Below are 57,671 nucleotides of genomic sequence, written 5' to 3' on the forward strand. Positions count from 1 at the left end.
ATGAACCGCTAACGAGCGAGCAGATTGGACAGATGGCGCTGCAACTGCTTGGCGATGAGCGATATGCCCATTTTCAACAAAAGGGCGATATTGACTTCTCGTACGCAGTAGAGAATAGCGCACGCTATCGGATTAATATTTTCCGGCAAAAGGGAGCGGTTAGCGTCGCCGCCCGCCGCATTACGAATGAGATTCCAACGCTGGAGCAGTTGGGATTGCCGCCGCTGTTAAAAGGTCTGACTGAGCGTCATCAAGGATTGATCCTCGTGACCGGACCGACTGGTAGCGGTAAATCGTCTACACTGGCGGCGATGATCGGTTACATCAACAATCGTCAAGCCAGGCATATCGTAACGCTGGAAGATCCGATTGAGTATGTGCACAGCCACAAGCGTTCGCTGATCAATCAGCGGGAAGTAGGTAGTGATACGGCGACCTTTGCAAGCGGAATTCGCTCGGCGCTTCGTCAGGACCCAGATGTGCTGCTCGTCGGTGAGATGCGCGATTTGGAGACGATCTCCGCCGCTGTTACTGCCGCCGAAACTGGTCACTTGGTGCTAGCTACGCTGCATACGAGTGATGCGCCGCAGACAGTGGATCGGATCATTGATGTGTTTCCTGCCCATCAGCAGGGACAGATTCGGATTCAATTGGCAGCAGTCTTAACTGCGATTGTCTCGCAGCGGCTATTGCCAACGCTAGATGGAATGGGGCGCGCATGTGCGACTGAGATTCTGATCAACACACCGGCAATCGCCAACCTGATTCGTACCGAGAAGACGCACCAGATTCGTAGTATGATGCAAACCGGCAAACAGCAGGGCATGCACACGCTAGAGATGAGCATTCGCGATCTGATGCAGTATGGCAAGATTGATCCTGCAATCGGTCGTCTGTACTTGCCGGAGGTGAGTGTCTGATGAAGCAATTTCAATATCAGGTTCGCACCGTTAATGGTAAGGAATTAAAAGGTACGCTGAGTGCGTCCGACAAAACAGCGGCACTAGAAGAACTACGTCGCCGCGGATTGACTGTATTTTCACTAGAAGAAAAGCGTATTACGCTGCTGACGAAGGATATTTATATTGGTAATCCGGTCAAAACAATTGATTTTATCGTCTATTGTCGCCAGTTTGCTACTTTGATCAAAGCAGGCGTAACGATTCTGGATGCAACCCGTATTCTGGCGGAGCAGACGGAGAGCAAGATTTTGCGCAAAGCATTGCAAGATGTGCACTCCCGTCTGATGCGCGGGGTGTCGCTATCACAGGCAGTTCAGGATCAGCAAAAGATTTTCCCACGATTGTTTATTAGCATGATTCGCGCAGGCGAAGAATCTGGTGATCTGGAGAATACGCTGGAACGACTTGCCGTTTATTTTGAAAAGCGGCATGTCACCAAGGAAAAGATCAAATCTGCTCTTGCTTATCCAGTCACCGTAGGCATTCTGGCGGTAGCGGTCACGATCTATCTGCTGTGGGCGATTGTACCGCAGTTTGTCGATATGTTCGCTTCGATGAATGCCAAGCTGCCGACGATCACTATCGTCGTCCTAGCACTCAGTAAAAGTATCCAGCATCAATGGTACATCTGGGCGCTCGTTCTGCTGCTGCTTATTATCGGATTTGTCATGATGAAGCGTTCAGAAAAAGGCGCTTACTGGATCGATTATGCCAAGCTGAAAATGCCGGTGTTCGGCATGCTGAATCAGAAAGGCTCGATCGCCCAGTTTGCCCGCACGTTCTCGTCGCTGTATGCCAGCTCCGTACCGGTATTGCAGTCGCTCTCTATCGTGACAGAGGTGGCAGGCAATCGTGTCATTGAGCGATATCTGAATGAAGCTAGCGAATCGCTGCGCAAAGGACAACCATTGTCCGATCCGCTCAAAAAAGCATGGGTCTTCCCGCCGATGGTCACACAGATGATCGCGATTGGCGAAGAAACCGGTGCACTGGATCAGATGCTTGCCAAAGTCGCTGACTTTTACGAGATGGACGTGGAAAATACCGTTGACCGTCTCAAATCACTGATTGAACCGCTATTAATCGTCTTTCTGGCAGCCGTCGTAGGCGTTATCGTTGCAGCTATTATGCTGCCGATGTTCAGCCTCTATAACTCGCTATAATCGTTCAACCGATTATATATATGTACTACCACTTAAATTCATCCATTGGGGGAAAAACAATGTTAACTACAAACTTGAAAGCATTTGGTAAAAAAGGATTCAAAGCACTGGGTAAAGACGAGAAAGGCTTCACACTGATCGAGCTCTTGGCGGTTATCGTTATCCTCGGTATTATCGCAGTAATTGCAGTTCCATTGATCGGTAATATTATCAATAATTCACGGACAAATGCTGATCTGAATACTGCTTCCCAAATATACAATGCTGCTCGTATGTATGTAATTGGTGAGCAAAATGGTGATTTTGCAAATGCTGGAAGTGTAACAGTTCAAACTTTGATGGATAAAGGGTATCTTGATAAAGGTCTTACTTTACCAAGTACTAAAGTTGCTATAGTAAGTACAGGAAAAGTTACTTTTGCTACTTCAGGTCAATTAGATTCCGTCACTCTCAATACTGATGCACGGGGTTCTGCAAGTGGTTTGTATACTGCAGCACAAGTACTCAGTGTAAATAAAGATGCTAAGACTACATCTTAATAAACCTATGTATTATTAAATAGAGTACGAATCATTTTAAAACAAGTTATCAGCATTACCTACAGGAACCGGAACACAACTCCGGTTCCTGTTTAAATTCTGCAACAGGAAAGTGAACGTGAACCGCAATGACAATACTGATCGGAATCTATATGCTCATACTCGGTATGGTACTGGGGTCTTTTTATAACGTAGTCGCTCTGCGTGTTCCGGCAGGCGAGTCGGTCATTCATCCGCCTTCGCGCTGTCCGCACTGCGGCACACGGCTGACAGGTGCTGATATGGTACCAGTATTCAGTTACATCTGGAGTCGGGGACGCTGCCGCAACTGTCAAGTACCCGTATCGATGCTGTATCCGGCAGGTGAAGCACTGACCGGGCTGCTGTTTCTATGGATGTATCTGGCATATGGCTGGAGCATGCAAATGGTGATCGGGCTGGTGCTGATCAGTCTATCGGTAATCATCACAATAGCCGATATACATGTTATGAAGATTCCGAACCGGATTTTGCTATTCTTTTTGCCGGTTGTGGTAGTACTGGTATTGCTGTTCCCGTTCACATCGTTATGGAGTCATCTCGCAGGCGGGATTGGCGGCGGATTGATCTTATTGATCGCTGCACTTGCCAGCCGCGGCGGCATGGGCATGGGCGATATCAAATTATTCGCATTGTATGGCTGGGTGCTGGGTTTGTCGAGTATGCTTGTCGCCTTATTTGCAGGTTGTCTGCTCGGCTTGATCGTCGGACTTCTTCTGCGCGCGATCGGCAAACATGGCAAGCAGCAACCCATTCCATTTGGTCCATTTCTCGCAGCCGGTACACTGATCGCTTACGTATACGGACCATCCATTATCAGCGGGTATCTCTCGCTGTTCGCATAGGAGGAAAGCATCGCATATGCTTCAATTCAAATCATCGACACATGCAGGTCTCTCGATTGAGCAAACCGGTATTCGCTATGTTTCCCTAAAAAAGAAAAAGCAATGGGAGCTGGAGCAGAAGCGCTTTTTGCCATTGCCTGCCGGTGTCATCGTCGAAAATCAGATCGAAGATGCAGACACACTAGGACAGTTGCTACAAGGGTGGGTGACCAAGGAAGGGCTGAAAAATAAATCCGTTTCCCTGTCCATTCCGCCATCCCGTATTCTCGTGCGCACGATGAGCATCCCGGTTTCTTCGGTGAAACAGGCGGCGCAACTGGTACAGCTGGAAGTGGAAACGGGGATGCACTTGCCGTTTGAAGATCCGGTATACGATTATATCGTAACGAGTACGGATGCAGACGAAGCCCATTTGCTCGTATTTGCCGCGCCTAGTCAGATGGTCAAGGACTATGTGCAATTGTTCGAAAATGCCGGTATGCGCATTGCCTCTGTAGAGATTGCTACGACCTCATTGTCGCGCGCTGTGATGATGGAACAGGATCTGCAATTTACCGAAACGATGCTGCTACAAATTAACGGTCGCGTACTCGATATGTATATGTTCCGCTCGGGCTATCCTGTATTTATGCGGACGATTACACTCGCATTGCCGGAAAATGAATATTACAGCGAAGAGGAAAATCGTCAGTTAACCGAGGAAAGTCTAGGCGATATTACATCCGAGATTTTGCGGATGCTGAACTTTTATCAGTACAGTCTGCATGACGGTTCGGTACGGATCGAGAATATCGTCGTTACCGGTTCTGACCGTGAGCGTACATTGTTAGAAATGGGTTTGACCGATGCACTCACCGATCTGACATTATCCAATGTAAACTTTCAATCTGGCAACGGTGCATTTCGTAGCGATGCCGAATTAAATGATTATCGGATGGCGGTTGGTGCGGCGCTGAGCGATGAAGGGCAGCAAACGATTAATTTGTTGCCACGTACCGAACGTCGCAAGCAGCAGAGCTCCTATGTACTCGTTGGTGCGGCGGCGGTCTGGGTGCTGCTGATGGGTTTGACGTTGTTCGGTTATTTTGACTATCATGCGCGTATTGATGCGCAGGAGCAGCAAATTCAGCAATTAACCGACGACAACACGACCGCACAACTCGAACTGAACAAGCTAAACGGCAATGGCGCAAGCAGTGGCACTAGTGCGCAGGCGATCATGAATGCTGTCATCCAGTATAAAATGGATGTCGTTAACGTACTTGGTCAACTTCGCAGTGCATTGCCTGCTGGTGGCGCGATGCGCAATATTGCCTTTGACCGCAGTAGCGATATCCAGTTGACGGTCAATGTACGTACGCTAGCAGACGCATCGGCGTATTTAATCAAATTGCGCGGTATGGGTTTTGCCAATGGGGTGGATATTAATACCGCATCCCGCGACAATACCGCAGGCGCTACTTCTACTAGTGTCGTGCCACTGCAACTGTATTCTGTCGTGTATACGATCCATTTGCAAAATCCTGCTACCGCGCAGAGCGGCACCGTAGCAGGGCAAACGGGTACGACAACATCCGGTACATCGTCAACATCGGATACATCATCGGCGCCAAATACATCCACAACATCAACCACTACACCAACATCCCAGCAGGGAACGACAACCACAACCACGACCGAAACGGAGGGCACCAATGGAACAGCTAACTAAATCACGTCCTGCTATGCTGCTCGGTCTGTCTCTACTGTTTCTGATCCTGCTGGCTGTCTATATGCTCGGTGTTCGACCGCTAAGCGAACGATCTGCCGAGTATGACCAGAATATTGCGCAGATGCAGGAAGAGAATACTTTGTTGCAGCAAAAGGTCATCGAATTGAAAAGTAATGCCGCAAGTGAGGAAACGGTCACACAAGCCGTTCCATCTGCTGATCAGAGCGAACAATTGCTGCTATCTCTGCAACAAGTTGGACAAAAAAGTAATGCTCGCCTGACTGACATTGCCTTTGCAACCAAAAATGCAGCTACCGATACCACTGCCACATCTCCCGATGCGCAATCTCTACAAATCCCGGGCGGACAACTGCAAATGAGCGCCCAAGTTGAAGGCGGCTATACCGAAATCAAAAACTGGCTACGTGAAGTACAGAAACTTCCGCGCCTTATCACCGTCGATTCGTTCAGCTTTGACGAACCGTATCAGGCATCCAAAGCGACTCCATTCATTACAGCTAAAGTCGTCCTCACCGCTTACTACACGCAATAAAAAGCAGCTTATTCTATATCCAATCAACTAGCCCATCGGAATTAACTCCGGTGGGCTATTTTCATGATTTGCAGTTTTCATTAAAATGCACACGTTAAACTTTTCTTGCCTATCGCTTATTTCCGCACATTTTCAGGTGAACAGGTATGTTATGATAATAGTTGTCAACACAACCGTTATAGATATGAATCGTCCTGAGTTGCTTTAGAAACCTTGTGAAACGTAGATGTGGAGATGAAACTAGATGAGAGAATGGACAGACAACTTTACCCGAATATTCGAAAAATATATGTTTGCCATCATCCCCGGCACGCTGTTGATCGGCTTTTTGCTGTCGGATCAGTTGATTGATTATGCAGGCTGGATTCCGTATTTGTTTGCCTATGTGACCTTTGTGATGGGCATCGGCTGTGGTCGGCGGCATGTGCAGGGAGTCCTGCGCAGACCGCTACCTGTCATTGTTACGTTGCTAGTGACGCATCTGGTTGCACCGCTGTTCGCTTACGAATTGGGACAGCTGATGTTTGGACCAGATTCGCCGTATACGATCGGGCTGGTGCTGTTTACTGCTATTCCGCTTGGCGTATCGTCCGTATTGTGGGTTAGCATGTCGTCTGGTAATGTAGCGCTTGCGCTTGCGATGGTCATTGTCGATTCGGCAATTAGCCCATTTGTCGTACCGGGTTTGATTGAATTGTTTTTCGGTACAGGTGTGCACTTTGATACGCTCGGTATGATTCGCGATCTGATGTTGATTATCGTAATGCCAACAATGCTTGGCATGATCGTATATGAAGTATCCGGTGGCAGATTCAAGCCGTGGTCGGCGCCGGTTACCTTGCCATTGTCCAAGCTGTGCTTTATCGGCGTCGTTCTGCTCAATGCAGCAGCGATTGCGCCGCAACTGCATGAACTGAAAGGCAATCTGCTAGTTGTTGTTCCGTCGGTCTTGATCATCGTGGCGCTTTGCTATGGACTCGGTTACGTCTGTTCTGGTATACTTCGCGCAAAAGGTCTTGAATTGCCCGCAACGCTTGCTTATGCGTCGGGGATGCGCAATATTTCGGTCGGCATGGTCATTGCGATGAGCTATTTTACCCCGCAAGCGGCTGTACCGGTAGTGCTTGGCATTATGCTGCAACAGCCGATGGCAACGCTGCAATATTCGATCTTTGTGCGTGTCGCCGCTTATCGCAGCAAACAGCGGCTCAAGGAAGCCAATTATATCAAAGGAGATTGAATGTTCCGCATGAAACCGTTCCGTATCCGCCTCACGCTGATCATTATGCTGCTGCTCGCCGTTCTCGGTTTGGCAGCTGCTTTTACGATGGCGCATATTTACAAAAGCTCGCATGAGCAAACATTGGAAGACAATATGCTACGCGAAATTCGGCTGCTGGAAACGACCTTTGACTTTCAAGCGGTCGGCACGGAAGGACAACCCGCCAACAGCATACTGGATTATTACACCCAGCAAGCACAACAGATTGGCAAGCTGACCGATTCCAGAGTGACTTTTATCGAGCTGGACGGTACCGTGATCGGCGATTCGGAAACGGATCCGCGCGGCATGAACAATCACAGTACGCGTGAGGAGATTGTGGCAGCCAAGCAAAATGGCGTTGGTAGCGCTATACGGTACAGCAGCACACTCAAGGAAAATATGCTATACGTCGCTGCACCGGTGAACAAAGGCGATACATTTAACGGGTATATTCGCCTGTCGATGAGCTTGACGGCGGTGGAAGATGGCGTGCGTAGTGCATGGACGATTATGGGCATTAGCTTGCTCGTGCTGTTTATTGTAGCGGCATTGGTCAGTTATTATGTCGCTGCCAGTCTGACGCGTCCGCTGGAGCATATTACTCGGGTCGCAAACCGAATTTCGCGATTGGATTATGGAGCGCGCGTCAAGTTGGAACGTCAAGATGAGATTGGCGAACTTGGCAAGGCAATCGATAATATGGCAGACAGTCTGGAGATGCAGCTCAAAGTCATTCGCGATAATGAAGACCTGCTGCAAAGCGTACTCGCTAACATGACCGGTGGTATGGTCATGGTCGATGATGGCGGCAAAATCGCATTGGTGAACCGTTTTGCCGAGGAAATGCTAAGTATCAACTCCCGCCGTATGATCGGCAGACCGTATCATGAGCTGAAGCAGCATTATGAACTGAGTCGTCTGCTTGGGGAAGGATTGCGGCGCAAGGAGCGCATTCATGATGAGCAAACATTGTACAATCCAGAGCCGCGTTTGATCGAGATTGACGGGGTGCCGATGTTCGAGGACGACGATGCGTATCGCGGGATGCTGTTTCTCATTCAGGATGTATCCAATATCCGTCGTCTGGAGCGGATGCGCAGCGAATTCGTCGCGAACGTATCGCATGAATTGAAAACGCCGATTGCTGCGGTCAAAGGCTTTGCCGAGACACTGCTCAGCGGCGGTGTCAATGACGAGCAGACGGCGCGGTCGTTTTTACAAATCATTTATGATGAGAGTGAGCGGCTGAATCGATTGATCGGTGACATTCTCGAATTGTCCAAAATCGAATCCAAGCGCTCGCCGCTGGAATTTTCGCCGATTCATCTGCAATCGTTTTTCGAGACAATTCGTGAGATGCTCAATTCATCGGCAGCGAAGAAGAAGATTACGATGGAGATGAATGTACCAGAGGAATTGTTTATGGAGGCGGATGAAGATCGGCTGCGGCAGATTTTTGTGAATCTGATCTCCAATGCGATCAACTATACGCAGGATGGTGGCATGGTCAAGCTGGCTGTGCATGAAACGATGTCTGAGCGTGGTGAGGAACGTATCGTATTCGATGTGACCGACACCGGTATGGGCATTCCGCGTAAAGATCTGCCGCGTATTTTTGAACGCTTTTACCGAGTGGACAAGGCGCGCTCACGCAGTTCAGGTGGTACAGGACTAGGATTGTCCATCGTTAAGCATCTGGTCGAACTGCATCATGGGCTAGTAACGGTGGAGAGTGAGGTTCATATTGGCTCTACCTTTACAGTGAACCTGCCGCTGCTGCAAGGCGATGAGTACGATTTGTAATCTTGTGCAGACAATATTTTCTAGAAATTGTAAAATGAATGTATGCTGCTGTATTGTTTGACGCAGTAGCATGTTCATCTTGCGGAGGATAGGTTGATGAATGTCGAACCGCGGGATCATCAAATTATTTTATTTTACACTCTGTTAACAAAATAGTGATATGCTGGTCACGGTGAATGAAATGTAAACCCGAGTGGAGGTTACCATGACGAAACGATTGCTGGTCATTGAAGATGAATCAACGTTGTCCCGGCTGTTATCCTACAACCTGACACAAGAAGGATACGAAGTAACGGTAGAGGATCACGGCAGTGCCGGTCTGGAACGTGCACAGAATGAATCGTTCGAGCTGATTCTGCTCGATCTGATGCTGCCGGGCATGTCGGGATTGGATATTTTGCGCAAGCTGAGAAGCTCCGGCATTCGTACGCCGGTTGTCATTTTAACAGCCAAAAACGCGGAAGAAGAAGTGGTAGAGGGTCTGAAAGCGGGAGCCGACGATTATATCACCAAGCCGTTTGGCGTGTCCGAGCTGCTTGCCCGTGTAGCTGCTGTTCTGCGGCGTGCAACAGGGCGCGAAGATCAGCCAGTGGATGAAGATGTACAGGAAAGTCGCATTGAGCTGGGCGATCTGATGATCTACCCGGATAAATATGAGGTGGCGCTTGGTACTCAACAGATTACACTGCGTCCCAAAGAGTTTGAAGTATTGCTGTACCTTGCTCGCAAGCCCGGCGTCGTGATGACACGCGATGATCTGATGAATGCGGTCTGGGGCTTTGATTATATCGGCGGACAGCGTACGGTGGACGTTCACGTCAGTTCCTTGCGTAAAAAGTTAGAGCTGGACCCGGATTCGGTACATATCGATTCCATACGCGGTGTCGGCTACAAATTGGTCGTTCGCAAAAAAACAGGTGCTCCTCATTCCGGTTAACGGAGTGACGGGCATCTTTTTTTGCGGCAAATTACATAAGCATGCGGTAGTTCTGCATTTGATTTTACAATGATCCTTTAGTCTTGTAGGTAAGAGTGCTACTAAAGAACTAAGGAGTGTATAACCTTGACTAGCCCCGCCCTAAAAGAACGCCAGCCTCAACCAGCCGCTTCATCATCCGAGACGGATACCTATACAGCAATCCCAGCTGATTCGCAGCCATCTTCCCAATCTATACAGCCAGAAACCGAACGCCCGGAATTGCAATTGCGTCACTATCTGCTCACCGTACCCGGCATCCCGAAAACGGAACATTGTGGTGATACGCTGCAACGCTTTCGCAACGATCAGCAGATGCCGTGTGTTGCCGTCTGTGATGAACATAACACTCCGCTAGCACTGGTGATGCGGGAACAGTTTTATCGTCGTATGGCAAGTCGATTTGCCAGTGAATTGTATTATGCGCGTCCAACAAGTCGCTTCAGCCAGCTGGAGCCGCTCATTATGCAGATTAGCGATGATCCAGCAGTCGTTGTCGATGCGGCATTGGCACGTCAAGGCGAAGCTTTTTATGAATGTGTGCTGTTGACTGATCAAGGCAAGCTCGTCGGCGTAATTACGATTCGTGATCTGATGGAGCTGTCACGACATTTGCAGGCACGCTCTGAGCAGCAGCGTGTGCGATCATTGCGGCAGTCTGGCAGCTTTGTACAGCAGATTGCCGAAGCGGTTCAGACAGTCAGCGGTGCAGCCCGTCAGACATCGCAGCAACTACTGTCGATCAAAGAGCGCACGATCAGTGGTCATCAGCAGCTACATGAAGCAAGTCACAGCTTCCAACAGGCACAGCGGCTCGTCAATCACCAGCGTGTACAGGCAGAGCAAATGCTGGAGCAGACCGTTCAAGCACGGAAAGTCGTCGATGATGTGGCAGAGCTCGCCGGGCAAAGTAGTATGCTCGCTCTCAATGCGTCTATTGAAGCGGCACGCGCGATGCAGGCGGGACGTGGCTTTGCCGTTGTAGCATCCGAGATGAGATTGTTGTCGGAGCGCATTACGGCGATGTCATTGGATATCGGACGACTGCTGGGCAATCTGAACGGTATGATCGGTCAATCTGCTGAATCCAGCCAGACGGCAGAGCGTACGATGGACGACAGCATGAATCGTATTCAGCAGGCGGATCAGTTGTTTGCAGAGATGGCATCTTCGGCGGACGCGGCAACCGAGCAGGCAGAGCAATTACGGAACACGGCGGGGACAGCGAGCCGATTGACGATGCTGGTCATGCAGGAGTTGGAGCGACAAGCTTGATTGTAATTTTTACATTGCCTTTACAATTCAAAAGTTCTCGGTTTACAAATATCCCGTATGATTTATAGATGCTGGCATCCACAGGGATGTCGATAGGTATGAATAGAGAATTAGGGGAGTGTGACCTTGTGTCAGACATTATTCGCATCGAACAATTGAACTTGTACTATGAGAAGCATCATGCTCTTAAAAATATTGCATTGAATATTAAAGAAAAAGCGGTCACTGCCTTTATCGGTCCATCCGGTTGCGGGAAGTCGACGCTGCTGCGTACGTTGAACCGGATGAACGACATGATCCCCGGTACACGCATTGAAGGCAAAGTAGAAATTGCTGGCTCCGACATTTATGGAGACGATGTGGAAGTAGAAAGTCTGCGTCAGCAGGTCGGTATGGTATTCCAGCAGCCGAATCCATTTCCAAAATCGATCTATGAGAATGTCGCCTACGGTCCGCGTCTACACGGCGTCAAATCCAAAGCCGAGCTGGACAATATTGTAGAGCGCAGTCTGCGCCAATCCGCATTATGGGAAGAAGTGAAGGATTACCTCAAGAAATCCGCCTTCAGTCTATCCGGCGGTCAACAGCAGCGTCTGTGTATCGCCCGTGCGATTGCCGGTCAGCCCGATATTCTGCTGATGGATGAAGCGACGTCCGCGCTGGATCCGATCTCCACGCTCAAGATTGAGGAGCTGACGCAGGATTTGAAAAAGGAGTATACGATTGTGATGGTGACGCACAATATGCACCAGGCAGCACGTATTTCCGATCAGACCGCCTTTTTCCTGAACGGTGAAGTGGTGGAGTCAACCGATACGACAGAGATGTTCTCCAATCCGACGGATTCGCGTACAGAGGATTACATTTCCGGGCGTTTCGGCTAATACCTGCCACCCGGCAACTGCCAGTGGACATTTGAACAAGTTAATAGGAGGATCATGTATGCCCAACCGGAAAGGATTTGACGACAGCCTGTACGAACTCCGCGATCTACTCACAGCAATGGGTGATCATGTAGTCGACGCATTGCAGGAAGCGGTGCAATCATTGCAAAACAAAAACATCACGCAGGCGAAGCAGGTCGTGGATAACGATTACCGTCTGAATGAACTGGAAGAAAAGGTTATGGATATCGGCTCGCGTCTGATCGTTACGCAGCAGCCGGTAGCGAAGGATTTGCGCCGTATTATCGTCGCATTCAAAATCTCCAGCGATCTGGAGCGCATGGGCGATCTGGCACTGGATGTAGCCAAAGTTACGCTGCGACTGCAAGGTGCCGAGCTGATCAAGCCGCTCAAGGATATTCCGCAAATGGCGGACATTGTTGTCCAGATGACGCAGGATTCGATTCGCTCGTATCTGGATGAAAATACCGATCTGGCGCACAAAGTCGGCGTCGATGATGATCAGGTGGATCATCTGTATAGCGGCATGATCCGCGAACTGCATGAGCATATGAAGGATAACGGAGCAGATGGTCCGCAGGTCATGCTGCTGAATCTGACTGGACGATACATTGAGCGTATCGCCGACCATGCAACCAATATCGCCGAGAGCGTCGTGTACCTCGTCACCGGCAAGCGTCCTGATCTGAATAGTTAGAGACTCATGACGAATGAACTGCATAACAGCCTGTTTCTTCCGCAAGCACCGGACAAGTTTCCGGTGCTTTTGTTTTGGAAGTGAAGCCCTTGTGGTATCATAGAAGAGAGAGATTGGTGACGACTTTTCAGTCATGGAATACCATCCCGGTGTACGTGTCGACTACAGGAGGAACTATGGAAAAATTCATGTTAATAGATGGAAATAGTATCATTTACCGCGCCTTTTTCGCGATGCAGCAGCCGATGACGACTTCATCCGGTATGCACACGAATGCGGTGTATGGATTTACAAATATGCTGTTGCGCTTATTGGAAGAAGAGCAGCCGACTCATGTGATGGTCGCCTTTGACGCGGGCAAGATTACTTTTCGTCATAGCAGCTATGAAGACTACAAAGGCGGACGCCAAAAGACACCGCCAGAGCTATCCGAGCAGTTCCCGTTGCTCAAAGATTTGCTGACTGCGTTCGGCATTTCCCATTATCAGCTAGAAGGCTACGAAGCCGACGATATTATCGGCACATTGTCTTTTCAAGCTGAGCAAAAAGGCTGCAATGTGCTGATTATTAGCGGTGATAAGGATATGCTACAGCTTGCATCGGAGCATGTGAAGATCGCCTTAACTCGCAAAGGAGTCAGCGAAATCGAGCCATACGGACCTGCTGAAGTGCAGGAGCGCTACGGCTTGACGCCTGCCCAGATTATCGATCTAAAAGGTCTGATGGGCGATGCGTCCGATAATATTCCCGGTATCCCCGGTGTCGGTGAGAAGACCGCGCTCAAGCTGCTGCACCAGTTTGGTACCGTTGAAGAAGTACTGAACAATACCGATCAGCTAAAAGGCAAAATGAAGGAAAAAGTCGAAACTCATGCGGACGATGCGCGTCTGAGCAAGGAGCTAGCGACTATTTTCCGTGAAGTGCCGTTTGAAGCAGGTTGGGATAGTATGCAATACAACGGTATTCAGGCAGCAACCGCCGTGTCTGCTCTGCAAAAGCTGGAATTCAAATCGATTCTGCAACGTCTGAATCTGAATGATGTCGCTGCTCACCCGGATGCTACGCTGGATGATCTCGATCTGGACAGTATGGAAGTGATTCAGGCACCGGAATTACATGTCGTTATCATCGACGAGAAGAACACCTCTGAGCTGGAGCAGGTGTTGGATACAGTAGACGTTGTGCATGTCGAGAGTCATGGCGACAATCCGCATCATGCGGAGCTGGTCGGCATTTTATTTGCTACGCCGGACAATTATTACTTCCTGACCCCAGACACATTGAAAAGTGAAGGTGCTGCTGCAATTCGCACATGGCTTGCCGATAGCTCCATTTCCAAAAACGGTCACGATCTGCATCGCGCCGATCTGGTGCTGTACTGGGACGATATCGCGTTTGCCGGAGCATCGTTCGATATTCAGATTGCTGCCTATCTGCTCGATCCGACCGAATCTGGTCAAAGTCTGAGCGCACTGGCGGGCAAATACGGTCTGCCGCTGCTCGCGGACGATGAGCATGTATTCGGCAAAGGTGCCAAGTACAAAGTGCCAGAGCAGGATGTGCTGAGTCATCATATGGCACTCAAAGCGCATACGATTCGTCAGCTTGTGCCTTTGCAGCGTGAACAGCTGGAGCAGAACGAGATGACTCCGCTGTTCAACGATCTGGAGATGCCACTATCCCGTATTCTCGCGGATATGGAAAAGCAGGGCGTTGCTGTGAATACAGACGAGCTACGCGCGTTAGGCAAGGAATTTGAGCAGAAGATTAGCCAGCTCGTATCGCAAATTTACGAAATGGCAGGCACCGAGTTCAACTTGAATTCGCCGAAGCAACTGGGCGAGATTCTATTTGATCGTCTCGGTCTGCCTGTGAAAAAGAAAACCAAAACTGGCTATTCCACCAGTGCAGATGTATTGGAGGAACTGGCGCCGTATCACGATATTGTGCAGTACATCCTGATCTATCGTCAGATTGCGAAGCTGCAATCGACGTATGTGGAAGGTCTGCTGAAGGAGATTCATCCCAAATCTGGCAAAGTGCATACGTACTTCCGCCAGACGATTACAGCAACCGGACGACTGTCCAGCCAATATCCAAATTTGCAAAATATCCCGATCCGCCTCGAAGAAGGACGCAAGCTGCGCAAAGTATTCGTGCCTTCGCAGCAGGGATGGTCTATTCTGGCAGCTGACTATTCGCAGATTGAGCTGCGTGTACTGGCAGACATTTCGAATGATCCGGGGTTGAAAGATGCGTTTGTCCACGATATGGATATTCATACGAAGACCGCGATGGACGTATTCGGCGTGAGCGAGGATGAAGTGGACGGCAATATGCGCCGCTCTGCGAAGGCGGTCAATTTTGGGATCGTATATGGCATTAGCGATTATGGATTGTCGCAAAATCTGGGCATTACGCGCAAAGAAGCAAGTGAGTTTATCAATCAATACTTTGACGTATTTGGCGGTGTCCGCCAGTATATGGACGATATTGTCGGCGAAGCGAAGAAGAACGGCTACGTCAAAACGATGCTGGAACGTCGTCGCTACTTGCCAGAGATTCGGTCATCTAACTTCAATCTGCGCTCCTTTGCTGAGCGTACTGCAATGAATACACCGATTCAAGGAACTGCTGCCGATATTATCAAGCTGGCGATGGTGCATATGGATCGTGCCTTGACCGAGCAAGGGCTGAACAGCCGGATGCTGCTACAGGTGCATGATGAATTGGTATTCGAAGTGCCAGCCGATGAATTGGAGCAAATGAAAACACTTGTGCCACAGGTGATGAAGGATGCGCTCAAGCTAAGCGTACCGCTCAAAGCAGATGTTAGCTATGGTGCTAACTGGTACGAAGCCAAATAAGATGATTCGCATGTACAGAATCGTCATAACTATAGTGATAAAGGAAAGGTGAACACTTATGCCGGAATTGCCGGAAGTAGAAACTGTCAGACGCACACTAAACACACTGATCCCCGGCAAACAGATTGAACGGGTAACCGTCTTCTTGCCGCGTATTGTCCAGCGACCGGATGATCCGCAGCAATTTGCATTGGAATTGCAGGGACATACAATTGAGACTGTAGAACGTCGTGGTAAATTTTTGCGTATCATCATGGATGGACTAGTCATGGTTTCCCATTTGCGGATGGAAGGGCGTTACGGTGTCTATCCTCAGGACGAACCTGTGGAAAAGCATACGCATGTCATTTTCCATTTTACTGATGGAACAGAGCTTCGTTACAAGGATGTACGCCAATTCGGCACGATGCACTTGTTCAAAACGGGTGAGGATATGGAGTCCAAGCCACTCATGCAGCTGGGCAAAGAGCCGCTTGACCCGGACTTTACCACCGAGCAGTTTATCCAGATTATGGGCAAACGTAAAACGATGATCAAGCCGGTGCTGCTCAATCAGGCGTATGTTGTCGGAATCGGCAATATCTATGTTGATGAAGCACTGTTCCGCGCCGGTATCCACCCGGAAAGTATTGCGGGTAATCTGAACGAGGAGCAGCTGATTCGACTGCATGAAGCGATTGTATCGACATTGAACGATGCGGTTGCCGCAGGCGGCTCGTCGATCAAATCGTATGTGAACGGACAGGGCGAAATGGGGATGTTCCAGCACAGTCTGCGGATCTACGGACGCAAGGCGCAACCTTGCCATGAATGTGGAACATTGATTGAGAAAACCGTTGTTGGTGGCAGAGGCACCCATTATTGCCCGGTATGCCAGCCGTTGCCGACACGTGTGAATAGTTGAGGTGAAGCCATGAATATAGGGTTAACCGGAGGAATCGCCACTGGCAAAAGCTCGGTGGCATCATGGCTCGTACAGCAAGGGGCGGCGCTAGTCGATGCGGATCAAATCGCGCGCGAAGTGATGATGCCCGGACATCCAGTGCTTCAGCAGGTAAGTCAGCGTTTTGGCGCAGAGATGTTACTGGCTGACGGGACGCTGGATCGCAAACGTCTGGGTGCACATATTTTCGCACATCCTGAGGAGCGGCAGGCATTGGAAGGCATTACCCATCCAGCGATTCGGGAGTTAATTTACAGTCGGGTTGCACAACTGGAAGCACAGAATCCGCAGCGTCTAGTAATCGCGGATATCCCGCTACTGTATGAATCCAAGGGTGCATATACATTTGAAGACATTATGGTCGTCTACGTACCGCGAGAGGTGCAGCTACAGCGATTGATGCAGCGGGACACGCTGGATGCAGAACAAGCGGCGCTGCGACTGGCGGCACAGATGGATATTGAACAGAAAAAGCAGCTTGCTGATATCGTGATTGACAACAGCGGTACTTGGCAGCAGACAGAGGCGCAGCTACAACAGTTCTGGAATGGCAAGGCATTATGATGAGCAAGCTCAAAGCTATGCTGATCCGCAAGCGTGTACTGCTGCCCTTGTTCGTCATCGTATTATTGCTGGTGCTGTTCAATACACGCTGGATGGGACTGGTGTATCCAATTCAATATAAGGATGAGATTCGTGCCCATGCTGCGGCGTATCAGGTCGATCCCTTTCTGATCGCATCAATCATTCGAGTTGAAACGAATTACCAGCCTAGCATGGAATCGAAGAAGGGCGCACTCGGTCTGATGCAGCTAATGCCTGACACTGCCAAATGGGCAATGGAAAAGGCACATCTGAGCGATGTGACACTGGATTCGGTCAAGCATGATGTGGACCCGAATATCGAGCTAGGCACATGGTATATCAACAACCTGATGCAGCAGTTTGGCGGCAACAAGATCGCGGTCATCGCCGCCTATAACGCCGGGCCCGGCAACGTCAAAAGCTGGATCAAATCCGGCAAATGGGACGGTACGCTAGAAGATGCCAAAGATATTCCTTACGGCGAAACGAGACATTACGTCCAGCGTGTATTATATTATTATAAGCAATATACAAAGCTGTATGATGAGTTCTAAGTCAGAGTATGAGATTTGACGATCCTCATTGGATCAGTGTTCCCAAAATCAATGCAGCAGACGAACGATAGATGCAGCATACGCAGCCCACAACAGGCATCCACAAACCAACACAAAACTGTACAAGTATCATGACACGCAATCCAACAAGCCAAAGAAGCATTTGTGATGAAAGGAAGGTGACACAGCGGTGAAATGCCCCTACTGTGGTCACAATGGCACCAAGGTGCTGGATTCCCGCCCGGCAAACGACAACAAGTCGATTCGTCGGAGACGGGAATGCGAAAGCTGTAGCCGCCGATTTACCACGTTTGAGATGGTGGAAGTTACCCCTCTGATCGTGATCAAAAAAGACGGCAGCCGTGAAGAGTTTAGTCGAGACAAGCTGCTGCGCGGTCTGATCCGCGCCTGCGAGAAGCGTCCCGTATCGGTAGATCAGCTGGATGCAATCGTATCCGAAGTCGAAAAGAGTCTGTACGCTACTGCGCTCGCAGAAGTGGAAAGTCGCGCTGTCGGCGAACTGGTGATGGAACAGCTGTATCCGGTCGATGAAGTAGCATACGTGCGCTTTGCCTCGGTATACCGTCAGTTCAAGGATATCAACATGTTTATGAAAGAATTGCAAGGCTTGCTGAGCGATGAACCAAAGAGCGACAAGAAGCCGATCCGCAAGCACGAATCGAATCCTTCCGCATCCGAAACACGTCGAGATATGGAAGATATCGAACGCGACTGATCATCGTATCATTCATCAGGACAATAGCAACAAAAAAGCATCGCTGTCACGAATCTCATGTGAGAATTCGTGCAGTGATGCTTTTTTAGTGATGCTTTTTGTTGATTTATGATTGTAGTGCAATAGGGAGTTGCATACGATTGGGGGACATATACAACCGCATGAACATTATTGTTTGATCTGTAATTTGAACACGGCATTGGCGGAGGCACCGAATACGATTTTGCCGCCTTCCGGCAAGGTTACTTGTTTGTTGCCACTATTGATGGACGAGTAATACAACTGTCCATCCGCTGTGTACACAACGAATCCGCCTTTGGTCGGGATATCGACAGTAAGTTTTTTGCCGCCGGCAGCTTTGCCAATCTTGAACCATTTGGCTACATGGTCGGAAGGCAACGTTACAACGGAAGAAGCGTTAGCTGTCAGTGTATCCATATCATCTTCGCTAATATACGATTGCGTGGTGGATTTGACATACTCTTTCTTTTGCTTGGTGTAGAATTCAAGATCAAAGGTATCGCGACCGTTCATCACTGGAATTTGCAAAGTATTCACACTATGATTGCTGTCCACGATTTTGGTTGCCATCGCATAGCTTTTGCTGTTATCGAGCGTGATCGTTTTGGTCAATACCGATGGAGCGCTGTAAAAGACCGATTGAATCAATTCATCGACATTGTAATACGTTTTGCCATCGCGTTTCGCCCATGCTTGCTGCACCGATTTGTCGAGTTTTTGCAAAGGTAGCTTCTGTCCGATATACATGACCATATGCGATTGGCTGAGGTTTGGCAGATTGAGATAGCCATCTAGCTTCATATATGTCAATCCATTGCTTTGCTTCTCAAAGCTGACGGTAGCCGAGCCGTCTTCGCTTCGGAATTTGCCTTTGCCAGCGTAGATATAATCCTGTTCTGGCACAAGCCCAGACATTTGTGCGGCGACATGCAGTTTGTTATTGTTGAACGCGACATTGAATGTTTCACCAGTTACGGCATACAGACCAGCATATTGCTTCATTTCCGCAGGCATTGCTACCTTACTAGCAGGCTTGTCGATCTGTTGATCAGGCAGGATTTTTTTGATGCTGCCTTTTTCTTGTAACAGATCCAGCATCACAGTAGTGGCATACGCCTGATCAAATATCGACGAACCGCCAGCTGAAGTGACTGCCATACTCAATCGCTCACCCGGAATCGTAATGAGGGAAGAGTGATATAGAATCGTATCGCCGCCTTTGGTCATCGCTTTCAGACCATACCGATCAAACGGGGAGAGATTCATCGCATCCCAGCCTAGCCCATAGTTGAAAATATTAGACGTTTCTGGCACCCAGATGCCGTTGCGATATTGTGGTTTTGCCATCTCGTCGGTCGCTTCTTTGGACAGAATATCTGTACGTTGACCAGTCAATACTTCGGCAAAACGAACGATGTCTTCAGCGCTCGCATACAATCCACCAGTGCCGAGCATATTCGTATTTTCCACTGGCAAAGCGTTAACACTGTCTGGTGAACTGTACGTTTTCACCAGTTTTTTGCGGTCAAATGCATCCAGCGGAGTTGCGGTCGATTGTAGATTGAGCGGCTCGCTAAATTTCTCGCGGACAAACTGGCTGTACGGCATCCCGCCGACTTGCTCGACCAGCTTCTCTAGCATCTGGAAGCTATCATTGGAATAGACGGAGAATGCACCTGGATTGGCTTTTAGCTTTTCCGTTTTCATATTGTCCAGTAGGCTATCATAGTTGATCGTATTGTTGTCGTTGAACATGATACTGTTGCCATAATGACTGCCGTAAAAGCCGGATGAATGATCCATCAGCATACGTGGTGTAATTTGGCGATAACGCTCATCCGCCATACTGAAGTTCGGCAGGTATTGGATCAGTGGCTTGTCGATATCGATTTTGCCTTCGTCTGCTAGTAGCATCGTAGCGGCAGTCACATACATTTTGCTAGTGGAGCCGATACCGAACATGTCGGTGCTCGTAATTTTCTGTTTGCTTTTGCGGTCATTTACGCCCGCACTGCCGGATAATACAATCTGACTATGATCCATAATCGCATATTGCATTCCGCTCATCCCATATTGCTCCAGCATGCTGTTTGCCAGCTTCTGTGCACGAGCTTGTAATGCTGCGGAAGGCTGTGCCGCTGTGCTAGTAGCAGTAGCTGTGGTAGATACTGCCGTCTGCGCCGCCGTAGTAGTTGAAGCCGTGGATGTCGCTGCTCCCGCAGGTGTTACGGTAGTCAGTAGCAGACCGCTGAGCAGGACGGAACTCATGATGCGCTGAGTAGAACGTTTCATTGGTATTCCCCTTTTCGTTATGAAGTATGATGGTTTCTCTTGAACACATCCTCAGCATAACTGGAAAGCGGACAGTAGAGTGGAAGATGGGCTGAAACGACCATCAGCACCCCTGAACGACACATTTGGGTAGCAATATGAACGTACATGAATATAAGGATACAACTCTATTGCATCGTTATGATCAGACATCATAAAAAGGCAGTACAACCATATGATCCACCTGCTTATTGTGAAACTCCATCGTCATATGACCGCCATACTTATCACAAATGCGCGAAATATTCGTCAAGCCCAGACCGTGATATCCATCTTGGCGCTTGCTACTATTCCAATCCTCAATCTGGCGATCGGTATGATTGGCAATATGGATGTACAACGCCGATTCACTGGAATGAATCTTGATCGACAGATGACGATCTTCCGCAAGACGCACCTGTTTGCTTGCTTCTATCGCATTATCGAGCAAATTGCCAAGTACAATACACAGATCATATCGCTCGATGTGCAGCTCCGGCGTATGCAATCGCAATCGGGTATCGGTGCGGACTCCGTTGGATTTGGCAATGCTGAGTGTGTTGCTGACCAGTGCATCAATGACTAGATTGCCCGTATTGACGCGGTGGTACGTTTCTTCGACTTTGCCTAGTGTAATGCGGATATGCTCTAGCGCTGCTTGCGGCTCTTGGCGACGTACACATTCTTCGATATAGAGCATATGCTGATTCGTATCGTGAATGATGCGCTTGATATCCTTAAACGCATGAACGGTTTTCTCATAATTGGCATCCTGATAATCCATTTGTCGCTGTAAGTCGCTATTCTGTCCAATTAGCCGAAACCGTTCCATCAGCGTATTGAATAGGTACACGATAAATACATTTAGAAAAAGTAGTCCCAACACGGATACAACATAATATCCATTGCGAATGCTGTACATATACTGCATGTTAATCTGCCATACAGATAATAAAGGGATGATCAAAAATAGCAAATAGTATCGCTGTGGCAGCGGATAATTGCGGCGATGTGCCAGTAAACGAATGAGTTGTACTAGCATTAACATGACTAAGAATGAGAATACAATGAGTTTGAAGGAACCGACATAATTGCTACGGATGACCTCGTATGGTGTCTCGACAGAATACGAGAAGAGATCGAAAAATATCTCCACTCCCAGCGCATTCACAATCGTCTGCAATACCAGATAAACAAAGGTAAACAATAACAATGTCCCTACAGGCGCACGGTAAGACAAGGACATGGACAGAATCATCAAGACCGCAATGAGCGAAGACCATGTGGTAGGTAGATTGATCAGATAATAAACTAAGTACAGCAGGATAAAAGCGATCACATAGAGATAGGTGTGCGGTCGACGATGGTTGCTTCCAATCACTACATCAAAATACAGGCGTGTCAGCCATGCAGTAGGCAAGCCAAACAACAGAATTAATAGCAAATAATAGATATACATCCATCACACCTCCATTTCAGTCCAGCTCCATAATCATGAATCGGGTACATGCATCCTTCACTTCCTTCACCCGAGAGCGACCGATGGGCAGCTGCAAGCCGTTCGACATGTATACTTCATTTCCGGCAAATTTACGTGCATGTCGCATATTAATAATCGCTGAACGATGAATTTGCAAAAAGTGATGCACACGCAGCGAAGTCGCATACGTCGCTAGAATGCCGCGACTTTCATGCACATTAGTCGTCGTAATGAAGCGCAGCCGATTTTTGAGTGTTAAACTTTTGACCGCTTCAATCGCAATGAGTTCTTCATGTCGGATCACGATCTCATCATAACCGGACTTGACCACCAGCCATTTGTGCTCTTGTGCTTGCCAGTGGCGATGCAGCGACAATAGCACTTCATCGAACCGTTCCTGCTGCACCGGCTTGATCAAATAATGAAACGTAATCACATCAAAGCTATCCACCATATATTGCGGATACGCCGTTAGGAAAATAATCTGCTCATCCCGATGATTCCATGCTCGCAGCTGCCGCGCTGTCTCAATCCCGCTGCGCCCCGGCATCTCTACATCCAGAATCCATGCGTGAAAAGAAGGAAGCTGCTGATCATAATGTGCCAACAGTGCATCCCCGCTATGAAAAACCGTAATTTCAAATTCAATATCCGTTCGCACGGATAAGGCAGTCAGCATATGCTGTACATGATCGCGTTGCTGCTCAGAATCGTCGCAAATGGCTATTCGGTACATGTTCAGAACCCCCGTTTATCTGGATAGTATACGTATGCTTCACTGACATTCTAGGTAGAAATAAGAACAGTCGTATCTGTTCTATGCCTCATGTATAGTTGAATGACAAGAAGTAGAATAAGAACCTTTTTTATTTCAATGTTCCAGAGAGCTTTTATCGTACAAGCGACTCTCGTTTAGTGTACCATGTGAATCGTTCGCGATAAGATACATACGGCTGAAATGCACAAAAACAACCTTGAACGTTCTTTTTCATACGTCAGCATATAAATAAACATACAAAAAAGACCCGCAATTGCCGGAGCAATTACGGGTCGTGCGTATAATAGGTATGCGGTCGAGAGGACTCGAACCTCCACGGGGGTAAGCCCACACGGACCTGAACCGTGCGCGTCTGCCAATTCCGCCACGACCGCAAATACTATGTAACTTCCTGCCTTCGTGATGATGGTTCATGGTGTGAGATAGGAAGTGGTGAAAGAATCACCGTAATTAAGAGTATACATCGCGGCAAAAAAGAATGCAAGCTGTTTTTTGCGAACACAGCTTGCATGCAGAATACGGATTATATACGAATCCATAACTATTGTATTATGCGACTGTATGATGGTCATGCAATGCTATTACTTTTTGGTTAACATTGTTTGCATCGTTTCAATCGCATACGTTTTGGCAGGTGGTGTATCGTTGAAAAAGCCCGGATCAACGATATACACATGCTTCTCCTGTACAGCTTTCAATCCGCTCCATTGCGAACCATTTGCTGTAGCTGCCATTCGTTTATTTAATGCTTCTACGGTATCGTCTTTGACACCAGTAGAGATAAACAGATAATCTGGATTGAGCTGTTGCAGCTGTGCGATTGTAACTGGAGTGGAAGCAGCGCTCGTATTGATACCAGCTGGTGCTTTGAGTGCCATATCCTGATACAATACCGAACCGACACCTTGCTGCGTGCTGCCAAAGATTGTCATAACATCATTTTGTACTTGTACAGCTGATACTGTACCGGAACCGATGACCGGAGCAATCGCTGACTTGGCAGCATTGGAAACTTTCTGGTAGGCATTCATGTACTGTCTGGCAGCAGTGTCGCGATCCAGAAACGTGCTGTACATGTACAGCTCACTACGCCAGTCCAGCGTTGGATCGATATACACAGTCGGTGCAATCTTGGTCAGCGCATCATAGGTTGCACGATCACTGTTATCGGTGAAAATGATATCCGGTTTGGAGCCAGACAATGCGCTTGGATCAAGCGATCCGTCTGCCGTTTCGATCACTGTCAGACTTTCTTGTTGTTCCTGCTCGGTGTAGGCAGGGAATGTATAACTGCCACCAGCCGGTTTGGCTGCCAGCGATACCTGAGCATCCAGCGCATTTAAATAATCCATCGCAAACTGATCTGTTACCGCGATGCGTTTAGGCGAAATCGGCACATTAACCATCTGTCCAAACGAATCCCGCACCGGCATTACTTTTATCCCATTTGGATTAAAAATATCCGCCCGTGTTTCTTTCGGTTGCCCACAAGCAGTCAGAAAAACAAGAACCAGCAGCAGTCCAAGTCCTGCTCTGGCAAGAGCTTTGTGTTTCAAAGTATCCGCCTCTTTTCCCAATGTATCGGTATGCCGGACTATGCATGATCACATTCCGGTTTGTTATGAAAAAATACCCAATATCATTATTATACCAGTAGTCGCGGAATGGAAGTCAACGCAATGCTCTAACTGTCACCGGCTTGTCACACAGTGGGGCAGATACGCGAAAAATATGTAATGATAGGCATAGCAAATAGATATATAGCGAGTTAGCGATAAAAAAAGTACATTCTATCCGACCCAAATAAGTTCCTAGCAACAAGCATTCATTGTGTTGCAACGAAGGACATATATTGTGAAGTTTAAGGTAACAGCATACTGGATAGTATGCTGTATTGGATAAACCGATTCACATTGATTATAGAGATACGATCCTATTCCTATAGCTGTAAAGGCAGTATTGACCGAGTTAGGAGCATATGATATATTATAGAAGTTGATCAACAATATAATAATTACATATGAGGGGCCTTAGCTCAGCTGGGAGAGCGCATCGCTGGCAGCGATGAGGTCAGGGGTTCGATCCCCCTAGGCTCCATACGATAAACCAACATGTATAATGAATGTTGGTTTTTTATTTTGCAAAAATATACCCTTATATTCCTATCCAATTTGTATCAAAAATCATATAAAAATACCGAAAATCTCCATATAAAAAATGTTACTTCAAAATAAAAGAAAGCGCTTGCCAAATGATTCAATCGGTGTTATTCTAACCTTGGGATTGTTACTGAAAAGGCAAAACCCAGTGCATGTACAGCTTGTTTGGAGCTATTTTACATGTGTTGGGTTTTGCCTTTTTCAATATCTAGTCCTGGCAGGCTGGATAATTATCCAGCAAATTTTTAACAATAATGCAATCATTGCTAGTGATCTGGGCAAACGAAAATTTTTCGTTGTAGGACATGGAACTAATTAAAGATATTAGTTTACAAGCAAACACATCCTTCTCTATATAGAGAAGGATGTGTTTGCTTGAGATATTTTTAAGAGAATATACGACTTTCTGTAGTTGATGTACTAATCAATCCTGTATAATCAGGATTTTTATAGTATCTATAAGTATTTTTGATTGTCTGAGTACCTTGGTTATAGTATTGCACAATTTCTATATAAACTTCTTTATCAGTGTATGAACTTAATGTAAGTAGTGTTCCTGCTATTGTAGCAATAGCTCCAGCTGGTCCACCGACTAATCCAGCAGCAGACAAACCAGTTGAACCAGCAATCTTGTATGCGGATTTTTTAGTTCTAAATGTTGTTACATATTTATAACCTCCCGTGGAAGCTAGTTGTTGCAATGAGGTTGAATTAGAATTTGTTGTTGAAAGTTGTGCTGCACTAGTGAAAGATGGAGCAAACAGACCTACAGACAATGCTACAGTTAGAGCGCTTACAATAATTTTTTTCAAAAAAATCCCTTCTTTCTAATTTTTGATATACTGCTACAATCAATATAAAATAATTTAATAAAATAGTCAACAGGCAATTGTTATAAGAACTTTTGGAATAATAGTTAACATTGTGCCAATCAACCCCCTGTATAGCGTTAACAAATCTGCCGTACGATGATCAAGGTACATCCATTCAGATATAGGGGGAATCATCCAGTATGAAATCATCTACATCCAACATTATGAAGCTTTCGCTCACTTTGTCCGTACTGGCAGGTGTGTTTGGCAGTACGTATGGCGGTACATATGTGCATGCGGCGAATGAATCATCCGATGTCAATCCAGTGAAGCCGGAATGGGGCTATTTTGTCGATACATATCAGAATAATATAAAGGACAAGCTGACTGTGGATAGCAATCCGGTCATTGGTACTTTGTCCGGGTTTAACAAGCTATGGGCACCGGGACAGAGCTGGGATTCCGGCACCAAGTTGAACGATTCTATTTTGAATATGAATATTCAGAAGGTGATCAATATCGCCAGTAAACGCACGGCTGTACAAGAGCAGCAGGCATATCTGGATGATCGCCGCAATCAGAGTTATAGCGTGATGGACGGGCTTGGTGCGCTAACCGATATCTATCGCCAAGAAGCGGGCGCTACGACTACGATTACTGAAGTCGCGGCAGATGCGACAAGTCAGAAGTATGACGATGAAGGGAACAATGCGGGCGATCCCAATTCCAGTCTGGGCAGCGTCGTTGGTCTAGTAAACAAGCTGCGAGGCGATTATTCATCCAGCAACCCAGCGAAAAGTTATTTCAGCTACAAGCGTCCATTCCGCTGGAGTCCAGAAGCATCGGTCATCCCGACATTAGTGCCACAGATCAAGTCCGATCCGTCCAGTGATGGCGGCTATCCGAGCGGACATACGAATGCGGCGTACTTGAGTGCATTTGCGATGGCATATGCGATACCGGAGCGTTATCAGGAGCTGTTGACGAGAGCATCCGAGCTGGGGAATGACCGGATTGTTGCTGGAATGCATTCTCCATTCGATGTGATGGGTGGTAGAGTGATGGCAACGGCATTGGCAGCGGGCATTTTGAATGATCCGGCCAACAAGGAATTGAAGCAGGCAGCATACGCTCAAGCGCAAAAGGAATTGATGAACCAGAATGGTACTGCCAAGGATCGCTTCAGCAACTACAATACGAATAAGCAAGTGTACACCGAGCGTCTGACATATGGCTTCCCGCAAGTAGCAGCAGCCAACAAACCTGTGTCCGTACCGAAAGGTGCCGAAGTATTGCTGGAAACGCGTCAACCGTATCTGGATGATACCCAGCGTCGCTGGGTACTGGCGACAACCGGGTTAGCTTCCGGCTATCCGGTGCTGGATGATCCAGAGGGCTGGGGGCGACTCAATCTGTTCGCTGCAGCTGATGGTTACGGAGCGTTTGTGAAGAACGTTACTGTGACGATGGATGCGTACAAAGGCGGTTTTTATCAAGAAGATAGCTGGCGCAATGCCATTTCCGGCAAAGGTGGTCTGATCAAAAAAGGTACAGGTACTCTGCATCTGACTGGTAAAAACAGCTATACTGGTACAACGACGCTGCTCGCAGGTACATTGGAAGGCGATCACGGTTATGCGTTTGGACGTGGCGATGTGCGTAATGAAGGCGGCACATTGGTTGAGAATGTCCAAGGCTGGATGGTCATCGGTGGAGATTATCAACAATCTGCCAAAGGTACACTGGAGCTGAATATCGGCAGCGTCTCCGATCTACTGAGCATCAACGGCACTGCAAGCTATGGCGGCAAGCTGAAGCTGAATTTTGCAAAAGGATACGTTCCAGCAAACAATAGCAAAATCATTGTCAGCGATGCATCACCAAAGTATGGTAGGTTCACTTATATTCAAACAACAGGATTGCCAGCGGGCTACACAGTGAAGCCAGTATATAGCAATACAAGCGTGAAGCTACAAATTGTGAAGAAGTAAAACGAAAAGATAGAAAAGAGCGCAAGTGCCAGCGTCTATACTACGATGATCATATACAATCCCCCTGCGAAGCCATGTGCAATCTGGACTTCGCAGGGGGATCATTTGTGGAGTAAGCATGTTAGAATCATAGAAACGAACTATGAAATGAGTAAACGAGCCATATATTACATATCAGAGGGGGATTACATGGATTCTACACTGCGTTATACACTGGAAAGTAATGGCACCACCTATGAAAATGACAGCCTGAACGGGTCACTATTCGTAGAATTGATCACCAATTTGGAATTGCAGGATTACATCGTCTTAGAGCCATCTGAGCCGCTGCAAGGAAGTATCTATATGCAGACAGCTGCACTACAAGAGCAGGGACAGATGGTAGCTGAGATTCGTTTGCACGATGCGCAGACGAAACGTGGCTTCCGACATTACAGTTACACAACCGCAGATCCATCGGTTATTATTCAATATTTTCTGGATTACTGGGGTCGGCAGCAATTGCCGAATCTGGAAGACTGGCAGGATATTACGGATGAATTTAGCTAATGGAGAGAATAGAAAAACATTTGAATGTAGATATAAGATTTTACCGATGAAGGTGTCGTTGATTTGAAATTGGTTTATTATTGTATGAAATCGACTGCTATTGTTGAGGGATAGATAATAGTATGGAATGAGCAGTCAGCAAGCTAATACGCAATAGAAGATGACGAGCAAACGTGAGAAGGTGAGGGATCAATCATGAGCGAACCTAACGATAATCATGTAATATCTACATCAGGCACAGCGGGACATCCGCTGCGCTGGGATCACACTGTTCATTATGTAAACAATCTCGACGAAGCCATTGATACGTTTCAGCAATATGGACTGCATGCCTTTCGCGGTGGATCTCATCCCAAATGGGGAACGTATAATGCGCTTAGTTATTTCGGGTTGGAATATGTTGAGTTTCTCGGTATTGAAGATCGCGACAAGGTACAGGCTGCTGATCCATCGCATGTAGTTGTGCGAGATGCGCTGACTGAATTGCCGGTATATCAGCGGTTTAGCCGAGTAGCTATACGAACTGATGATATTGATGCCGTGTGGCAATCGTTACAGCAGCATGAGCTACAAGTATCGGACATATTGGATGGCGAACGCCGCGATGCGTCCGGTCATTTGATTCAATGGCGCATGTTTATGATCGGCGGTGATTTTGAAGGGTTGCCGTATCCCTTTTTCATTCAATGGAGTGGGGATGATGAGCAGCGATTGGATCAATTAACCCGTACCGGTCTGGTAGCGCCACATCCTGCTGGTGACACGGAATTGCTGTCGGCTTTGTTCGGCGTAGTCAATCCAGAAGCCGCTGCTACTCACTGGCATGAGCTATTCGGACTGGAAAAGGAACAATCCGCACCGAATACACTGCGAATTGGCAAGCATTATTTTAGCTTCGTACAGGCAGTAGAGCCGGGCATCACCGCATTGACCTTCCGCACGCACGCCGAATCACTGCTGGCACGCGCGATTGAGATCGGCGGCGGGCAGTATCGATTTATTGCATCCGAGGTAGAATTGGATAGCCTGTGATAGACGAAATGTTGTAGATGTACAAACTGTACGTGGAATTATCATGCGAAAAGCCTCTATCGTTGTGGATAGAGGCTTTTGTGTGGTTATACATGTGGTATATAGAGTTTTTGTGTATAGAGCTATATTGTAGAAGGAATGAATTGTATGCAAATTTATTTTCGGAAACTATCTAGAATCTATTGACTTCCACTACAGAAGAGTTATAATAGTCAAAGAAAGTCAAAGTCAGAACGAATTGATCAAACGTCAAATTGACCTTTCCTGATCAATCAATGATCTAAGTTTGGATCATCGTTCTGCATCGTCGCAATATGATATGATTGCGCCCGCCGATCCTCATCGTGGCACAGTGTGAATGTATCGTTGTTATGCATGTCATAGTAACAGCGAATACAGCATTCATCGAACCCGACGGACAGCGGTTCTATCCTTTTCGCATCATCCGGTGAATACCGGCTATCTCCCGTCTATGTACGGATTCTTATCTACGAAAGGGGCAAATCTTTATGCGTTGTCAACATTGTAATCAGAACGAAGCTACGGTAGGGCTTCAATTCACAATCAATCATACATCTGAGAAAATCGTTCTTTGTCAGGACTGCTATGCCAAAATGAACAGTGGTGTTCCATTCGCGGCAGGCTTTGGTCCTTCCAACCAAGGGATGTCGTCCATCGACGAATTATTCAAAAGTCTGTTGCAGCCTAACGCTCGTGCCAATGGCGCAGCATCTAATAACAATCAAGCACAAGGTCGCACGCAATCCTCTCGCAATGGTGGTAACGGGTTACTGGATCAACTGGGACGCAATCTGAACGATGCCGCTCGCGATGGCAAAATCGATGCGGTGATCGGACGTGATGAAGAGATTGAGCGTGTCATCGAAATTCTCAATCGTCGCAACAAAAACAATCCCGTGCTCATCGGTGAACCGGGCGTTGGTAAAACAGCGATCGCCGAAGGGCTGGCGCTGCGCATCACCGAGGGCAATGTTCCATCCAAGCTGCTGGGCAAAGAAGTGTATTCGCTGGATGTCGCTTCACTCGTAGCTGGAACGGGTATTCGTGGACAGTTTGAAGAAAAGGTAAAACAATTGATCGCCGAGCTGCAACAGCGTGACAATATCCTGCTGTTTATCGATGAGATTCATCTGCTCGTCGGTGCTGGTTCTGCGGAAGGCTCAATGGATGCAGGCAATATTCTGAAACCAGTACTCGCTCGCGGTGATCTGCAAGTGATCGGTGCCACTACACTGAAGGAATACCGCCAGATTGAAAAAGACGCCGCACTGGAACGTCGTTTCCAACCGGTAATGGTAGATGAGCCAACCGTACAGGAGACAGTCGATATTTTGAAAGGGCTGCGTCCAAAATATGAGGAATTCCATGGGGTACGTTACTCTGATGAAGCGATTGCCGCTTGTGTACAGTTATCTCACCGCTATATTCAAGATCGTTTCCTGCCAGACAAAGCGATTGATCTGCTGGACGAGGCTGGAGCACGCTTGAATCTGAGAGCATCCGTCGGAGACGATAGCCAGCTGCGCAGTCGTCTGGAACAGATCAAGGTTGAAAAAGAACAGGCGACTGCTGCTGAGCAATATGAACGTGCTGCTGAACTGCGTGATCAGGAAGCGATTATACTGGAAAGTCTGAACAAAGGCATCAGCGCAGGCGAACCAGTGAATGTGCAGGTGGACGACATTCAGCAAATCGTAGAACGCAAAACGGGTATCCCGGTTGGCAAGCTGCAACAGGACGAACAGAGCAAAATGAAAAATCTAGCTACCCGCCTTGAACAGAAAGTCATCGGTCAGCATGAAGCAGTGGAAAAGGTAGCAAAAGCGGTACGCCGCAGCCGCGCCGGATTGAGACAGCAACACAAGCCGATTGCCTCGTTCCTGTTCGTCGGTCCAACTGGCGTCGGTAAAACGGAGTTGTCCAAATCACTAGCAGAGGAGCTGTTCGGTCAGCAGGATGCGATGATCCGTCTCGATATGAGCGAATATATGGAGAAGCATTCCGTTTCCAAACTGATCGGTTCGCCTCCAGGCTATGTCGGTCATGACGAAGCGGGTCAACTGACTGAGCGTGTACGCCGCAATCCATACAGCATTATCCTGCTGGATGAGATTGAAAAAGCACACCCGGATGTCCAAAATATGTTCCTGCAAGTGCTAGACGATGGACGTTTGACTGACAGTCAGGGTCGTACCGTCAGCTTCAAGGATACAGTCATCATCATGACCTCAAACGCAGGCATGGCGGAGAAAAAAGTCACTGTCGGCTTCTCCGCACCAAAAGCTGATCAGACTCGTTCGATTCTTAGCTCGCTGGGTGCGTATTTCCGCCCTGAATTTCTGAACCGGTTTGACGCGATTATCCCATTCGCTGCGCTCAAAGCGGAAGATCTGATCCAGATTGTCGATCACATGCTCAATGATATTCAGACAACGCTGAGCGAACAGGGCATGACGCTTGATATTTCCGATGAAGCGAAACGCAAACTGTCTGAGCTTGGCTATGATCCTGCCTTTGGCGCACGTCCATTGCGTCGTGTTATTCAGCAGTATGTCGAAGATGGCATTACCGATCTGGTACTGGATGACGAGCAGGTAACTCATATCAATGTAACGGTCAACAATGACAGCATTCAGGTTACCAAAGCTGGTTAATGCAAGGTTAGCCTGTGATATACAAAGAAGCTTCCTATAAAATAACAAAAGCATCTTTCCGCCCACGCTTCCTGTATGGAAGACGAAGAGGAGAGGTGCTTTTTGTGATCATGAGATGCAGGTATGATCTAACAATACAAGTATTATAGTATTATTTGTGCACATCTGTGTCATGCACATCGACGGAGCCGATATCCTCACGACCGCTATGCTGTACCGAATCTGGGATGTACAGGTTGTGACCCGGTTGTTTGGTTTCCCAGTAGATCGAAGCAAATAGACGTTGCGGGCTAACAAGCGGCGAACCACCGTTGATACGCGGAATCGCGAATGGATTGTCATCGCGTTTGGCAAGACCGAGCGTTGTTGTAAAGGCATGCTGAATACCAGCATCTTTGACCACTTGTTCCACTTCCGGTGTGTACAGACCGTACGGATAAGCAAACGTATCAATCGGATGCTCATTGAGCGGCTTTAAGGAATCGACACAGGTGGTCAAGTCCTGACTAATGCGCGCCAAATATTGCTGCGGCGTTTCTTCGACGCCATTTTTGACGAGTGGAGCGGTGAGCGCATCGGTCGTTTCGCTTGTTTTGTAATGCAGATGATTTGTATGTGGCTGTACTTCCATGTTTGGATCAGCACCAATCATTTCGGTAATCTCCTGCTTGGTCATATGCGGCGTGTTGACGATGGCATTTTTGCTAAAATCGCCAGTAATGACGAAGCTAACGCCGGAGATATTACGCTCCTGCATAATGGGGAATGCAGTCGTATAGAAATTTTCATACCCATCATCAAAGGTGACCAATACCGCATTTTCCGGTACAGAGCCGCCTTTCATATACGAGCGAAAATCATTTAACGAGATAAAGTTCATGCCTTTGGAGCGTAAAAAGTCCAGTTGCGAAGCGAACAAATCCGGCGTGATAATATCGCCGCCTTTTTCCGTCGGGCTAATGTCGTGATACATCAGCACAGCGACACGATCTTTGTAAAAAGTCGCTTTAGGAATGTCATTGAATTTCTCAACCGGAGGCAATTCGCTTTCCGATAAAGGGGCTGGCGTCGATGCTTGCTGAATAGAACCGGTGGTTTGCGATTGTGTTTGGACAGGTAGACCAGCTAGCTTTTGCAGCGGTCCATTATCCAAATACAGCGCCAGAATAACGGCAGCTGCGCCTACAATCAGTCCACCAACTGTGAATAGAAGTGCTTTAACCCATACCATGCATGAATTCTCTCCTTTGACATAGACGTTGGTTTCAAGATCCTGTACTCTATATCGGTTCCATTGTTTTCCATTTTTAGAGTGAATCCATGCTGGATAGGCGATTTATTCAAGTTTCATCTATTATTCATGCACTGTTTGTACATGTGCCGCAGCTTCTACCGAAATATGCTGATTGGAAGCAAAATCAAACAATCCCAGATCGGTCAACTTCAATGTCGGGATGACCGGCAAGGCGAGGAAGGATAACATCAGAAACGGATTGAAATGACTGGCAGCACCAATCTCTAGCAATGCCTGATTCAGTCGCTTCGTCTGAGCATATACGTCCTGATATGGCAGCTCCGATAATAGACCAGCGATGGAGAGCGGAACGGACGCCAGCACCTCCGTGCCGGACACGACTGCCAGCCCGCCGTTCATACCTACCACATGCTCAATCGCGAGGAGCAGCTCTTCATCTGATGCACCGGCAGCGATCAGGTTATGCGAATCATGAGCAACGGTGGAGACGATCGCTCCCTTTTTCATCTCAAAGCCTTTGACGATACCGAGTCCGATATGACCGGTTCCTTGATGACGCTCAACGACTGCCAGCTTGAGCAGATCGTTAGTTGTAGACGGAACAAAGTGTCCATTGGCGATATCGACCGTTTCCAGAGCGTGCCGAGTGACGATAGAGTTCGGAATAATCTCGATTACATTGCATAATGCTGCATGCAGCGGCAATGCTAGACAGGACAGATCGAGCGCACCGGTATTGCATGTCAAGAGCGTCGTTGATGCTGGAGACAGTGGATTCAAGCGGTTGGATGCATGCTCTATCGCGGCAATCGACGCTGAAGCTAACGTTTCCGAGGTGTTCTCATCCATTGTATGGTGTGAATCAGCAGACGAGATCGCTGCATTCGTAGCAAGTATAGGTTGCTCTGTATTAGATGTACTTGCAGGGAATGCTGCTTCCAGCAATGCCGTATCTTGTACAACCTGTTGCCCATGTTTGAACACGCTACGGATCGTCAGCTGCTCCAGATCGTCGACGATTACGAGATCAGCGATGTAGCCGGGAGCAATCGCACCGCGATCACGTAGTCCGTAACATTCCGCCGTATTGAGCGTTGCCATCTGAATCGCGGTCATAGCAGGCAACCCATGACGAATCGCCAGCCTTACGTTATGATCGACGCTACCTTCATCTAACAGATCGTCGATCAGCTTGTCGTCGGTTACGAATACACAACGACGCGAATTATAAGGCGTAATTACTGGCAAAATGGTTTCCAGATCTTTGGTCGCCGTGCCTTCGCGGACAAGCACATACATACCCAGTTCCAGTCGTTGCTTGGCTTCTTCGGCATTGATACATTCATGATCGGTACGAATACCAGCAGCAGCGTACACGCTCAGTTGTTCTTTGGCGATCCCAGCGGCATGACCGTCGACCAACTTGCCCTGCATATGGGCGGAGGATATTTTATTCACCATCGATGAGGAGGCATGGGATAGTGCATGGAAGTCCATCACTTCTGCCAATCCAAGCACACGCGGATGATCATAAAAGGCTTCCAAATCTTCCGCTTCCAGACGAGCGGCACAGCTCTCAAATGAAGTTGCGGGTACACAGGAAGGCAGCATAATAAACTGATCCATCGGCAATCCTTCCGATTGCTCCAGCATATACCGGATACCGTCGGTTCCAGCGACACTGCCAATCTCGTGCGGATCGGTGATCACGCTAGTTACGCCATGCTGTAAGACGACTTTGGCAAATTCGCGCGGGGATAGCATCGAACTCTCAATATGCACATGACCGTCAATCAGTCCGGGGATAATCCATTGTCCGTCGGCAGGAATGGTTTCGAGCCCTTCATAGCTACCGATTCCGGCGATCACTCCATCTACAATCGCAATATTACCTTGCATAATTTCACCGGTAAAGACGTTCACAATATTACCGCCTGTAATGACAAGATCGGCAGGGATGGCTTTGGAAGCAACCTGAATACGACGCGTAAGTGCTGCTGTGTTCATTTGCATAAGATACACTCCTTCAGAATTAGGATGGGCATGCTGTCAGCAGTGAACGGCAAAGAATTCATCTCTGAGAAAAGGGGACAACGCAGGCGGTAACTCTAACAAGAGGGAATAAGCCGCAGGTTCCACCAAAACAGAATACAAAACTCCCGATCACAAAAAATGCATGACAGCATTTTTCGTAATCAGGAGTTTACGGTTCCTGGTAGAGACCCCCGGCCCATATTATCAGGGTTATACGAAAGATAGACAATTTAAATTAGACCTATTTTAGTAGAAACAAGCGCAATTGGCAAGTGCGATGGATACCTTTTCTCACATAACGTTCTGTTCTTCTTAGATAGAAAGCATACATCATAAGATGATATGGAGTTATTGGTATATGAAACAAACAAATAAGTAGACAATTATGCGGTATTTGCTTTACATTTAAATGAAAACGACACATCATGTTAGTTATTATCAACAAATCATCATTTTTAATTTAGGTTTTATGACAATAAAATTGACATATACTATCGAAAAATGATCGTTCCTCGGTATAATGAGATACATTCAAGTTCTGTTCTTACTAAGCAGCAGACTTGATAAAGTAGACAATGAAAGCTCTATTCGTCTCCATAACGAACAGGCTGCATGCTACAAACCGAATCGGTCACTGTAGCGATATGAAAATGATAATGTGAGACAGTGTGACATTGTGAACGTAAGCAATACCAAATAGACGCTGGCGAAAGGTATGAGGAATATGAGTCTGGAAGCATTGAATGAACGTGTAAAACAGGATCTGGCATATCTGGCTTACGGTGGTGCAGACTGGGTTCGTCCATTGGCGCATCCCGAAGGTCATGTATATGATGTAGTCGTGATCGGCGGCGGTCAAAGTGGGCTGGCGGCAGCATTCGGATTGCTGCGCGAACGCATTTCCAATATTGTCGTACTGGACGAGAACCCGGAAGGAACGGAAGGACCGTGGGAAACGTATGCGCGTATGGTAACGCTGCGTACTCCAAAACATCTGACCTCGGTCGATCTTGGGATTCCATCGCTGACTTTTCGCTCATGGTGGGAAGCGCAGACCGGAGCGGAAGGCTGGGAGCAGGTAGACAAAATTCCGCGTGGCGATTGGATGAATTATTTGCGCTGGTATCGGCGTGTACTGAATCTGCCCGTGATCAACGATGTTCGACTGGAGCTGATCGAACCGCTGGAGAAAGGAATTCATCGCTTACATCTAGGTGGTCATGGCGCACCGTCGCAAACGATACTGGCACGTAAAGTAGTGCTGGCTACTGGCATTCAGGGCGGTGGCGAATGGCATGTGCCGCCGATGATCAGCCAGCGGTTGCCGGAGCATCTGTATGCTCATACGTCCAAGCACATCGATTTTGATACGTTAAAAGGGAAAAAAGTCGCTGTACTCGGCGGTGGTGCCTCTGCCTTTGACAATGCCAATCATGCGCTGACGGAAGGCGTAGGCGAAGCCCATGTATTCGTACGACGTAAAGTGCTGCCAAGCGTCAATCCGATTCGGCAAATGGAAGTGTCCGGCATGATCGAACGATTCCACGCGCTGTCTGATGGGGAGAAATACGCGGCAATCTCACACTTTTTTAAATTCAATCAGCCACCGACGAATGATACATTTGAACGTGCGGCAGCATGGGAAGGATTCCAGCTGCATCTGGATTCACCATGGTTGGATGTACAGCCGCAGGGAGAAGGTGCGCTTGTGACGACACCGCATGGAGAGTTTTATTTTGACTTTCTGATCGTCAGTACTGGTCTGCTCAGCGATCCGGCATTACGTCCAGAATTGAAGATCGTTGCTGAGCATATTGCTCGTTGGAGTGATCGATACGATGCACCGCCGGACATTGCCAATGCCCTGCTGGATGCACATCCTTACTTGAGTTCCGGCTTTGCTTTTCAAAGTCGGGATGAGGAAGGGCAGAAGTTGCTGCACGGATTGTTCGTGTTCAATTATTCCGCCCTCGCTAGCTGCGGACTGTCGGCATCAGCCATCTCTGGTACGAAAAATGCGGTGCCAAAACTCGTGACTGCTGTCGCCGATCAGCTATTTTTGGATGATAAAGAGCATATTCTGAGCAGCTTCCTTGCCTACGACGAACCCGAATTTGTCGGACGTTGGCCCAAAGTGGTTACAGGCTAAGAAGGAGCTAATATATCTTTGGAATAAAAGGGAAGATGGGCAGATTGCCTATGTATATGCAAAGGACTCTTCCATAACATAGACGTAGTACAACAGTTTAGCTGAAACGGAATAGGCTAGAGACGCTTTACTTTAACAATCAACAGGCGCTTTCTTCGTGCAAATAACACGAAAGAGAGCGCCTATTGATTGTTTAAACTTATATCATGAAGATACAAGCTCGATTTATTATTGGTTATTGGTTATGTCAATAGCTGTGCCAGTCGCTTCAACTGTGGATGCTCTGCAATAGCAGCAACTACCAATTCGGCAATGCGCTGTGCACCATATACAGAAAAGTGGGTATTATCCTCCACCCCTTGCGGGTAATTCGGATGCTGTCCCGGCGGTAAGTGTAACAATAGCGCTTTGGAATCTTCCACGCCCAGTTGCTCATACAAATGCTGGCTGGCAGTAAATATATCCAACAATGGCGTATCCGTATCGTTAGCTACCCGGCGCATCATCTCTGGATACCTGTCCAATGCCAGCGGATCAGGCTGCCCGTGCTCCAAAAACAAACGGCGACTGACCGAAGTTAATAACACCGGTATCGCTCCATGATTACGCGCTGTCTCAATATAACGCTGCAAAAATGCCGGGTATTCCGTATCCGGGTCGGTATATCGCGTAGGATCATCGATTTTGCCATCGTTATGACCAAATTGAATGAACAGATAATCGCCCGATTGTAAATGCTCCGCAATATAATCCAGTCGCCCATCATCAATAAACGAACGTGTACTGCGCCCATTGATCGCGTAATTCTCGACCTGAACCCGTTTCTGAAAATGACTGCCTAAAAACTCACCCCAGCCACTCATCGGCTTCTCAATCCCGCCCTTGATCGCCGCTGTAGAATCACCCGCGATATATAGCCGAAGCGTTTCATGAGCAGGGACAGCAGAGGAGAGAGTGGCAGTAACCCCATCAACAAACAAGCTGTCCGAGCCGAAAGGATGCCCATACCCATGCTGTTCCAACCAACGCGCTGCCAGCGCCGTCCATGTGCCACAATACGGATGCTGCTCCGCCAAGCCTAACCCATGTCGCCCATGCTCAAATATATGCAATTCATGCTCAATACCCGCCGCAGCCAACGCTTGTGCAAATAGCAAACTGTTCTGCACTGGCACTGCCGCATCATCCGCACTGCTCCAAATAAAAGTAGGCGGCGTATGTGCATCCACACGTTGCTCAGCTGAATACTGAGCAATCTGCTGCTCCGAAGGAAACGCCCCTATTAACTGCTGCCGACTACCTTCATGCGTAACCCCTTGTTCCAACGTAATCACCGGATAAGCTAGCAGTAGCACATCCGGTTTCACACGTCCTGTCGTCGCAGCCAGTGCCGCCAAATGCCCACCAGCCGAAAACCCGATCAACCCAATACGATCCGGCACCACATTCCAATGGTCCACCACCCCATGCCGCCGCACTGCTAGCAAAGCCGCTTCCACCTGTCCAACAATCAACCTCGGATCAACCTTTGCCTCATCATCAGAGCGCCCAGTATGATCCGTATCCGACGCTGTTCGATAATGTAGTACTGCCGCATGAATGCCCAGCCCATTCAACCATCGTGCCACCGCTGCCCCTTCATGCTCCGCCCGATGATGATACCCACCGCCCGGCAAAACTACCACACACCCACGTGCCACATCATCCCCAACCGAATACACCACCAACCGCCCCAACGGCTCATCCTCATCCAACACCAACCCATCACTCACAAACCTCTCAGCATCCCCATCCCAAACCCAACGAACCCCATCACCCTCTTGCAATCCCAATAACCGAGCACCCAACCCTTCAACACCTTCACCCAAAACCCGCAATAAAACCATCCAACCCTCACCCTTCCTTCAATACATTATGTAAAAACACCAACCCAACATACTACCTCACACACCTCAGTAAATGAACAAAATCCTCCTTGCACATACTTTGTTAAAGAGGGGTTTGTAAGTACCCTAGATCCCTGACCATAATCTAATTGCACTAAACGGAAGAAAGGAATGAGGGGAAAGGACGACTTTGGAGGGGCGGGAATCGTCCTTCCTTCCCATTCCAAAAGATTCCCGCGGCTCCACCCGAGGACGTCCCCTTATTCCTTTCTGGAGTGTTCCATCTAATTTCCATCCAATAGAACAGCCCCTCACCCACCACTGTCTAAATTTTGTTAATTTACCCCTTACCATCCATATTATGAAAAGGGTATAATGAAAATGGTCCATATCATATCAAGATTCACATCTACACAACGTCCGCAAGATCACAGAATCGATGGGGGAATATGATGAAAAGAGGAACGATGTTTTACAAAATATTTATTCCAATTCTAGTATTGGGCATTGGATTGTCCATCAGCTTTGGCATCTATATTTATTTCAGTACCGTGCGTTCGGTGACCGACAGTATCGCCGCCAGCAAACAAACGTATATGATGCAAATGCGTAACAATCTGGAGCAAAAGATACGTAATATTGAATACGCTTTCAATACATATAGCACAACCAGTTCGTTTAGCGACGTTGTGAAGAACCCGATTACAGAGCGTGATTTTATTGCCTATCGCGATGTGAATACGCAGCTGAACTATATCGCGACGATGGGTCTGGATGGTGCGCAATATTCACTCATTAGTCTGGAACAGAATTGGAAAATCGCCAATGGACGACTTACACATCTGACCGATGTTCAGCAGCAACAGCTGTACAAGCAGTATATTCAAGGACAGGAGCAAGGATTGTTCTGGATCAAAACGGATACCGGCATTCGGTTCGTCAATACACTGCCTGTTTTCTCCACACGCAAGCAGGCGATTGCGCTATCGGACATTTCCAGTCAGACGCTGAATCGCACGCTACATACGGAAGACGATGCGCCAGTATTTATTTTAAATCGGCAAGGTGACCTGATGTATGATACGGGTGGCAATGAGACTATTTTTGCGAATACTCAGGTGCAGCAACTGCCAGGTATGATTGGGGCGGATCAGAGCACCGGGATGCTGACTTTGAATCCGGCAGACCGTTCACGTGTGCAATTGATTTATGCCAAGTCAACGTACAATAACTGGATGTATGTTACCATACTTGATCCAAAAGAAATTGCTGGTGCGCTGCAAACGACGCGTTATGGTCTGATTGCGATTGAACTAGTACTGATTGCGCTAATTAGCGTGGTCGCATACGGGATTGCGCTCTATTTTACAAAGCCGATTCAGCGTATTCGGCATAGTCTGCCGACGACCGGGCAGATGCAATCCGGCAATGAGATCGATTGGATTCTCTCGTCGATTAATCATATTTTGACCGAAAAGCAAAGTCTCGAAACACTCATTCAAGCAGAGCAACCGCAATTGGAAACTCAGCTTGTGCTGAATTTGTTCCGCAATCGGATCAAAGCCGACGAACTCGGCGGTCAACTGGAACGAATCGGTTATACCGGATTGGATGGCAAAACGTATGTCGTGATGCTCGTACAGCTGGACAATATCGGTAAGCGCAGCATTGCCGACCGTGATGTGCTGATGCTCGCAATTAACAAAATCGCTGAGGAATTAATTCCAGCGCAACAGCGATTGTTGCCAATTATTTTGAACGACGATACGCAGGCGACGATATTGACCTTTGCCCATGAGAATGAGCAGGAGATGCGCCGTGAGTTGCTATCTTACGCAAAATTAATGGTGCGAAGCGTTCGCGATTATCTCAAGCTATCGATCAGTGTCGGTATCAGTCGCTCGTATGACAGCCTGCTCGGTAGCAAAGAAGCATGCGAAATGAGCAAACAAGCGCTGCATCAGCGGCTGAATCTGGGCAAGGAATCGATCATCTTTTACGAAGATATCTCTAACGTCGTCTCCGGTCCAGTGCTGCTACATTATCCAACCGAATGGGAGGCGCGCCTATTCGACGCAATCCGTCTCGGTGATGAAGAACAAGTATCCGCCACCCTGTACCCATTGATGGCGGAATTTATGAAAAAAAGCCGCAATACGATGGATCTTGAAGTCATGCTCGTGCGGCTCGTCAATAACCTGATCCAACTGGAACAGCTGCTCGGATTGGAAGTACTGCTCACGAGCGGCAATCAGGCGCTATATCATCGCCTGCTTAGCATCCGCAACCCAGAAGAAATCGAACGCATTCTCGTCGAACAAGTGATTTTCCCAATGGTGCGCAGCATGAAAGAGAAAACGAACGAACAATTCCGCTGCCTATCCGAAACAATCGCCGACATCGTCCGCCGCGAATACGACCGCGAACTGTCACTCGAAATGATCGGCGATCGACTGCACTACAACCCGAACTACCTGAGCAGTATTTTCAAAAAAGAATACGGCACCACCTTCAGCGACTACCTAATGAGCTACCGCCTCGACATGGCAAAAAAGTGGCTCATCGAAACCGATCAAACAATCAAAGAAATCGCCGAACGACTACAATACCACAACCCGCAAAACTTCATCCGCTCCTTTCGCAAAAAAGAGCAGGTGACGCCGGGAACGTATCGCAAGATGCGACAGCTGACGTAGAATGTCCACCGCTTCGGAAAGGGATAAGGGAACGGACTCAGATGGAGCCACGAGAATCTACTGGATCAGGAGTAAAGGTAGATTCTCGCATCTCCCAATCAGTAAGATATTTTGCTATGCAAAAATCACTTTATATTGAACCACGTGTTTGAAGATCACAACACTATAAGTCGTCCTTTTCCCGCAGTCCCTTTCCTCCACTTCCCGCATCTGTCATCGGTTGGCAGAAGGGGAGACAGGTAGTTACACAATTCCGAAGCGCATCATTATTACGAAGCCAGACGTCAGAGGACAATTGTGTTCTTGTATTCATATATTTGCTGAATGATTGCTCAAGTGTTGGATTATACAAAAACAGCTTTTACAACAAGTATCTTATGTTATTGTTGCGTGCACTTATTTGTACTTCATTATTTCGCATGCTTACTTGGTCATTTACACAGCTGCTAGAGCTAGCTAATGAAACTATTGTTGAGTTCAAATAAACAGGATTTTTAATGGGAATTTTGACAAATGAATCTCCCAATTCACATTAGGTTCGCGGATGCTCCAAATAAAAGTGCTCCTAACTGAATAGAGCGATAGCGATTATGAGCACTTAGCAGCCAAGTCGCTAAATAGAATATAAGCAGGTTTTTTAGAAATCTTATGGTTTCTTATTATTCGAATATGCTATATATCTCCAACGACTAATTCAAAGAATCTCAAGATTCGTAAGATCTCAGGTTGGGATTCAAGATTAGTGAAATTCTCAAGGTTTTAAGAACTTTCGTTTTATAGGATGCACTAAGCGGAGGGAAGAGAATAAGGGAAAAGGGCGACTTTGGAGGGGCGGGAATCTTCATTCTTTCCCAAATCCAAAAGATTCCCGCGGCTCCACCGGAGTCCCGTTCCCTTATCTCTTCCCGGAGCGCTTGTCCGCCACAGCAATTCATTTACAAAACCCAACCCGTAACCAAATTGCACCGCCAAGCACCCTAAACCATGTAAGCAGAACCAAACTTCATTCCACATCAATTCCAATAGCAATCAGCCAATCAGTGTCACCCCTTAACCGCACCCAACAAAGCACCTTTCGTAAAATGCTTCTGCACAAACGGATAAGCAATCAACATCGGCACCGTCGCCACGACAATAACCGCCATCTTGATCGTCTGCGCCGGAGGAATCACATCCACCGAACTGCCTTCCGCCTGCATCCCGCTGGAGACGATAACAATCTGACGCAGCAGTACCTGAATCGGCCATTTACCCGAATCGTTCAAATACAGAATCGCATTCATATACGTATTCCAATACGTTACCGCATAAAACAGCGAGATCGTCGCAATAGACGGCAATGCCAGCGGTAGCATGATTTTGAAAAACACCCCAAAGTCATTGCAACCGTCAATCTTTGCCGATTCTTCCAAACTGTCTGGCAACGCCTGAAAGAAGTTGCGCATGATGATCAGATTGAAGGCGTTGATTGCTACCGGCAGAATCATCGACCAGTACGAGTCGATCAGACCGACGCTTTTGACAATGAGAAAAGTCGGAATCATTCCGCCGCTGAACAGCATAGAGAACACAACGATAAAGTTGATGGCGTTGCGACCGGCGAGATAGCGACGGGACAGCCCGTATGCCATGAATGCGGTCAGCGCCATACTGACGAGCGTGCCGACCAGCGTTGTGCCGATGGAGACGCCGAGTCCCTTGAAGATCGTTGGTGTGGACAGAATATAACGGTAAGCATCCAGTGAAAAGGTTGTCGGGAATAAAATGAATCGTTTGGATACGACCTCTTGCGTCGAAGCGAACGAGCTGGCAATCACGTTGACGAATGGTAATAAACAGGCGAGCGCGATCAGGATCAATAAAGTGTTATTAATGATGGTGAATAGCTTGCCTCCAAGCGAAGTGTCTTTCCGCAATGTTTGTTCCATAAACAGGAACCTCCTTCATCGTCTTGTATACATTTACTGTACCAAGCCAGTGGTGTTCCGTATATAATCCGTTGCCCAGATGATGGTTGATTTCGTCGATTGGAGCGGAATAATCATTACCTCATAATATAATCACCAGATGAGATGACCAGTCTGGAAATGGCGTAGCATCAACATTTTGCAAGCGTTATTATAAGATGATTATATACGGAATGACGATGCTACTTTAATCTGGAACACGTAAGCGAGATTGCATAGAGGAGGCTGGCATCCGGTGAAGATATCAAACGGAATGAAGATGTCCGATGCTGCGGCACTGGAATTGGAACAGGAGAACAAAGCCGTTAAGAAAAAGGGCGGCTACGGCATTATGCGTAACAAATTTTTGTATTTGATGATTTTGCCGGGCTTTATTTATTTTGTTATTTTCAAGTATTTGCCGATGGGTGGGCTGATTATTTCCTTTCAGGATTACCAGCCATATCTCGGCATCTCGGACAGTCCGTGGGTAGGGATGAAGCACTTTGTTCGGCTGTTTACAGAGCCTACCTTTTTTATGTTGTTAAGCAATACGCTCATTTTGTTTGCACTGAATATCGTCATCTTTTTCCCGTTGCCGATCATTCTAGCGCTGATGCTTAATGAAGTGAGACATCGGTATTTCAAAAATGCCATTCAGACGATTATCTACATTCCGCACTTTATGTCATGGGTCATTATCGTATCCATCACATACGTATTTCTGACGGTAGATGGTGGGGTCGTCAATGAGATGCTGGCAGCGATTGGATTGCCCAAAGTCAGCTTCCTGACGTCGCCGGAATGGCTGCGTACGATGTATATGGCGCAGATCATTTGGAAAGAGCTAGGCTGGTCGACGATCATTTATTTGGCAGCGATCACTGTGGTTGATACACAGTTGTATGAAGCGGCTGAGATGGACGGCGCATCCCGCTGGCGCAAAACATGGCATGTTACTTTGCCGGCGATTCGTCCGGTTATCATTACATTGCTGATTCTGAAGATCGGCAGCACGCTCGATCTGGGCTTTGAACATATGTATTTACTGCTTAATTCGCTGAATCGCGAAGTAGCGGAGATCTTTGATACTTACATTTATACCGCTGGTTTGAAAAATGGACAGCTTAGCTTCAGTACAGCCGTCGGCTTGTTCAAAGGATTGGTCGGTCTCGTCTTAATCATGCTGGCGAACCGCTTGGCGAAGAAGTTTGGCGAGGACGGCGTGTATTAAATCGCATATCGTTTTATCCATTCTGGCTCATGGGGGATATAAGGATGAGAAGAAAAGCAAGTATGGTACTGGCGGCGGCATTGGCGTTAACGACTGTGTTGTCAGGTTGTGGCAATGGTAGCGAGGCAGAGGCGAATCAGACGTATGATCCGAATGCGAAGCTGAATTTTACATGGCTGAATATTCTACATACGGCTTCGCCGCCGACGGATGTAGTCAAGAACAAGCTGGAGCAGTATACCAATTCCGAGATTCAATTTAGCTGGGTTCCCGATGCATCCAAGGAAGAACGGATCACGACCGCGCTCGCTTCTGGTCAACTGGCAGATATGGTTACGATTACGATGATGACCAATTCGACAGTGCGCAACTCGCTCAAATCGGGTCTGTTCTGGGATGTAGGACCATATCTCGACAGCTATGACAATCTGAAACAGATTCCGCAAAATGTACGTGAAGCCGCTTCAATTGAAGGGCATCTGTACGGTGTTCCTTTTCAGAAAAATCTGGCACGCTCTGGTCTAATCCTGCGCAAGGACTGGCTGGACAATCTCGGTCTAAAAGTGCCAACGACGCTGGATGAACTGTACAACGTGGCGCGTGCCTTCACCGAAGATGACCCTGACGGCAACGGCAAGGATGATACGGTAGGCTTCGGCGATCGCTCTGATCTGCGGTATAGCAGCTTCAAGACGCTCAGCTCCTACTTTGGCACACCGAACGGCTGGGCAGTTGATGACAGCGGCACATTCACACCAGAGTTCGATACGCCTCAATATATGGATACGCTCAACTATTCGCGTAAGCTGTATGAAAATGGCTACCTGACTCGCGACTTCGCGGTCACTGCAAAGACGGATCAGCAGCAGCAATTTGCACAAGGTCGGACAGGCATTTATACCGGTATGGTTGATATCGCCAGTCTGGAAAATATGTCACAAGGATTGCAAAAAGGCATGGAGCTAGTGCCGGTCAACAAAATCTCCAATGGCGACGGGCAGTACCATATCTGGTCGGAAGGCAGCGGTGTCGGCGGTTTGCTCGCTTTTCCCAAGTCAGAGGTGAAGTCTGAAGCTGAACTGAAACGGTTACTGCAATTCGTAGACGATTTGCTGGACAAGGAAGCATTTATGTACATGACTGGCGGCATTGAAGGTGAGCATTATGAGATCGATGCAGACGGTTCCTTCAAAATTATCAATCAGGATAAATGGCAAGCAGATGTGCAGCCATTTGCCGCGTCTCGTCCAAGCGAAGTAACGTACAAGCTCAAAGATTCCAATCCGCGTAAAGAAATGGCGAACGAGCTGATCAAGGAAAACGACAAATTCGCAGTGCTTGATCCAACCGTACCGCTTGATTCACAAACGAACAACGAGCAAGGAACCGAACTGCAAAAGGTGATCACCGATGCAACCTTCCGCTACATTATGGGCGAGATTGACGAAGCAGGCTTCAAGCAAGCGGTGCAAAGCTGGAAAGATGCAGGCGGAACCAAAATCACGGAAGAATATGAAGCCGCTTACAAAGTGGTACAGAACAAATAACCATCAGAAAAGGGGAAGATTTATGAAAAAAGCTCCGCAACATGCGATCAAAAAAGCGGCTGCTATCGTTATCAGTAGCGCATTCCTGCTGACTGCTTGTGGTGGTCAAAGTGCTTCATCCGGCGAATATGATGCCAATTCCAAAGCGAATATTAGCTGGCTCAACATTTTGCATACCGCTTCGCCGCCAACAGATACCGTGCTTGACAAGCTGGAGGAGAAGACTAATTCCGATATTACATTCTCATGGATTCCAGATGCGTCTAAGGAAGAACGGATCAACACCGCACTCGCATCCGACTCGCTGGCGGATATTGTGACGCTGACGATGCTGGACAATTCCTCTGTGCGTAATTCGCTCAAATCCGGTCTGTTCTGGGAAGTGGAGCCGTATTTGAAGGAGTTCCCGAATCTGGCGAAGATCTCGCCGGAGACGATCAAGTCCGCATCAATCGGTGGCAAGCTGTACGGCATTCCGTTTCAAAAGGATCTGGCACGTAACGGTGTTACCATCCGCAAGGACTGGCTGGATAAGCTCGGTCTGAAAGTACCAAAAACAACCGATGAGCTGATGGAAGTTGCTAAAGCATTTACCGAAAAAGACCCGGACGGTAACGGGCAGAACGATACGACTGGCTTTGTTGACCGCAACGATCTGATCTACGGTGCATTCAAGACGCTCGGCTCCTACTTCGGCACACCGAATAACTGGCAGGTTAGCTCCGACGGCAAGATGACACCGGAATTTATGACCGACGGTTATATGAAGACGATGAATTATATGAAAGAGCTGTATGATAACGGTTATATCAACAAAGACTTTGCTGTTACCGCCAAAACCGATCAGCAGCAGAAGTTTGCCCAAGGCAAAGCAGGCATTTATGTCGGCGCGCTGTTTGACAGTAAAAACCTGCTTAATATGGCAAAAGGTCTGCAAAACAATATGGAGCTGGTGATGGTTAACGATATTACATCTACCGGCAATGAAAAAGATCGCGCCATCTGGGCAGCTAATAATGGCATTGGCGGTTTGCTAGCGTTCCCACGTACTGAGGTCAAGGACGAAGCACAGCTGAAACGCATTTTACAATTCGTAAACGATCTGTTGGATGAAGATTCGTATGCGCTCATGACATATGGTATCGAGGGCACGCATTATACGGTAGATGACAAAGACGCAGTCACGATTATCAATACCGATCTGTGGCAGCAAGAAGTACAGCCATTTGCATCCAGCCGTCCGAAGGAAAGCGGTTATCAGATTCATGATGCCGATCCACTCAAGCAAGAAGCGGACAAGCTAATCAAAGAAAATGCTGATTATGCGGTACTGAACCCGGCGTATGCGTTGGATTCGGAAACGTATAATACACAAGGCTCCGAACTGCAAAAGATTATCACCGATGCGACATACAAATACATTCTGGGCGAAATCGACCGTGACGGCTTCAATCAAGCGTTGGAAAACTGGAAAAACTCTGGCGGCAACAGCATCATTTCCGAATACGAAGCCGCATATCAGCAAGTCGGCAAATAAGAGCGACGGCAGTCATCATTCTTTGGAGGAGGACAACGATGAACAACTGGGATCAGCAATCGCAATGGGCGATCCGAACGGCAAAGTCGATTATGGAACGTCAGCCATACCTGCACGAAGATCGGGTACATCATGGCAAATGGTCGTATGATTATGGCGTGATTTTGAAAGGGTTCCAGTTATTGTGGCAGCAAACAGGCGATCCAGTGTATATCGATTATATCCGCCACAATATGGATTATTTTGTACAGGAAGATGGCAGTATTCGCGGATATACGATAGATGAATACAATATCGATCATATTAACAACGGCAAGCTGCTGTTTATGCTGCACAACAAAACCGGCGAAGAGAAGTATCGCAAAGCCGCTGATCTACTGCGTAAGCAGCTCCAATCGCATCCACGCACATCGGAAGGCGCATTCTGGCACAAGCAGATATATCCGTATCAAATCTGGCTTGATGGATTGTACATGGGCTCGCCCTTTTATCTGGAATATGCGCTGACCTACGGCGATGCAGCCGATGTGGACGATGTGACCAAGCAGTTCATTCTATGTGAGAGTCATACGAAGGATGCGCAAACCGGGCTGCTATATCATGCATGGGACGAGAAGCGGCAGCAGCCTTGGTGCAATGCCGATACGGGATTGTCGCAGAACTTCTGGGGACGTTCACTTGGCTGGTTTGTGATGGCGCTAGTGGATGTGCTGGAGATTCTGTCGGTAGAGCATACGCATTACGAACAATTGGAGCGTATGCTGAACGATACATTGACGGCTGTACGACGATATCAGGATGAGGAAACGGGCGTCTGGTATCAAGTACTTGATCAGGGCAAACGCAAAGGCAATTATTTGGAAGCATCGGCAAGCGCGATGTTCGTCTATGCAATCAGCAAAGGCATTCGTCTTGGCGTACTGGAACCAGACTGGCTAAAAACGGCAGATTGGGCATACGCTGGCATGATCTCCGAATTTGTATTGGAAACGAAGGACGGCTGGATTAATTACAACAAAAACTGTCAGGTTGCTGGGCTAGGCGGTGCAGATCAGCGGGATGGCACCTTTGCCTACTATATCAGCGAGCCGATTGTGACCAATGATCAGAAAGGGCTAGGTGCATTCCTGCAAGCATGTGCTGAATATGAGCATCTGAATCAGGAGCGTCCATCTGCCAAGCACCAGCGGCAAGATTCAGTATCGTCGATTCCGAGTGGGAAGGAGCAATAATATGACCGTATACAATATCGACGATTATGGTGCAGCGCGGAATTCCAGCAAGTCATCCACGGCAGCGATCTCGTCGGCAATCGAGGCAGCGGCGCGTGCAGGTGGCGGTACGGTGCATATTCCGGCGGGTACATACCGTACGGGAGCGATCTTGATGCAGAGTCATATTGAGCTGCATCTCAGTCCAGGGGCGGTGCTGTCGTTTAGCATCGATCCGGCGGACTATCCGGCAGTATCGTCACGCTGGGAAGGGGCAGAGCGACTTGTTCATGCGTCGTGCATTTACGGAGAACAGCTGACCAACATCTCGATCACTGGTAGCGGCATGATCGAGGGGAATGGGCAGACATGGTGGGATTTGTTCCGCAACGAACCGGATAAGCTGGACTATCCGCGTCCCAAGCTGATCAGCTTTGACCATTGTAGTCGTATTACGATCCGTGATGTGCAGCTGCGCAACTCGCCGAGCTGGACAGTCAATCCGATCTGCTGTACCAATGTGACGGTGGATAATATAGCTATTCTGAATCCGGCAGATTCGCCCAATACGGATGGCATCAACCCGGAATCATGCACCAATGTGCATATTAGCAATTGCCATATTGATGTTGGCGATGATTGTATTACGATCAAGTCCGGCACGGAGGATACGCCGGAACGGGTGCCGTGCGAGAATATTACCATCACTAACTGCACGATGCTGCACGGGCATGGCGGCGTGGTGATCGGCAGCGAGATGAGCGGCGATATTCGTAATGTGACGATCAGCAATTGTATTTTCAAACAGACGGATCGCGGCATTCGCTTGAAATCACGGCGTGGACGTGGCGGCACAGTGGAGGATATTCGCATTAGCAATCTTGTGATGGAGGATGTGATCTGTCCGTTTATTATGAATCTGTATTATTTCTGCGGACCGCGCGGCAAGGATAAATACGTCTGGGACAAACATCCATATCCAATCACCGCCGAGACACCGCGCTTCCGTCGGATTCATTTTGCCAATATTACTGCGCGTCAGGTACATGCTGCGGCTGGATTCCTGTACGGACTGGCTGAGCAGTATGTATCGGAAGTGACCTTTTCCGATATTGACATTTCCATGGCGGAGAATGCGATTCCCGGTCGTCCGGCGATGATGGCGGGCATTGAGGATATGAACAACCGTGGTTTTTATCTGGGGAATGTGCGCGATGTTCGCTTTCACCGCGTGACGATTGAGAATCATGAAGGACCTGCCTTTTATATCGAAAATGGCGATGAGGTCGAGATCATCGATTGTCGCTCCCGCAATACCGCCAAGCCAGAACAGCTGGTAGAACGGGTAACAACCGAAGTGATTGCCAACTCCCCAAGCTGATCAGTTACAATTGCGACTGATGACTGATGACTGATGACTGATGACTGATGACTGATGACTGATGACTGATGACTGATGACTGATGATAAACAATGAATAATGGTCTGCCTATCTCATGCCTATCTCATGCCTATCTCATGCCTGTCGATGAGTATCCGTATCCATCTGCGAAAGGAGTCTACATATGCAAAAGGAGGATCAGCTGGTCAAGCTGCTTGGCGATCTGCCAGAGCCAGTGCCTGTCATCGCGCAATCGCTGGAGCAGCGTCTGTATGACGGTTATCGTCTGGAGACGCTGCTGCTGGAGCTGAACGGACTGGAAAAGGTGCCTGCTTATGTCGCAGTGCCTGCGGAGGGCGAAGGACCTTTTCCGCTCGTGATCTTCAATCATTCACATGGCGGTGATTATACGAATGGTCGGCGGGAATTGATTCGCAGCAGTCCGTATTTGCAGCAGACGTCCTTTGCTTCGGTGCTCACAGGTATGGGATATGCGGTTGCTTGCATTGATATGTGGTGCTTCAATGAACGCGGCGGTAAGAGCGAGAGCGAAACGGTCAAAGAAATGCTCTGGCAGGGCAAAGTGCTATGGGGCATGATGCTATACGACAATATGCGATTGCTGGATTATATGTGCACACGTCAGGAGATCGATGCCAGCCGAATTGGCACGATTGGTATGTCGATGGGCGGGCTGATGGCATGGTGGTTGGCAGCGCTGGACGAGCGTATTGATGTAATCGTTGACATTAGCGCACAGGTCGATGCGCAGACGCTGATCGCCAAGCGCGGCTTGGATCACCACGGCTTTTATTCCTATGTACCTGGTCTGCTCAAGTACTATTCCACACTGGACATTCAGCAACGGATCGTCCCGCGTCCGCGCATGAGTCTGGTTGGTAAGAATGATCGTCTCTGTCCGCTGGAAGGCGTGCAGTTGCTGGATGCAGGCTTGCACGAGCTGTACGCCAAAGCCGGTTATCCAGAACATTGGCAACCGGTAATCGGTAGCGGTGGTCATATGGAGACGATGGAGATGCGCGCTGCATGGCAGCCGTTTTTGAAAAAGCATCTCGGATAGCACACGGTGGATAGGATCATAGGGATTATAGGATCGTATCATGATCAAACTTGAAATCATGAGAGTCTTCACATGAACGCATAACGATAGAACAGGAAGTATGGCAATCCGCGCCCGGCAGCTTTTTCTTTGTCGGGCGTTTCTATTTTGATCCCAACATCAGCAAAGGAGAATGGGCATATGCAACTGACTGTAGGCAAAGCTTCCTTTTGCGATTATTCAACGATTCAGCAGGCGGTCGATGTACTGGAGCAACATGGTGACGATGCTGTCGACACTCTCTTTATTCTGGAAGGTACATATGAGGAAACGGTGATCATTCGCCGCTCATGTCTGCACATTTACGGTCTTGGTCGTGTAGAGATTACGATGAACCGACATGCACGTCAGCATAATGAACAGGGCGAAGAGATTGGCACCTTTGCAACGGCGACTGTATTTGTCGGTGGTAGTGACTTGTTGCTGGATAATCTGATCATTAGCAATACAGCAGGGCAAGGAGTCGATATTGGACAGGCGGTAGCGCTGTATGCACATTGTGATCGTTCTGTCTTCCGTCGCTGCACGCTGCGAGCATATCAGGATACGCTGTTTACCGGACCATTACCGCCCAAGCCGAAGGAACGGGCGCTGTTTGGCGGGATTGAACTGATACAGCAGCATGCACAGTATCGTCAGCTGTATAAGCATTGTTATATCGAAGGCACGATCGATTTTATATTTGGCGGAGCAACGGCATATTTTGACCAGTGCCACATTCATAGTCTGCGTCATTATGATAATCAGTCCACCTATATCACCGCAGCATCCACGCCCCAAGGGCAACCGTACGGATATGTGTTCCATCGCTGTTTTGTAACCGGTGATGATGACATTGCGCCGGTATACTTAGGCAGACCATGGCGCGAGTATGCACAGACGGTCTGGGTGGAATGTTCACTTGGTGCTCATATTCATCCGGCAGGCTGGGATAACTGGGATAATCCCGACAACGAGCAGACAGTCGATTATCGAGAATATCATGCGGAATCCGCATCCATCTGGCGCTATCATCGGGTAAACTGGGCAGTCTGCGAAATCGGCGATGATAAGGATTGGCGCAAAGAAATTATATTTGACGGCGAATGCTTCTGGAAGGAAGAGGAGGAATATTCATGTCCCTTATAAATAGTGGCGATCCATCGACAACAGACATCGGCGGCGCAATGATTCGCAATCCGGTATTACGAGGATTTAATCCTGATCCGTCCATCTTACGAGTCGAAGATGTGTATTATATCGCAGTATCTTCGTTTGAATGGCTGCCCGGTGTACGGGTGTATGAGTCGCGCAATCTGGTGGATTGGCAGCATTGTACGGATATTTTGAGACATCAGGTACAGCTACAAGGCAATCCAAAAAATTGCAGCATCTGGGCGCCGCAGCTCAGTTATGCGGACGGACAATTTTACCTGCTGTATACCGATGTGAAAAGTACAAAGCGCCCGTTCAAAGATGATCACAACTATCTGATCACTGCAACCGATATTCGCGGTCCGTGGAGCGAACCGGTGTATCTGAACAGCAGTGGCTTTGATCCGTCTCTGTTTCATGATGAAGACGGTCGCAAATGGGTGCTCAATGCGCTGTGGGATTATCGGATCACCGAGGGGAATAAATCAAGCGGTATTGTTATGCAAGAATATGACCATCGTACTCGTCAGTTGATCGGCGAACCGATCAAGCTATTCGACTGCACACCGCTCAAGAAAACCGAAGCTCCGCATATATATAAACGGGACGGCTATTACTATCTGATCACCGCCGAAGGGGGAACAGGTACGGGGCATGCCGTGACAGTTGCACGCTCTCGTCATCTGACTGGCTCGTACGAAGTCGATCCGCATAATCCGATGATGACATCGAGCGGGAATGCAGAGTGGCCGCTGCAATGTGCCGGACATGGCAGTCTGGTGGAGACACCTGCGGGAGAGTGGTATATGGCGCATCTGTGTACTCGCCCACTGGACGGACAATATGCGATTCTTGGACGTGAAACCGCGATTCAGCAGGTGTATTGGGATGAACAGGGATGGCTGCGTTTGAGTAGTGGCGGGAAGTTGCCACAGCTAGCCGTACCAGCACCAAGCGGACTGGCAGCAGACTTAGACGTGCCGCATCGTTTGAACACGACCGATAGTGAAGTTGTTTCCAAGATGGAATCCATGATCCAAGCGGAACCGATGTCCTATCGTGCTGTGGCAAACAATACGCCGACGATGAATCTCGCTTCGTCCTGTGAATGTACTTTTGTCGATGAATTTGATCAGGAGACGTTGCATCCGCAATGGAATACACTGCGCATACTGGCGGAAGAGGACTGGTGCTCCCTTCGGCAGCGTCCGGGGCATTTGCGATTGTATGGCGGCGAGTCGATTCAGAGTCTGTTCCGTCATCATATCGTTGCACTCCGGCAGCGTGATCACAGCTTCCGTGCTGAAACTGCGCTGGATTATGAGCCACAGCAATATTTGCAAATGGCGGGTTTGGTATTGTATTTGAATGAAGACAATTATGTATATGCGTGTATTACGCGCGACTGTGCAGGTAAGGTTATCCGGCTGATGCGCTGTGCGGCAGATCAATTTTATGTGTATCCTGAGGTGATCGTAGTACCGGAACAGACTACGGTTCATCTAGCGGTAGAAGTAGAACAAACGACAGCCCGTTTTTACTACCGAGTGTCTGAACAAGAGCAATGGACAGCGCTATACAATGAGGAGCATATCTCGTTTCTGTCCGGCGGCTTCACTGGCAATTTTGTTGGCATCGCCGCACACGATATGTATCAATTCAAAGGCAGCTATGCCGACTTTAGTCATTTTCGCTATGAAGGACGGGAATAAATAGACATTTCTATACTGCCATCGTACTGGTGTGAGTTGCCAGCGATGGCAGTTTTTTAGTGTGAGAATACTTGGGTGCGAGCGCGCAACAACCTATGTTTTGAAAATAAAGCATGTTTCATCTCACTTGCTCCATGTGCTTACATACACCGCCACTACTGCTTAATACCAAACTGGCATATACAAAACAATCATATTGTTATAAATAATGTCATATGAGACAAAATTACAGCATTGTAATTCCGATTAAACCGATATACTATATTTGTTATGTGCAAGCAAGAGAGCATAATTTATGGATGGGGGATAGAGAATCATGAATACCAAGTTTAAAGGTCTGGTTATCGTAATGCTGTTTACACTGCTTCTGGCAGCTTGCTCGGGCAACAGTGGCGGCACTAGCTCAACAACGACAACCGGAAGTTCGACAGCCGCAGATAGTGGCACGCCGAAGGATGGCGGTAGCCTGATTATCGGTGTGGCAGCCGATCCGGTAATTTTGAATCCATTATATGCAGGGGATCGGGTCAGCTTGACGATTGACCAGGCACTGTATGCACCATTGTTCCAAGTCAACAACGGCAAAAAGACATTTTATCTGGCTGAAAGTCTGGAACCTTCCGCTGACCAGCTTACATACACACTCAAGTTGAAAAAAGACCTGACTTGGCACGACGGACAGAAGCTGACCGCAGACGACGTTGTGTTCACCATCGACAGCATTCTTGACGAGAAGCAGAATAGCTTCCTACGTTCCGGCTTTATTATTAACAACAAACCAGTACAAGTATCCAAAGTGGACGATCTGACGGTGGCATTCAAGCTGCCACAAGTCAGCCCAGCATTTGAAGCATCGCTTGTACAAGTATCCCCTATTCCAAAGCATATTTTTGAAGGCGAAACCGATCTGGAAAAGAGCAGCAAAAACGATTCTCCAGTCGGCTCCGGTCCATTCCAATTTAAAGAATACAAAAACGGTGAATACGTAACACTGGATCGCTTTGATAACTACTTTGGTGGCAAACCGCATCTGGATAGCGTAACCTACCGTATCGCCAAAGATGCCAATGCTGCTAATCTGGCATTGCAAAATGGCGAGATCAACGTACAATACCTAGATCCGCGTGATGTAGCAACCATTCAAGCCAGTGGTAATTTTGATATTCAATCGTATAGTGAAGGTCGTCTGGCATATCTGATGTTCAATGCCAACAGCGACACTGGCGTCCTGTCCAAAAAAGAAGTGCGTCAGGCGCTCTCTTACGCACTGAATCGCGATGAGCTGATCAAGACCACCTATACGTCCAGCGAATATGCTGATCCTGCCAAATCATTTGAGACACCGGACGGATTGTATCAAACGAACGATGTACCAACCTACGACAACGATGCTGCCAAAGCGAAGCAAATTCTTGCTGAGCAGGGCATTACGAATCTGAAGCTGCGCATGATCGTGCAATCCGGTAACAAAGCTCAGGAAGCTGTCTCCCTCTATGTACAGCAAAAGTTAAAAGAAATCGGTGTCGATGTGGAGCTGCAAAATATGGATTCCACCGCATGGGGACAAAAGTTTGTTGACCTCAAAGCAACCGATTATGAGCTGGCATTGACCGGTTACATTATGGGCTATGACCCAGATGCGTACCGGATTCTGTTTGAAACCGGATCTTCATCCAACTATAGCCATTACTCCAACAAGCAGGTCGATCAACTGTTCGCTCAAGGCTCAGGTGAAGGCGATGATACCAAACGCGGCGAAATCTACAAACAGCTGCAAACTATCATTGCGGAAGATGCGCCAATCTATCCGATTGCGTACACCAAAACCGTCGTTGCAATCTCCAAAAACTATGGCGGTCTGGATCAAGCCGTGCTGAAACCAGTTGTTATTTTCGAAGACTTGTCCAAAATCTATCAAAAACAATAAACGTCCATGTTCATAATGAAAGCAGCAAATAAGCCGGTTTCCCGGCTTATTTGTTGTTATGAAGGGAGTGCGGAACATGAGGCAAATGATTATCCGCCGCTTGCTGCAAACGATACCGCTGCTATTTTTTGTCTCTATCGTCTGTTTTGCTATGATCAAGCTGGCACCGGGTGATCCGGTGCTGTCGTTTGTAACGCCAAATATGCATGCCGAGGATATTGAACGGATTCGTCATAATCTCGGTCTGGATCGTCCGGCGTATGTACAATATTTGTTATGGTTGAAGCAACTGTTGCAGGGCGATCTTGGTTATTCGCTCGTCAATCACCAGCCTGTAATGAGACAGATTCTGGAGCGATTGCCTGCAACCGCAGGTCTGATGGGGAGCGCGATTGCCATCGCTGTAGTGCTGGCGATTCCGCTTGGCTTGATTGCTGGTGCGAATCGCAACCGCTGGATAGATAAAATGATTAACTTGCTAGCGTATATCGGTATTTCGGTGCCGCTGTTCTGGCTGGCGATTTTGCTCATGTATATTTTTGCAATCAAATTATCATTGCTGCCCAGTATGGGCATGCGTACGATTGGAGTGGAATCACCGAGCGATGTGATTCGTCATGGGATTTTGCCGTGCTCAGTGCTAGCGTTTGGGTTTCTAGCAGGGTATGTGCGCTATAT

General features: G+C 47.9%; 42 protein-coding genes, 2 tRNA genes and 1 riboswitch (2 of these 45 cut by a window edge). Of the genes, 34 read left to right on the forward strand and 10 right to left on the reverse strand.

The window, feature by feature from the left end; translation table 11 throughout:
* The 17 genes from ACDE64_RS07395 to nrdR form a co-directional block, all read left to right on the forward strand.
* Nucleotides 1-920, forward strand: the 3' portion of a protein-coding gene (locus ACDE64_RS07395; protein WP_411349532.1) for a type IV pilus twitching motility protein PilT. Its footprint begins 130 nt before the window's first position; 920 of the gene's 1,050 nt are visible here — the last part of the coding sequence; the start codon falls outside the window, past its left edge; it ends in the stop codon at nt 918-920.
* Entirely contained in the window at nt 920-2,125 is a 1,206-nt protein-coding gene (locus ACDE64_RS07400; RefSeq protein ID WP_411345837.1) for a type II secretion system F family protein, read from the forward strand. The genes ACDE64_RS07395 and ACDE64_RS07400 overlap by 1 nt, the downstream gene beginning before the upstream one ends.
* Before the next feature lie 59 nt (nt 2,126-2,184).
* Entirely contained in the window at nt 2,185-2,664 is a 480-nt protein-coding gene (locus ACDE64_RS07405; RefSeq protein ID WP_411349533.1) for a type II secretion system protein, read from the forward strand.
* 128 nt (nt 2,665-2,792) lie between these two features.
* Complete coding sequence (locus tag ACDE64_RS07410; RefSeq protein ID WP_411349534.1) at nt 2,793-3,548, forward strand: prepilin peptidase; 756 nt, start codon at nt 2,793-2,795, stop codon at nt 3,546-3,548.
* Between the two features lie 16 nt (nt 3,549-3,564).
* A complete protein-coding gene (gene pilM, locus ACDE64_RS07415; RefSeq protein WP_411349535.1) occupies nt 3,565-5,259 on the forward strand; it encodes a pilus assembly protein PilM in 1,695 nt (564 codons plus the stop codon).
* Complete coding sequence (pilO, locus tag ACDE64_RS07420; protein WP_411345841.1) at nt 5,243-5,812, forward strand: type 4a pilus biogenesis protein PilO; 570 nt, start codon at nt 5,243-5,245, stop codon at nt 5,810-5,812. Before pilM ends, pilO begins: the two co-directional genes overlap by 17 nt.
* Before the next feature lie 244 nt (nt 5,813-6,056).
* A complete protein-coding gene (locus tag ACDE64_RS07425) occupies nt 6,057-7,052 on the forward strand; it encodes a bile acid:sodium symporter family protein (protein WP_411349536.1) in 996 nt (331 codons plus the stop codon).
* A 9-nt stretch (nt 7,053-7,061) separates the two neighbouring features.
* Nucleotides 7,062-8,879: a two-component system histidine kinase PnpS gene (gene pnpS, locus ACDE64_RS07430; protein WP_411350248.1), complete on the forward strand. Its 1,818-nt coding sequence runs from the start codon at nt 7,062-7,064 to the stop codon at nt 8,877-8,879.
* 205 nt (nt 8,880-9,084) lie between these two features.
* Nucleotides 9,085-9,816, forward strand: a complete 732-nt coding sequence (locus tag ACDE64_RS07435; RefSeq protein ID WP_367055635.1) for a response regulator transcription factor — start codon at nt 9,085-9,087, stop codon at nt 9,814-9,816.
* A 126-nt stretch (nt 9,817-9,942) separates the two neighbouring features.
* The gene (locus ACDE64_RS07440) at nt 9,943-11,130 is read left to right on the forward strand and encodes a methyl-accepting chemotaxis protein (RefSeq protein WP_411349537.1); all 1,188 of its coding nucleotides are present in this window, start codon (nt 9,943-9,945) and stop codon (nt 11,128-11,130) included.
* A gap of 98 nt (nt 11,131-11,228) precedes the next feature.
* Nucleotides 11,229-12,014 carry a phosphate ABC transporter ATP-binding protein PstB gene (pstB, locus tag ACDE64_RS07445; RefSeq protein WP_411345845.1) on the forward strand — a complete coding sequence of 262 codons (786 nt, stop codon included), beginning with the start codon at nt 11,229-11,231 and terminating at the stop codon, nt 12,012-12,014.
* A gap of 58 nt (nt 12,015-12,072) precedes the next feature.
* Entirely contained in the window at nt 12,073-12,732 is a 660-nt protein-coding gene (gene phoU, locus ACDE64_RS07450; protein WP_411345846.1) for a phosphate signaling complex protein PhoU, read from the forward strand.
* 176 nt (nt 12,733-12,908) lie between these two features.
* Nucleotides 12,909-15,599, forward strand: coding sequence for a DNA polymerase I (gene polA, locus ACDE64_RS07455; protein ID WP_411349538.1), 2,691 nt, complete (start codon nt 12,909-12,911; stop codon nt 15,597-15,599).
* A gap of 58 nt (nt 15,600-15,657) precedes the next feature.
* On the forward strand, nt 15,658-16,503 hold the full coding sequence (gene mutM, locus ACDE64_RS07460; RefSeq protein WP_411349539.1) for a DNA-formamidopyrimidine glycosylase: 846 nt from the start codon (nt 15,658-15,660) through the stop codon (nt 16,501-16,503).
* A gap of 9 nt (nt 16,504-16,512) precedes the next feature.
* Nucleotides 16,513-17,106, forward strand: a complete 594-nt coding sequence (coaE, locus tag ACDE64_RS07465; protein WP_411345849.1) for a dephospho-CoA kinase — start codon at nt 16,513-16,515, stop codon at nt 17,104-17,106.
* A complete protein-coding gene (locus tag ACDE64_RS07470) occupies nt 17,106-17,681 on the forward strand; it encodes a lytic transglycosylase domain-containing protein (RefSeq protein WP_411350249.1) in 576 nt (191 codons plus the stop codon). Before coaE ends, ACDE64_RS07470 begins: the two co-directional genes overlap by 1 nt.
* Nucleotides 17,682-17,871: 190 nt before the next feature.
* Nucleotides 17,872-18,417 carry a transcriptional regulator NrdR gene (gene nrdR, locus ACDE64_RS07475; RefSeq protein WP_411349540.1) on the forward strand — a complete coding sequence of 182 codons (546 nt, stop codon included), beginning with the start codon at nt 17,872-17,874 and terminating at the stop codon, nt 18,415-18,417.
* Between the two features lie 168 nt (nt 18,418-18,585).
* On the opposite strand, the gene ACDE64_RS07480 is transcribed toward nrdR, so the two are convergent.
* The 5 genes from ACDE64_RS07480 to ACDE64_RS07500 form a co-directional block, all read right to left on the reverse strand.
* Nucleotides 18,586-20,730: a serine hydrolase domain-containing protein gene (locus ACDE64_RS07480; protein ID WP_411349541.1), complete on the reverse strand. Its 2,145-nt coding sequence runs from the start codon at nt 20,728-20,730 to the stop codon at nt 18,586-18,588.
* A gap of 184 nt (nt 20,731-20,914) precedes the next feature.
* Complete coding sequence (locus tag ACDE64_RS07485) at nt 20,915-22,207, reverse strand: GHKL domain-containing protein (protein WP_411349542.1); 1,293 nt, start codon at nt 22,205-22,207, stop codon at nt 20,915-20,917.
* A gap of 16 nt (nt 22,208-22,223) precedes the next feature.
* A complete protein-coding gene (locus tag ACDE64_RS07490; RefSeq protein ID WP_411349543.1) occupies nt 22,224-22,964 on the reverse strand; it encodes a LytR/AlgR family response regulator transcription factor in 741 nt (246 codons plus the stop codon).
* Nucleotides 22,965-23,296: 332 nt separating this feature from the next.
* A tRNA-Leu gene (locus tag ACDE64_RS07495) sits at nt 23,297-23,380 on the reverse strand.
* A gap of 207 nt (nt 23,381-23,587) precedes the next feature.
* On the reverse strand, nt 23,588-24,562 hold the full coding sequence (locus ACDE64_RS07500; RefSeq protein WP_411349544.1) for an ABC transporter substrate-binding protein: 975 nt from the start codon (nt 24,560-24,562) through the stop codon (nt 23,588-23,590).
* Between the two features lie 468 nt (nt 24,563-25,030).
* Here ACDE64_RS07500 and ACDE64_RS07505 point away from each other — a divergent pair.
* Nucleotides 25,031-25,103 (forward strand) — tRNA-Ala (locus ACDE64_RS07505).
* Nucleotides 25,104-25,551: 448 nt separating this feature from the next.
* Here ACDE64_RS07505 and ACDE64_RS07510 read toward each other — a convergent pair.
* The gene (locus tag ACDE64_RS07510; RefSeq protein WP_411349545.1) at nt 25,552-25,977 is read right to left on the reverse strand and encodes a hypothetical protein; all 426 of its coding nucleotides are present in this window, start codon (nt 25,975-25,977) and stop codon (nt 25,552-25,554) included.
* Nucleotides 25,978-26,177: 200 nt separating this feature from the next.
* Here ACDE64_RS07510 and ACDE64_RS07515 point away from each other — a divergent pair, with 200 nt between their 5' ends.
* The 4 genes from ACDE64_RS07515 (at nt 26,178) to ACDE64_RS07530 (ending at nt 32,224) form a co-directional block, all read left to right on the forward strand.
* On the forward strand, nt 26,178-27,968 hold the full coding sequence (locus ACDE64_RS07515) for a phosphatase PAP2 family protein (protein WP_411349546.1): 1,791 nt from the start codon (nt 26,178-26,180) through the stop codon (nt 27,966-27,968).
* Between the two features lie 189 nt (nt 27,969-28,157).
* A complete protein-coding gene (locus ACDE64_RS07520) occupies nt 28,158-28,517 on the forward strand; it encodes a hypothetical protein (RefSeq protein WP_411349547.1) in 360 nt (119 codons plus the stop codon).
* A gap of 195 nt (nt 28,518-28,712) precedes the next feature.
* Complete coding sequence (locus ACDE64_RS07525) at nt 28,713-29,549, forward strand: VOC family protein (protein WP_411349548.1); 837 nt, start codon at nt 28,713-28,715, stop codon at nt 29,547-29,549.
* Nucleotides 29,550-30,058: 509 nt separating this feature from the next.
* Nucleotides 30,059-32,224 (forward strand): AAA family ATPase, encoded by a 2,166-nt coding sequence (locus ACDE64_RS07530; RefSeq protein ID WP_411349549.1) that lies wholly within the window; start codon nt 30,059-30,061, stop codon nt 32,222-32,224.
* Nucleotides 32,225-32,375: 151 nt separating this feature from the next.
* Here ACDE64_RS07530 and ACDE64_RS07535 read toward each other — a convergent pair whose 3' ends face one another.
* Together ACDE64_RS07535 and ACDE64_RS07540 are read right to left on the reverse strand one after the other, a co-directional pair.
* Nucleotides 32,376-33,455, reverse strand: a complete 1,080-nt coding sequence (locus ACDE64_RS07535; protein WP_411349550.1) for a polysaccharide deacetylase family protein — start codon at nt 33,453-33,455, stop codon at nt 32,376-32,378.
* Nucleotides 33,456-33,578: 123 nt separating this feature from the next.
* The gene (locus ACDE64_RS07540) at nt 33,579-35,492 is read right to left on the reverse strand and encodes an adenine deaminase (RefSeq protein WP_411349551.1); all 1,914 of its coding nucleotides are present in this window, start codon (nt 35,490-35,492) and stop codon (nt 33,579-33,581) included.
* A 159-nt stretch (nt 35,493-35,651) separates the two neighbouring features.
* A riboswitch (purine riboswitch) is annotated at nt 35,652-35,751 on the reverse strand.
* 486 nt (nt 35,752-36,237) lie between these two features.
* Between ACDE64_RS07540 and ACDE64_RS07545 the strand changes: the two genes are divergently transcribed.
* Nucleotides 36,238-37,662 carry an FAD/NAD(P)-binding protein gene (locus ACDE64_RS07545; protein ID WP_411349552.1) on the forward strand — a complete coding sequence of 475 codons (1,425 nt, stop codon included), beginning with the start codon at nt 36,238-36,240 and terminating at the stop codon, nt 37,660-37,662.
* 242 nt (nt 37,663-37,904) lie between these two features.
* On the opposite strand, the gene ACDE64_RS07550 is transcribed toward ACDE64_RS07545, so the two are convergent.
* Entirely contained in the window at nt 37,905-39,548 is a 1,644-nt protein-coding gene (locus ACDE64_RS07550; protein ID WP_411349553.1) for a GDSL-type esterase/lipase family protein, read from the reverse strand.
* A gap of 452 nt (nt 39,549-40,000) precedes the next feature.
* On the opposite strand from ACDE64_RS07550, the gene ACDE64_RS07555 reads away from it, so the two are divergent.
* Complete coding sequence (locus ACDE64_RS07555; RefSeq protein ID WP_411350250.1) at nt 40,001-42,244, forward strand: AraC family transcriptional regulator; 2,244 nt, start codon at nt 40,001-40,003, stop codon at nt 42,242-42,244.
* 1,043 nt (nt 42,245-43,287) lie between these two features.
* Here the strand turns inward: ACDE64_RS07555 and ACDE64_RS07560 are convergent.
* Nucleotides 43,288-44,172: a carbohydrate ABC transporter permease gene (locus ACDE64_RS07560; RefSeq protein ID WP_411345871.1), complete on the reverse strand. Its 885-nt coding sequence runs from the start codon at nt 44,170-44,172 to the stop codon at nt 43,288-43,290.
* 292 nt (nt 44,173-44,464) lie between these two features.
* Here ACDE64_RS07560 and ACDE64_RS07565 point away from each other — a divergent pair, with 292 nt between their 5' ends.
* The 10 genes from ACDE64_RS07565 to ACDE64_RS07610 all read left to right on the forward strand — a co-directional run.
* Entirely contained in the window at nt 44,465-45,424 is a 960-nt protein-coding gene (locus ACDE64_RS07565) for an ABC transporter permease (RefSeq protein WP_411346729.1), read from the forward strand.
* A 44-nt stretch (nt 45,425-45,468) separates the two neighbouring features.
* Nucleotides 45,469-46,971, forward strand: coding sequence for an extracellular solute-binding protein (locus tag ACDE64_RS07570; protein ID WP_411349554.1), 1,503 nt, complete (start codon nt 45,469-45,471; stop codon nt 46,969-46,971).
* A gap of 22 nt (nt 46,972-46,993) precedes the next feature.
* Nucleotides 46,994-48,508 (forward strand): extracellular solute-binding protein, encoded by a 1,515-nt coding sequence (locus tag ACDE64_RS07575; RefSeq protein ID WP_411349555.1) that lies wholly within the window; start codon nt 46,994-46,996, stop codon nt 48,506-48,508.
* A 38-nt stretch (nt 48,509-48,546) separates the two neighbouring features.
* The gene (locus tag ACDE64_RS07580) at nt 48,547-49,740 is read left to right on the forward strand and encodes a glycoside hydrolase family 105 protein (RefSeq protein ID WP_411349556.1); all 1,194 of its coding nucleotides are present in this window, start codon (nt 48,547-48,549) and stop codon (nt 49,738-49,740) included.
* Between the two features lies 1 nt (nt 49,741).
* Entirely contained in the window at nt 49,742-51,100 is a 1,359-nt protein-coding gene (locus ACDE64_RS07585) for a glycoside hydrolase family 28 protein (protein ID WP_411349557.1), read from the forward strand.
* 184 nt (nt 51,101-51,284) lie between these two features.
* Complete coding sequence (locus ACDE64_RS07590; RefSeq protein ID WP_411349558.1) at nt 51,285-52,181, forward strand: dienelactone hydrolase family protein; 897 nt, start codon at nt 51,285-51,287, stop codon at nt 52,179-52,181.
* Nucleotides 52,182-52,367: 186 nt separating this feature from the next.
* The gene (locus ACDE64_RS07595; protein ID WP_411350251.1) at nt 52,368-53,348 is read left to right on the forward strand and encodes a pectinesterase family protein; all 981 of its coding nucleotides are present in this window, start codon (nt 52,368-52,370) and stop codon (nt 53,346-53,348) included.
* Nucleotides 53,336-55,066, forward strand: a complete 1,731-nt coding sequence (locus tag ACDE64_RS07600) for a glycoside hydrolase family 43 protein (protein WP_411349559.1) — start codon at nt 53,336-53,338, stop codon at nt 55,064-55,066. The genes ACDE64_RS07595 and ACDE64_RS07600 overlap by 13 nt, the downstream gene beginning before the upstream one ends.
* Before the next feature lie 316 nt (nt 55,067-55,382).
* Nucleotides 55,383-56,993: an ABC transporter substrate-binding protein gene (locus ACDE64_RS07605; protein ID WP_411349560.1), complete on the forward strand. Its 1,611-nt coding sequence runs from the start codon at nt 55,383-55,385 to the stop codon at nt 56,991-56,993.
* Between the two features lie 76 nt (nt 56,994-57,069).
* Nucleotides 57,070-57,671, forward strand: the 5' portion of a protein-coding gene (locus ACDE64_RS07610; protein WP_411349561.1) for an ABC transporter permease. It continues 349 nt past the right edge of the window; 602 of the gene's 951 nt are visible here — the first part of the coding sequence; its start codon is at nt 57,070-57,072; its stop codon lies beyond the right edge, outside the window.

It is taken from the genome of Paenibacillus sp. WLX2291 (assembly GCF_046603665.1).
Classification (GTDB): Bacteria; Bacillota; Bacilli; order Paenibacillales; family Paenibacillaceae; genus Saccharibacillus.

Coding starts and splice junctions, on each gene's coding strand:
- ACDE64_RS07400 (WP_411345837.1), top strand. CDS start 920: ATGAAGCAATTTCAATATCAGGTTCGCACCGTTAATGGTAAGGAATTA.
- ACDE64_RS07405 (WP_411349533.1), top strand. CDS start 2,185: ATGTTAACTACAAACTTGAAAGCATTTGGTAAAAAAGGATTCAAAGCA.
- ACDE64_RS07410 (WP_411349534.1), top strand. CDS start 2,793: ATGACAATACTGATCGGAATCTATATGCTCATACTCGGTATGGTACTG.
- pilM (WP_411349535.1), top strand. CDS start 3,565: ATGCTTCAATTCAAATCATCGACACATGCAGGTCTCTCGATTGAGCAA.
- pilO (WP_411345841.1), top strand. CDS start 5,243: ATGGAACAGCTAACTAAATCACGTCCTGCTATGCTGCTCGGTCTGTCT.
- ACDE64_RS07425 (WP_411349536.1), top strand. CDS start 6,057: ATGAGAGAATGGACAGACAACTTTACCCGAATATTCGAAAAATATATG.
- pnpS (WP_411350248.1), top strand. CDS start 7,062: ATGAAACCGTTCCGTATCCGCCTCACGCTGATCATTATGCTGCTGCTC.
- ACDE64_RS07435 (WP_367055635.1), top strand. CDS start 9,085: ATGACGAAACGATTGCTGGTCATTGAAGATGAATCAACGTTGTCCCGG.
- pstB (WP_411345845.1), top strand. CDS start 11,229: ATGAATAGAGAATTAGGGGAGTGTGACCTTGTGTCAGACATTATTCGC.
- phoU (WP_411345846.1), top strand. CDS start 12,073: ATGCCCAACCGGAAAGGATTTGACGACAGCCTGTACGAACTCCGCGAT.
- polA (WP_411349538.1), top strand. CDS start 12,909: ATGGAAAAATTCATGTTAATAGATGGAAATAGTATCATTTACCGCGCC.
- mutM (WP_411349539.1), top strand. CDS start 15,658: ATGCCGGAATTGCCGGAAGTAGAAACTGTCAGACGCACACTAAACACA.
- coaE (WP_411345849.1), top strand. CDS start 16,513: ATGAATATAGGGTTAACCGGAGGAATCGCCACTGGCAAAAGCTCGGTG.
- ACDE64_RS07470 (WP_411350249.1), top strand. CDS start 17,106: ATGAGCAAGCTCAAAGCTATGCTGATCCGCAAGCGTGTACTGCTGCCC.
- ACDE64_RS07480 (WP_411349541.1), bottom strand. CDS start 20,730: ATGAAACGTTCTACTCAGCGCATCATGAGTTCCGTCCTGCTCAGCGGT.
- ACDE64_RS07485 (WP_411349542.1), bottom strand. CDS start 22,207: ATGTATATCTATTATTTGCTATTAATTCTGTTGTTTGGCTTGCCTACT.
- ACDE64_RS07490 (WP_411349543.1), bottom strand. CDS start 22,964: ATGTACCGAATAGCCATTTGCGACGATTCTGAGCAGCAACGCGATCAT.
- ACDE64_RS07515 (WP_411349546.1), top strand. CDS start 26,178: ATGAAATCATCTACATCCAACATTATGAAGCTTTCGCTCACTTTGTCC.
- ACDE64_RS07520 (WP_411349547.1), top strand. CDS start 28,158: ATGGATTCTACACTGCGTTATACACTGGAAAGTAATGGCACCACCTAT.
- ACDE64_RS07525 (WP_411349548.1), top strand. CDS start 28,713: ATGAGCGAACCTAACGATAATCATGTAATATCTACATCAGGCACAGCG.
- ACDE64_RS07530 (WP_411349549.1), top strand. CDS start 30,059: ATGCGTTGTCAACATTGTAATCAGAACGAAGCTACGGTAGGGCTTCAA.
- ACDE64_RS07535 (WP_411349550.1), bottom strand. CDS start 33,455: ATGGTATGGGTTAAAGCACTTCTATTCACAGTTGGTGGACTGATTGTA.
- ACDE64_RS07540 (WP_411349551.1), bottom strand. CDS start 35,492: ATGCAAATGAACACAGCAGCACTTACGCGTCGTATTCAGGTTGCTTCC.
- ACDE64_RS07545 (WP_411349552.1), top strand. CDS start 36,238: ATGAGTCTGGAAGCATTGAATGAACGTGTAAAACAGGATCTGGCATAT.
- ACDE64_RS07550 (WP_411349553.1), bottom strand. CDS start 39,548: ATGGTTTTATTGCGGGTTTTGGGTGAAGGTGTTGAAGGGTTGGGTGCT.
- ACDE64_RS07555 (WP_411350250.1), top strand. CDS start 40,001: ATGAAAAGAGGAACGATGTTTTACAAAATATTTATTCCAATTCTAGTA.
- ACDE64_RS07560 (WP_411345871.1), bottom strand. CDS start 44,172: ATGGAACAAACATTGCGGAAAGACACTTCGCTTGGAGGCAAGCTATTC.
- ACDE64_RS07565 (WP_411346729.1), top strand. CDS start 44,465: ATGAAGATGTCCGATGCTGCGGCACTGGAATTGGAACAGGAGAACAAA.
- ACDE64_RS07570 (WP_411349554.1), top strand. CDS start 45,469: ATGAGAAGAAAAGCAAGTATGGTACTGGCGGCGGCATTGGCGTTAACG.
- ACDE64_RS07575 (WP_411349555.1), top strand. CDS start 46,994: ATGAAAAAAGCTCCGCAACATGCGATCAAAAAAGCGGCTGCTATCGTT.
- ACDE64_RS07580 (WP_411349556.1), top strand. CDS start 48,547: ATGAACAACTGGGATCAGCAATCGCAATGGGCGATCCGAACGGCAAAG.
- ACDE64_RS07585 (WP_411349557.1), top strand. CDS start 49,742: ATGACCGTATACAATATCGACGATTATGGTGCAGCGCGGAATTCCAGC.
- ACDE64_RS07590 (WP_411349558.1), top strand. CDS start 51,285: ATGCAAAAGGAGGATCAGCTGGTCAAGCTGCTTGGCGATCTGCCAGAG.
- ACDE64_RS07600 (WP_411349559.1), top strand. CDS start 53,336: ATGTCCCTTATAAATAGTGGCGATCCATCGACAACAGACATCGGCGGC.
- ACDE64_RS07605 (WP_411349560.1), top strand. CDS start 55,383: ATGAATACCAAGTTTAAAGGTCTGGTTATCGTAATGCTGTTTACACTG.